Source organism: Neobacillus sp. NRS-1170 (assembly GCF_050468025.1).
The window spans coordinates 1-49,036 of sequence record NZ_JBITPF010000012.1 but is presented as its reverse complement, the minus strand read 5'-3'; the positions used below and the strand labels follow the sequence as shown (position 1 = coordinate 49,036).

55 protein-coding genes are annotated in these 49,036 nt (G+C 39.3%); 18 read left to right on the top strand and 37 right to left on the bottom strand.

The features are described 5' to 3' along the window. Positions 1-45 precede the first annotated feature (45 nt). The 4 genes from ACIFOT_RS04955 to ACIFOT_RS04940 all read right to left on the bottom strand — a co-directional run bounded on the left by ACIFOT_RS04955 (position 46) and on the right by ACIFOT_RS04940 (position 2,423). Positions 46-534, bottom strand: coding sequence for a DUF3907 family protein (locus tag ACIFOT_RS04955; protein ID WP_430062441.1), 489 nt, complete (start codon positions 532-534; stop codon positions 46-48). A 31-nt stretch (positions 535-565) separates the two neighbouring features. Beyond that, positions 566-985: a hypothetical protein gene (locus ACIFOT_RS04950; protein ID WP_430062439.1), complete on the bottom strand. Its 420-nt coding sequence runs from the start codon at positions 983-985 to the stop codon at positions 566-568. A gap of 93 nt (positions 986-1,078) precedes the next feature. Continuing rightward, positions 1,079-1,666: an SMC-Scp complex subunit ScpB gene (gene scpB, locus ACIFOT_RS04945; protein ID WP_430062436.1), complete on the bottom strand. Its 588-nt coding sequence runs from the start codon at positions 1,664-1,666 to the stop codon at positions 1,079-1,081. Next, complete coding sequence (locus tag ACIFOT_RS04940) at positions 1,653-2,423, bottom strand: segregation/condensation protein A (RefSeq protein WP_430062434.1); 771 nt, start codon at positions 2,421-2,423, stop codon at positions 1,653-1,655. The genes scpB and ACIFOT_RS04940 overlap by 14 nt, the downstream gene beginning before the upstream one ends. Before the next feature lie 186 nt (positions 2,424-2,609). On the opposite strand from ACIFOT_RS04940, the gene ACIFOT_RS04935 reads away from it, so the two are divergent. Continuing rightward, entirely contained in the window at positions 2,610-2,699 is a 90-nt protein-coding gene (locus ACIFOT_RS04935; protein WP_223591584.1) for a YjcZ family sporulation protein, read from the top strand. Between the two features lie 108 nt (positions 2,700-2,807). Then, complete coding sequence (locus ACIFOT_RS04930) at positions 2,808-3,329, top strand: DUF309 domain-containing protein (protein WP_430062430.1); 522 nt, start codon at positions 2,808-2,810, stop codon at positions 3,327-3,329. 26 nt (positions 3,330-3,355) lie between these two features. On the opposite strand, the gene ACIFOT_RS04925 is transcribed toward ACIFOT_RS04930, so the two are convergent. Next, positions 3,356-3,706: a GNAT family N-acetyltransferase gene (locus ACIFOT_RS04925; RefSeq protein WP_430062427.1), complete on the bottom strand. Its 351-nt coding sequence runs from the start codon at positions 3,704-3,706 to the stop codon at positions 3,356-3,358. A 447-nt stretch (positions 3,707-4,153) separates the two neighbouring features. On the opposite strand from ACIFOT_RS04925, the gene ACIFOT_RS04920 reads away from it, so the two are divergent. Next, positions 4,154-5,017 carry a DUF1002 domain-containing protein gene (locus tag ACIFOT_RS04920; protein WP_430062425.1) on the top strand — a complete coding sequence of 288 codons (864 nt, stop codon included), beginning with the start codon at positions 4,154-4,156 and terminating at the stop codon, positions 5,015-5,017. Between the two features lie 39 nt (positions 5,018-5,056). On the opposite strand, the gene lysA is transcribed toward ACIFOT_RS04920, so the two are convergent. The 18 genes from lysA to ACIFOT_RS04830 form a co-directional block, all read right to left on the bottom strand. Beyond that, complete coding sequence (gene lysA, locus ACIFOT_RS04915; protein ID WP_430062422.1) at positions 5,057-6,361, bottom strand: diaminopimelate decarboxylase; 1,305 nt, start codon at positions 6,359-6,361, stop codon at positions 5,057-5,059. Between the two features lie 159 nt (positions 6,362-6,520). Further along, the gene (locus ACIFOT_RS04910) at positions 6,521-8,011 is read right to left on the bottom strand and encodes a spore germination protein (RefSeq protein WP_430062419.1); all 1,491 of its coding nucleotides are present in this window, start codon (positions 8,009-8,011) and stop codon (positions 6,521-6,523) included. Continuing rightward, on the bottom strand, positions 7,998-8,573 hold the full coding sequence (locus ACIFOT_RS04905; protein WP_430062416.1) for a stage V sporulation protein AE: 576 nt from the start codon (positions 8,571-8,573) through the stop codon (positions 7,998-8,000). The genes ACIFOT_RS04910 and ACIFOT_RS04905 overlap by 14 nt, the downstream gene beginning before the upstream one ends. A gap of 26 nt (positions 8,574-8,599) precedes the next feature. Continuing rightward, positions 8,600-9,025 carry a stage V sporulation protein AB gene (locus tag ACIFOT_RS04900; RefSeq protein ID WP_430062414.1) on the bottom strand — a complete coding sequence of 142 codons (426 nt, stop codon included), beginning with the start codon at positions 9,023-9,025 and terminating at the stop codon, positions 8,600-8,602. Further along, the gene (locus ACIFOT_RS04895) at positions 9,015-9,635 is read right to left on the bottom strand and encodes a stage V sporulation protein AA (RefSeq protein ID WP_430062411.1); all 621 of its coding nucleotides are present in this window, start codon (positions 9,633-9,635) and stop codon (positions 9,015-9,017) included. The genes ACIFOT_RS04900 and ACIFOT_RS04895 overlap by 11 nt, the downstream gene beginning before the upstream one ends. Before the next feature lie 91 nt (positions 9,636-9,726). After that, on the bottom strand, positions 9,727-10,485 hold the full coding sequence (sigF, locus tag ACIFOT_RS04890; RefSeq protein ID WP_289985209.1) for an RNA polymerase sporulation sigma factor SigF: 759 nt from the start codon (positions 10,483-10,485) through the stop codon (positions 9,727-9,729). 12 nt (positions 10,486-10,497) lie between these two features. After that, entirely contained in the window at positions 10,498-10,938 is a 441-nt protein-coding gene (gene spoIIAB / locus ACIFOT_RS04885) for an anti-sigma F factor (protein ID WP_223591572.1), read from the bottom strand. Continuing rightward, complete coding sequence (spoIIAA, locus tag ACIFOT_RS04880; protein WP_430062407.1) at positions 10,939-11,289, bottom strand: anti-sigma F factor antagonist; 351 nt, start codon at positions 11,287-11,289, stop codon at positions 10,939-10,941. A 139-nt stretch (positions 11,290-11,428) separates the two neighbouring features. Further along, positions 11,429-12,622 carry a D-alanyl-D-alanine carboxypeptidase family protein gene (locus ACIFOT_RS04875; protein ID WP_430062404.1) on the bottom strand — a complete coding sequence of 398 codons (1,194 nt, stop codon included), beginning with the start codon at positions 12,620-12,622 and terminating at the stop codon, positions 11,429-11,431. Between the two features lie 122 nt (positions 12,623-12,744). Next, complete coding sequence (locus tag ACIFOT_RS04870; RefSeq protein ID WP_430062401.1) at positions 12,745-14,049, bottom strand: pyrimidine-nucleoside phosphorylase; 1,305 nt, start codon at positions 14,047-14,049, stop codon at positions 12,745-12,747. A 39-nt stretch (positions 14,050-14,088) separates the two neighbouring features. Next, complete coding sequence (locus tag ACIFOT_RS04865) at positions 14,089-14,907, bottom strand: purine-nucleoside phosphorylase (RefSeq protein WP_430062398.1); 819 nt, start codon at positions 14,905-14,907, stop codon at positions 14,089-14,091. 14 nt (positions 14,908-14,921) lie between these two features. Then, positions 14,922-16,106, bottom strand: a complete 1,185-nt coding sequence (deoB, locus tag ACIFOT_RS04860) for a phosphopentomutase (protein ID WP_430062395.1) — start codon at positions 16,104-16,106, stop codon at positions 14,922-14,924. Between the two features lie 225 nt (positions 16,107-16,331). Continuing rightward, positions 16,332-17,225, bottom strand: coding sequence for a site-specific tyrosine recombinase XerD (gene xerD / locus ACIFOT_RS04855; protein WP_430062392.1), 894 nt, complete (start codon positions 17,223-17,225; stop codon positions 16,332-16,334). Between the two features lie 5 nt (positions 17,226-17,230). Then, the gene (locus ACIFOT_RS04850; protein ID WP_430062390.1) at positions 17,231-17,458 is read right to left on the bottom strand and encodes a YqzK family protein; all 228 of its coding nucleotides are present in this window, start codon (positions 17,456-17,458) and stop codon (positions 17,231-17,233) included. Positions 17,459-17,588: 130 nt separating this feature from the next. Next, entirely contained in the window at positions 17,589-18,053 is a 465-nt protein-coding gene (locus tag ACIFOT_RS04845) for a Fur family transcriptional regulator (RefSeq protein WP_430062387.1), read from the bottom strand. A 107-nt stretch (positions 18,054-18,160) separates the two neighbouring features. After that, entirely contained in the window at positions 18,161-18,808 is a 648-nt protein-coding gene (gene spoIIM, locus ACIFOT_RS04840) for a stage II sporulation protein M (protein ID WP_430062384.1), read from the bottom strand. A gap of 117 nt (positions 18,809-18,925) precedes the next feature. Next, complete coding sequence (locus ACIFOT_RS04835) at positions 18,926-20,089, bottom strand: endonuclease Q family protein (RefSeq protein ID WP_430062381.1); 1,164 nt, start codon at positions 20,087-20,089, stop codon at positions 18,926-18,928. After that, entirely contained in the window at positions 20,086-20,640 is a 555-nt protein-coding gene (locus tag ACIFOT_RS04830; protein WP_430062379.1) for an NUDIX hydrolase, read from the bottom strand. The genes ACIFOT_RS04835 and ACIFOT_RS04830 overlap by 4 nt, the downstream gene beginning before the upstream one ends. Before the next feature lie 70 nt (positions 20,641-20,710). Here ACIFOT_RS04830 and mciZ point away from each other — a divergent pair, with 70 nt between their 5' ends. Continuing rightward, entirely contained in the window at positions 20,711-20,842 is a 132-nt protein-coding gene (gene mciZ / locus ACIFOT_RS04825; protein ID WP_430062376.1) for a Z-ring formation inhibitor MciZ, read from the top strand. Between the two features lie 66 nt (positions 20,843-20,908). Then, positions 20,909-21,820, top strand: a complete 912-nt coding sequence (locus ACIFOT_RS04820) for an aldo/keto reductase (RefSeq protein WP_430062372.1) — start codon at positions 20,909-20,911, stop codon at positions 21,818-21,820. Positions 21,821-21,865: 45 nt separating this feature from the next. Here ACIFOT_RS04820 and ACIFOT_RS04815 read toward each other — a convergent pair whose 3' ends face one another. The 4 genes from ACIFOT_RS04815 to ACIFOT_RS04800 all read right to left on the bottom strand — a co-directional run bounded on the left by ACIFOT_RS04815 (position 21,866) and on the right by ACIFOT_RS04800 (position 24,808). Then, positions 21,866-22,120 (bottom strand): YqkE family protein, encoded by a 255-nt coding sequence (locus ACIFOT_RS04815; protein ID WP_430062369.1) that lies wholly within the window; start codon positions 22,118-22,120, stop codon positions 21,866-21,868. 87 nt (positions 22,121-22,207) lie between these two features. Then, complete coding sequence (locus ACIFOT_RS04810; RefSeq protein ID WP_430062367.1) at positions 22,208-22,876, bottom strand: 3-oxoacid CoA-transferase subunit B; 669 nt, start codon at positions 22,874-22,876, stop codon at positions 22,208-22,210. A gap of 24 nt (positions 22,877-22,900) precedes the next feature. Continuing rightward, a complete protein-coding gene (locus tag ACIFOT_RS04805; RefSeq protein ID WP_430062365.1) occupies positions 22,901-23,590 on the bottom strand; it encodes a CoA transferase subunit A in 690 nt (229 codons plus the stop codon). A 30-nt stretch (positions 23,591-23,620) separates the two neighbouring features. Then, positions 23,621-24,808 carry an acetyl-CoA C-acetyltransferase gene (locus ACIFOT_RS04800; protein WP_430062362.1) on the bottom strand — a complete coding sequence of 396 codons (1,188 nt, stop codon included), beginning with the start codon at positions 24,806-24,808 and terminating at the stop codon, positions 23,621-23,623. Between the two features lie 145 nt (positions 24,809-24,953). On the opposite strand from ACIFOT_RS04800, the gene ACIFOT_RS04795 reads away from it, so the two are divergent. The 3 genes from ACIFOT_RS04795 (at position 24,954) to ACIFOT_RS04785 (ending at position 27,198) form a co-directional block, all read left to right on the top strand. Continuing rightward, the gene (locus ACIFOT_RS04795; protein ID WP_430062359.1) at positions 24,954-25,859 is read left to right on the top strand and encodes a hydroxymethylglutaryl-CoA lyase; all 906 of its coding nucleotides are present in this window, start codon (positions 24,954-24,956) and stop codon (positions 25,857-25,859) included. A 69-nt stretch (positions 25,860-25,928) separates the two neighbouring features. Further along, a complete protein-coding gene (locus ACIFOT_RS04790) occupies positions 25,929-26,069 on the top strand; it encodes a hypothetical protein (protein ID WP_223591538.1) in 141 nt (46 codons plus the stop codon). A 208-nt stretch (positions 26,070-26,277) separates the two neighbouring features. Continuing rightward, positions 26,278-27,198, top strand: a complete 921-nt coding sequence (locus ACIFOT_RS04785; protein WP_430062356.1) for an alpha/beta hydrolase — start codon at positions 26,278-26,280, stop codon at positions 27,196-27,198. Positions 27,199-27,216: 18 nt separating this feature from the next. On the opposite strand, the gene ACIFOT_RS04780 is transcribed toward ACIFOT_RS04785, so the two are convergent. Then, positions 27,217-27,549, bottom strand: a complete 333-nt coding sequence (locus ACIFOT_RS04780) for an iron-sulfur cluster biosynthesis family protein (protein ID WP_430062353.1) — start codon at positions 27,547-27,549, stop codon at positions 27,217-27,219. A gap of 65 nt (positions 27,550-27,614) precedes the next feature. Between ACIFOT_RS04780 and ACIFOT_RS04775 the strand changes: the two genes are divergently transcribed. Then, positions 27,615-27,821: a CDGSH iron-sulfur domain-containing protein gene (locus ACIFOT_RS04775; protein WP_430062350.1), complete on the top strand. Its 207-nt coding sequence runs from the start codon at positions 27,615-27,617 to the stop codon at positions 27,819-27,821. A gap of 37 nt (positions 27,822-27,858) precedes the next feature. Here the strand turns inward: ACIFOT_RS04775 and ACIFOT_RS04770 are convergent, their stop codons facing one another. Together ACIFOT_RS04770 and ACIFOT_RS04765 are read right to left on the bottom strand one after the other, a co-directional pair. Next, positions 27,859-28,197 (bottom strand): YolD-like family protein, encoded by a 339-nt coding sequence (locus ACIFOT_RS04770; RefSeq protein ID WP_430062346.1) that lies wholly within the window; start codon positions 28,195-28,197, stop codon positions 27,859-27,861. Positions 28,198-28,219: 22 nt separating this feature from the next. Beyond that, entirely contained in the window at positions 28,220-29,479 is a 1,260-nt protein-coding gene (locus tag ACIFOT_RS04765; protein WP_430062343.1) for a DNA polymerase thumb domain-containing protein, read from the bottom strand. Between the two features lie 162 nt (positions 29,480-29,641). Here ACIFOT_RS04765 and ACIFOT_RS04760 point away from each other — a divergent pair, with 162 nt between their 5' ends. After that, positions 29,642-29,833 carry a YqzH family protein gene (locus tag ACIFOT_RS04760; protein WP_430062341.1) on the top strand — a complete coding sequence of 64 codons (192 nt, stop codon included), beginning with the start codon at positions 29,642-29,644 and terminating at the stop codon, positions 29,831-29,833. 417 nt (positions 29,834-30,250) lie between these two features. On the opposite strand, the gene ACIFOT_RS04755 is transcribed toward ACIFOT_RS04760, so the two are convergent. From ACIFOT_RS04755 to ACIFOT_RS04745, 3 genes are all read right to left on the bottom strand, one after another. Next, positions 30,251-33,412, bottom strand: a complete 3,162-nt coding sequence (locus ACIFOT_RS04755) for an SNF2 helicase associated domain-containing protein (RefSeq protein ID WP_430062338.1) — start codon at positions 33,410-33,412, stop codon at positions 30,251-30,253. Between the two features lie 97 nt (positions 33,413-33,509). Next, on the bottom strand, positions 33,510-34,307 hold the full coding sequence (locus ACIFOT_RS04750; RefSeq protein WP_430062335.1) for an SDR family NAD(P)-dependent oxidoreductase: 798 nt from the start codon (positions 34,305-34,307) through the stop codon (positions 33,510-33,512). An 18-nt stretch (positions 34,308-34,325) separates the two neighbouring features. Further along, entirely contained in the window at positions 34,326-35,294 is a 969-nt protein-coding gene (locus ACIFOT_RS04745) for an MBL fold metallo-hydrolase (protein WP_430062332.1), read from the bottom strand. Between the two features lie 437 nt (positions 35,295-35,731). Between ACIFOT_RS04745 and proC the strand changes: the two genes are divergently transcribed. The 3 genes from proC (at position 35,732) to namA (ending at position 38,887) form a co-directional block, all read left to right on the top strand. Further along, positions 35,732-36,574 (top strand): pyrroline-5-carboxylate reductase, encoded by an 843-nt coding sequence (gene proC / locus ACIFOT_RS04740; protein WP_430062329.1) that lies wholly within the window; start codon positions 35,732-35,734, stop codon positions 36,572-36,574. Positions 36,575-36,642: 68 nt separating this feature from the next. After that, positions 36,643-37,791, top strand: coding sequence for a glycosyltransferase (locus tag ACIFOT_RS04735; RefSeq protein WP_430062326.1), 1,149 nt, complete (start codon positions 36,643-36,645; stop codon positions 37,789-37,791). Between the two features lie 76 nt (positions 37,792-37,867). Then, on the top strand, positions 37,868-38,887 hold the full coding sequence (gene namA, locus ACIFOT_RS04730; RefSeq protein WP_430062323.1) for an NADPH dehydrogenase NamA: 1,020 nt from the start codon (positions 37,868-37,870) through the stop codon (positions 38,885-38,887). A 47-nt stretch (positions 38,888-38,934) separates the two neighbouring features. Here namA and rnz read toward each other — a convergent pair whose 3' ends face one another. Then, on the bottom strand, positions 38,935-39,858 hold the full coding sequence (gene rnz, locus ACIFOT_RS04725; RefSeq protein WP_430062320.1) for a ribonuclease Z: 924 nt from the start codon (positions 39,856-39,858) through the stop codon (positions 38,935-38,937). Positions 39,859-40,090: 232 nt separating this feature from the next. On the opposite strand from rnz, the gene zwf reads away from it, so the two are divergent. Continuing rightward, positions 40,091-41,557: a glucose-6-phosphate dehydrogenase gene (gene zwf, locus ACIFOT_RS04720; protein WP_430062447.1), complete on the top strand. Its 1,467-nt coding sequence runs from the start codon at positions 40,091-40,093 to the stop codon at positions 41,555-41,557. Between the two features lie 43 nt (positions 41,558-41,600). Here the strand turns inward: zwf and ACIFOT_RS04715 are convergent, their stop codons facing one another. After that, positions 41,601-42,878, bottom strand: coding sequence for a DNA polymerase IV (locus ACIFOT_RS04715; protein ID WP_430062315.1), 1,278 nt, complete (start codon positions 42,876-42,878; stop codon positions 41,601-41,603). A 280-nt stretch (positions 42,879-43,158) separates the two neighbouring features. On the opposite strand from ACIFOT_RS04715, the gene ACIFOT_RS04710 reads away from it, so the two are divergent. Genes ACIFOT_RS04710 through ACIFOT_RS04700 form a run of 3 tightly spaced genes read left to right on the top strand, consistent with a single transcriptional unit; the run spans position 43,159 to position 46,778 of the window. After that, positions 43,159-44,277 carry a tyrosine-type recombinase/integrase gene (locus ACIFOT_RS04710; RefSeq protein WP_430062313.1) on the top strand — a complete coding sequence of 373 codons (1,119 nt, stop codon included), beginning with the start codon at positions 43,159-43,161 and terminating at the stop codon, positions 44,275-44,277. Positions 44,278-44,289: 12 nt separating this feature from the next. Further along, positions 44,290-46,401 (top strand): tyrosine-type recombinase/integrase, encoded by a 2,112-nt coding sequence (locus tag ACIFOT_RS04705; protein WP_430062443.1) that lies wholly within the window; start codon positions 44,290-44,292, stop codon positions 46,399-46,401. Further along, positions 46,398-46,778, top strand: coding sequence for a DUF6262 family protein (locus ACIFOT_RS04700; RefSeq protein WP_430062310.1), 381 nt, complete (start codon positions 46,398-46,400; stop codon positions 46,776-46,778). The genes ACIFOT_RS04705 and ACIFOT_RS04700 overlap by 4 nt, the downstream gene beginning before the upstream one ends. A 163-nt stretch (positions 46,779-46,941) precedes the next feature. Here the strand turns inward: ACIFOT_RS04700 and ACIFOT_RS04695 are convergent, their stop codons facing one another. Beyond that, positions 46,942-47,286 (bottom strand): hypothetical protein, encoded by a 345-nt coding sequence (locus ACIFOT_RS04695; protein WP_430062308.1) that lies wholly within the window; start codon positions 47,284-47,286, stop codon positions 46,942-46,944. A 122-nt stretch (positions 47,287-47,408) separates the two neighbouring features. On the opposite strand from ACIFOT_RS04695, the gene ACIFOT_RS04690 reads away from it, so the two are divergent. Beyond that, positions 47,409-47,774 carry a helix-turn-helix domain-containing protein gene (locus ACIFOT_RS04690; protein ID WP_430062305.1) on the top strand — a complete coding sequence of 122 codons (366 nt, stop codon included), beginning with the start codon at positions 47,409-47,411 and terminating at the stop codon, positions 47,772-47,774. A gap of 375 nt (positions 47,775-48,149) precedes the next feature. Here the strand turns inward: ACIFOT_RS04690 and ACIFOT_RS04685 are convergent, their stop codons facing one another. Next, positions 48,150-48,902, bottom strand: coding sequence for a hypothetical protein (locus ACIFOT_RS04685; protein ID WP_430062302.1), 753 nt, complete (start codon positions 48,900-48,902; stop codon positions 48,150-48,152). Positions 48,903-49,036: the final 134 nt, after the last annotated feature.

Sequence of the window (49,036 nt, the reverse complement as noted above, 5' to 3'; positions counted from 1 at the left end):
AATCAACAATGTTAAAAAATTAACAATGGCATTTAACAAAGCCTTCTATTTAGATTGAATCATTTTTGTCCGGTAATCCGTTTCATAATATTCAAGTTCTTCTCTAATCCGCTGGAATTCGCCTTCAAGACTTTTAATCAGAAGACTTACTGCTTCTGGTACATTTCGATAGTATTTAATGGCGTTTCTGCCAGTATAAGCAGACCGGCTATTTTCGAACCAAGCATCATTTTTAGGAGCAAAAAACTCCTCGATACAATTGTGGTAAATCTTATATAATGTTTTTTCAGCTGCTGCTTTTTGAAAAGGTTCACTTTGCAAAATGACAGAACAAGCTTCCAAACCCTCTTCGCTATAAACAACTAGTTTTCTTAGATTTGAAAAAATTAATTTAATATATGATTGATCTTCTTCATTTTCTAGATTGAACCCTTTAATCGTTGTTTCATTTAAGAATTCCTCTAATGTTAAAATGGTCTTAGTTAAAAAACCTTTCACATCATTAAGCTGAGATTTTACTAATGAATTTCCCATTATTTACCCCCTGGAATTTTTCAATTTGAATTTATTTAGGCTGTACTATAAACTCTAGCGGAGAACTAATCTCAAAACTATTTTTCTGCTTAAGGGACTGAAAAACTTCAGGTAATTTTTTAAAATCAATATCTTGAAAATATGATGCAAATTCATACTTTGAACTAAGATAAAGACGTTTGCGCCCGCGTAAGCCAGGATTTTTCAATAAACATACAAGGGCAACGATATCTTTAAAAGTCACATCAAGGCCTTGTTCTGTCATAATAGGATCCGTTGTGTACGGTGAAAATTCTTGAAGACACTCATCAAAATACCTTACATATAAAACGTGGAGCGTCCTTTCTTCCCCATTTTCAATGAATGTCACTTCACTTCTGTTAAAAAAATCCTCTGAGGTATTGGATTTTTCTTTTTCTAATTCGAACCCTTTACACTCTTTAATTAGCAACTTAAACCCGCTCCTTATCGAAATGCACAACCATTTGAAAAAATTTGAAAACTTATATTTATTTTAGCATAAATTCTGTTGATTTGATTGTATTTAAGAGTTAATTGTTTCTTGGAATTTCTCAAAAAATAAATCTGCTTCTTCTTGAATAAAATCATCTTCCACTTTTTCTGGAAGCTTGGGTAGCTCATCAACACTTTTTAATCCAAAATAATCAAGAAACTCTTTCGTTGTACCATATAAATAAGCTCTTCCTGTTCCTTCAGCGCGGCCTACTTCTTTAATTAATGCTTTTGATACAAGTGTATGCAACGGTCTTTCTGTTTTCACACCGCGAATTTCTTCAATTTCAGCACGTGTGATTGGCTGTTTGTATGCGATAATTGCCAGAGTCTCCAGTGCAGCTTGGGAAAGAGTCGAATTATTAGGGGAATCCACCAGCTTTTTTAAATAAGGGGCATTTTCCTTCTTCGTTGCCAGTTGATAGGTTCCAGCAAGCTGTACAATAATTATTCCTCTATTTTCATCCTCTTCATATTCCCGCTTTAAAACCTCAATAATTTCATTTGCCTTTATTTCATCTATTTCTAAGACTTCTGCTAATTGTTTAAGTGAAAGGCCTTCATCGCCGGCTGCAAATAAGAGGCTTTCAAGAATACTGCTCCAATTAATAATTTCCAACCACATTTGCTCCTTTCTTTACAGCTTCTATAAAAATTTCACCGAAATTTTCTTGCTGGTCGACGTCAACTTCTTTTCTTTTAATCAGCTCTAATATGGCTAAAAAAGTGACGACAATATGGTCTTTTGCCGGGTAAGGAAATAATTCGTTAAAATTCTTCCTTCCTTTTAACTGTTTTAGTTCATCTAGTATTTCTGTCATTCTTTTCTCAATTGATATCTCTTGCCGCGCAATTTTTGTTGCCATCGGACGCTGCAGCTTTTTCCTTCGTAATAATTTTTGAAAAGCCGCTAGCATGTCATATAAGGATACATTTAACTCTGTCTTTTCTGGTCGGACATCTTTTACATAATCAGACAAATCACTTGGCGGCTTTGTGTACATAAGACCCCGTTCTTCTTCCATTGATTTTAAATCATGGGCAGCCTCTTTATATTTCCGGTACTCAATCAAACGTTCTACAAGCTCATCCCTTGGGTCTTCCTCATAGGAAAACTCATCGTCATCCTCATTAAATTCTTCTTCATGCTTTGGCAGCAGCATTTTACTCTTTATTTCCAGTAAAGTTGCCGCAATTACTAAATATTCACTGGCTACATCGAGTTTTAATTCGTTCATGGTTTTAATATATAACAAGTATTGCTCCGTAATTTGGGCAACTGGAATATCATAAATATCAATTTCGAGCCGATTAATTAAATGAAGGAGCAAGTCCAACGGCCCCTCAAATGCATCAATTTTCACCTGATATGGCATCGTATCTCACCAAAATTCTTTTTACTTAGACTATTAATAGTATAGAGGATTCAATCTAGGTTATCCAATAGAAAAATCAAATCATAACAGCTTTATTATGTAATCATGATGTTTGCCCAATCAATGGACAAATACCCTACATATGATGACAAGGAAAAGAACAAAAACTTTTAGGAGGTATTTAATATGGCTGATGGCGGATATGGTGCCGGATTTGCTTTAATTGTAGTTCTATTCATTTTATTAATTATCGTAGGTGCTTCCTGGATTTACTAAGGCACTAACCTTGAAAAATTGATTAGAACTAGAAGCCCGTCATGGTTGACGGGCTTTTTAGATAGTTTATGATAAACTATACATAAATTCTTTTTTAGGGGGGATACTTTGTACCCGATAGAATATATTCAATTTTTAACCCACTTTCATGGTGACAGAGATTATTTTGAGTGTCATGAGATCCTTGAAGAATATTGGAAAAAAACTGACCCAGGTAACAAAAAGTCCATTTGGGTTGGTCTTATACAATTGGCAGTATCTTGCTATCATCACCGCCGCGGAAATTATAATGGGGCGACAAGAACATTAGAAAAAGCAATAAAAATATTAGAATCAAAAACAGTCACAGTAACTAGTCTTGGCCTTAATCAACAGCTTCTTCATGAATTATTAATGAAGCAACTATCAGTCATCAAAGGGAAAGAAGATTATATAAGCATCAATTTGCCGCTAAGTGATCCATCCCTAATTGAGAGGTGCAAATTATTTTGTGAAGAGCAGGGCTTCCTATGGGGGAAAGAAAGTGATATCACCAACGTGGACCTGGTCGACCGCCATAAATTAAGAGACAGAACAGAGGTAATTGAGGAAAGATATCGTTCTTTAACGATGCGAAAGAGCAGCGAATAATGTATTCGCTGCTCTTTTGTGTGAAACTAGCAAAAATTACATTTTTCAATAAATGAAGCTGTATCTTCATTTGCAATAATTTCTCTATCTGTATACATTTCTCTTAGTGCTTGAACCATTCTTTTTCCAACCCCTTGAAAGCGATGGGAGGGATTTACGGAAATATGCTGTATTTCAAGAGCATTTGTTTCACGATGATATAGAACGCCAAGAAGCCCAATAATATCTTCTTCCTTCCATAAAAACAGCTGCCAATTCTCTTCTGTTTCATATTCCTTCATCGTTTGCTGAAGTTTCTTTAAGTCCTTTTCATTTGGCATAAAAGACAATAAACCCATTGCAATTTTTTCGAATGCTTTCTTATATCGAATTAACATTTAGATCCCTCATTATATTAAATAAACCGATGAGAATTTTGGTTTAACAATAGTATATTTTTTCCTAATAAATCAATAATAAACATTTATTCATTATATGTAGTTAAAATAATAATGTTTCACTAACAACCATCATACATAATTCTAGGACAATCATCAATGATAAAAATTACTATTGCTTGGGTCCAATAAACATCCAATAGATGATTCCCCAGATAACAGAAAGACCAATAAGAATACCAAACAATATCCAGTTGCCTTTTTTCATGAATAAGGTTCCTCCAAAAGAGTTCTTGCTCGACCTTCATTCTACACTATATGACAAAAATAATCCATTTCATCTACTAAATTAATATTAATTCTATGAAACTTCTAAATGGTTTTTTTCGTTATATTTTATGAAATCGGATATATTATTAAGGTAAGGTAATTTTCAAGGAGGATAATATGAAAAAATTTCTAATTCTCCTAATGGCAGCTATTATGTTCACATTCCCTATCCAAAGCTATGCGGATTTAGCTGAAGGTGACATGATTGTAACATTGGGAGAAAATTTATCGGCAGAACAAAAGGATTCTCTACTCGGAGAAATGAATGCTCCGAAAGATGTTCAAATCGTGACCGTATCGAATCAGGAGGAGCACCAATATTTAGGGAAATATGTAGCTAAATCACTCATTGGAACTAAGGCGATTTCTTCCTCATCCATCACCATAGCTCCTAAAGGTGCCGGCATAACGGTTAAAACAAAGAATATAAATTGGGTTACTGATGAAATGTTTGTTAACGCCCTAATTACAGCAGGAGTCAAGGATGCCAACATCTACATTACAGCTCCAATTTCTGTTTCTGGAACCGCAGCTTTAACAGGGATTATTAAAGCATATGAAATCTCGGCTGATAAGACGATTCCTGAGGAAGTCAAACAAGCTGCTAACCAGGAAATGGTAGAAACAGCCAAGCTTGGTGATTCTATCGGTGAAAAAAATGCTGCAGCATTAATCGCCAAAGTAAAAGAGGAAATCGCCAAGAAGAAACCAAAAAATGATGCAGAATTGCGAAGCATAATTGAACAGGCAGCCAAGGAATTAAACATTACCCTAACTGAAGAACAAATGAAACGCTTGATTGACCTCTTTAATAAGCTAAAAGGTTTGGACATTGACTGGAATCAGGTAGGAGATCAGCTAAACAAAGCAAAAGACCGCATTCCAAAATTCCTTCAATCGGAGGAAGGTCAAGGATTTTTAGAAAAATTAAAACAATTTTTCATTTCGCTTATTGATGCTATTAAATCACTTTTTTCATAATAAAGTTGAAAAAGCTGCCGAAGATACGGCAGCTTTTTTCTATTTTAGTGGTAGATCGTGTCTAATTAAATCCTCATAAGACTCTCTTTTTACTACAAGAGTGGCCTTCCCGTTTTCAACAAAAACGACAGCCGGCCGCGGTATGCGGTTATAGTTGTTTGACATGGAATAGCCGTAAGCACCTGTGCAAAATACAGCGAGAATATCCTCATTGTCCGTTTCAGGTAAAGGCAAATCCCAAATCAACATATCTCCTGATTCGCAGCATTTCCCTGCTATCGAAACTGTTTCGTTCGGCTGTGCTAAGGGCTTATTAGCAAGAACAGCCTCATATTTTGCATGATAAAGGGCTGGACGGATATTATCGCTCATTCCGCCATCCACCGCTAAATATTTTCTAACCCCAGGAACTTCTTTTGAAGACCCAATTTTATAAAGAGTAATACCAGCATCTCCGACTAGCGAACGTCCTGGCTCAATCCATATTTCCGGCATTTTTAGCGAGTATTGTGCCGTCAAATTTTTTACTTCTTTTATGATCTCACTAACATATTGCGATGGCGGAATCGGTTCATCCTCTTTTGTATATCGAATGCCAAAGCCTCCGCCTAAATTTAAAACCTCTGCATCAAAGGCAAACTTGTTTTTCCAATCTGCCATTCTTTCAACAATTTTTTTAGCTGCCAGCAAGAAACCCGTGGTTTCAAAAATTTGCGAGCCAATATGACAATGAAGTCCAAGGACATTAAAATATTCAAATTGTAGAGCCGATATTAAGGCCTGTTCCGCTTGTCCATTTTGCAGGTCGAAACCAAATTTGGAATCCTCCTGACCCGTTAAAATATAATCGTGGGTATGGGCTTCAATTCCCGGCGTAATCCTTAATAATATATTTACATTGGCCTTTTTCTCTAAACAAATCGATTTTAAAAGTTCCATTTCAAAAAAATTATCGATAACAATGCAGCCAATTCCATGATCCAATGCCATTTCTAATTCTTCTCTGCTTTTGTTATTTCCATGAAAATGAATTCGCTCAACTGGGAATCCTGCAGCAATCGCTGTAAATAATTCGCCGCCGGAGACAACATCCAGTGATAACCCTTCTTCTTCTGCCAGCTGCACCATGGCAACTGTCGAAAATGCTTTACTGGCATAAGCAACTTGAGCCTTTACTTGCTGGTCTTCAAAAGTCTGTTTAAACCCACGCGCTCTTTCTCTCATTAACGCCACATCATAAACATATAACGGAGTCCCAAATTGCTGTGCCAGTTCAAGGGCATCAACCCCGCCTATTTCTAAATTTCCATTTTTATTTACACCTGTTGTCCCGTAAAAAAACATTCCCTTCCCTCTCTCCATAACGACTCACTACATTTTATGTAGACAATCATAAAAGATAATAAATAAATAGACAGAATCCGCATAGAAACTGCCTATTTTTTTGCACTAATTCCTATATTTAATTAAAAATACTTTAGCATAACAGAGAAATTTCCGCAATCATTTCTCATTCGCTTTTGGCGGCTGACGATAACGATTCCTTGGGTGGACAATGCTTGGTCTAAGGATTGACCCCGGAATAGCCCTTCGAAAAATAATTTGCATAAATCCTTTAGGCTCAAACGGAAGAAAAGGCCATAAGTATGGTGTATTAAGGGCACGGGTTTTAACAAGAAAAATAAAGAATAAGGTAGTCCCGATTACAAAACCTTGTGTATGGAATAATGCGACAAGAAGTAACAAGGTTAATCTACCCATTTTGTTTGCTATACTTAACTCGTAACTTGGGGTTGTAAAAGATCCTATACCAGCTACAGCCACATACAAAATTACCTCAGGAACAAATAGACCTACACTAATGGCAATTTGCCCAATCAATACTGCTGCAATTAAGCCCATTGCTGTTGAAAGCGGTGTTGGTGTATGAATGGCAGCCAATCTCAAAAATTCGAGACCAAAATCTGCTAAAAATATTTGAACGATAATTGGAATATTGGTCTGTTCATTCGGTCCAATAAATGATAGCTTTTCAGGTAATAATGATGGTTCCAATACGAATAACAACCATAACGGAAGTAGTAATATAGAAGTTACAACACCAAGAAATCGAGCAAAGCGCATAAAAGTTCCCATTGCTGGTGATTCCCTGAATTCTTCCGCATGCTGAACATGATGAAAGTAAGTCGTTGGTGTAATAATTACGCTTGGTGATGTGTCTACTAATATAATCACATGCCCTTCAAGGATATGGGTAGCGGCAACATCCGCACGCTCTGTATACCTTACAAGCGGAAATGGATTGAACCCTTGTTTTACTAAGAATTCTTCAATCGTTTTATCTGCCATTGGAATTCCATCCGTTTCAATAGCATTTAATTCTTTTCGGATTATATTAACTAAATCCGGGTCGGCCACATCCTCTAAATAACCTAAAGAAACATCGGTTCTGGACCGCTCTCCTACTTTTAACATTTCAAAACGAAGCCGCTCGTCCCTGATTCTCCTTCTAATTAAAGCCGTATTTAGAATGATATTTTCTACTAAACCATCTCGCGATCCTCTTACTACCTTTTCTGTATCAGGTTCTTGAGGCGAACGCCCGGGGTAGCTTCTTACATCAATAGCAAAAGCCGTGCTTTCGCCTTCCATTACTACAACAATTAAACCTGATAGTACTTTTAATACAAGCTGGTCTAAATCTTTAATTTGCTCAACAGATTGGTTGATAAGCCTATTATCAATAATTTTGAACAGGTTCGTGGAAATTTTTTCATGATCATTAATCTCTACTAATTCTTTAATTAGTTGAATAATATAACTGGTGTCACATAGTCCATTGACATAATAAATATTGACTTCTTTTTTTAGAATGGTCAATTTCCGTATTCCTAAATCAAAGCTGACCCCAAGCCCAACTCGTTGTTTCATATAATTTTCAATTTCATGCACGGATTCCGGAATCGGCCAAATATGCTCCTTACTTCTTGTCATAGAAGCCACTCCTTTCTAGTATAAGCTCTACTGCTTTTTTCGTGATGGGTGAACCTATTTTATAAGAATCACGCCGTGCCATTTTACCAATATCGCCTATTCCAACAATTATCGGTACATTCAATTCATCAAGACAGTAAACGGTATCTCCATTTATTCTGCCAATTTCAAGTTCTGGTATACCGTATTTATCTACTCCATATGGCGTTAATTCGCCATCGCGATCGATACTTATATCGACTCTCGTCCATTCCTCATGATGCGATTTTGCTGCCACTGCTATAATTCCCAATACTTCAATATCTTTATGTAATGCCACATATTTTAGGGCATTTTCACCATATCCTTCCCCTACAATTCCACTATCATCAAACATCACCAGTACTGGATCATGCGGAGTTTTTTTTATTAATCGGACAAGCTCAGCACCTGTTAATTTAGACGGATTCCCTTGCGACATGGAAAGACAGCGGCCGCCTATTTCCTTGGCAACATGCTCGACAGCTTTCTTTGCGTATTCATCACCGTCAGTAATTAAAATAACACGCCTCCGATTATTCATCCTGTGATGTCCTTTCATGGAGAAGTTTACTTAATATGTACAAAATAAAGCCATTGAAAAATGGATCCAAAGATTTTCCCTAATACAATTGCCATAATTAAAATGACAATTTCCCCATCTAACCTAATCCGTTTTGCGAGTATAGGCAGAACATTTAAAACCTCTGTAAGAGCGGCTGCCAACATGCCAACAAACACACCGCCTGTGATGCCAAGCGGAATTAAAAAATAGGCTGAAATAGGAAACAGCGGGTCCCTTAAACTTGCCAGCACTCCGCTAAGCGCACCAATCACAACTGCCCATTCATATTGTTGAATCATTTTCATTGTTTTGGTCAGCTGAGTAAGTCTTGGGATAATACCAAGTACGGTTAGAAACGCTACAAAACCAGACCCAACGGCCAATCCACTTGCTAATCCTAAAAATATGATCGCTACAATTTTAATCGTCATTAACTCGTTTCATACTTTCTTTATTTTCATGGATGATCACATAATTATCTAAATCCATTTGATAATTAAACATTTCTACTTCAAGCGGACTGGGTTCATCATTTAAACGTTTCTTAAAAAAGTGATTAAAGAATAAAATCATGCCGAGGCCCAAACCAATCGAATAGGGGATTTGAAAGAGTAATGGTTTTGCTTCATTTTTTCCGGTAATAATGGTGTAAATTTTTTCTTGGACACTTTTCATACTAACGTCATCATGAAAATTCATAATCGCCATAGCCGATCCAAAAAATAAAAGAAACCAAATTAACAGAAAAAAAGGAATAGATATTCCTTTTTTCTTATTTATCACTTCAATGATAGTCTGTGCAGGGCCTATCGTTTGAACCTCCATATCCCCGAACTCTTTTGTTATCAGTTGAATGATATGCATAACATCAATAACGATAATATTTCGATCCGTTTCCGATACTTGGTGAACCAGCATTTCTTTTAAACTTGAAAGCTCAGCTTCTGGGGCTATTATTTGGGCGACATCCTTCAATAAAACTCTTTCTTCAGGCTTTGTTTGAACCCGATTCCGCATGCGAATGTAGATTGTTTTTTCCAAAACATTCACTTCCCACACAATGTTTTCCTTGTGTATGTAGTATGGGTTTTAAGGAAGACTTTCATGTATGAAAATGAAAAAACCGCATGGATTAGAGATCCATACGGTCTTTCATTTGCTGCAGTATCTTTTTTTCGAGTCTTGAAACCTGTACCTGAGAAATCCCAAGGCGCCCGGCAACTTCGGATTGGGTTTGGTCCTTATAATAGCGCAAATAGACAATCAGCCTTTCCCGTTCATCTAATTCGCGGATTGCTTCTTTTAAGGCAATTTTATCAAACCATTTTCCTTCGTTGCCATCATCAATTTGATCTAATAATGTAATTGGATCTCCATCATTTTCATAAACGGTTTCATGAATGGAGGAAGGTGTCCTGCTTGCCTCTTGTGCAAGAATGACATCCTCCGGCGACAGCTCAAGATACTCAGAAATCTCATTAACAGTTGGAATTCTTCCGAGTGTTTTTGATAACTCATCCTTGGCCTTACGGATTTTGTTTCCCATTTCCTTCAGCGAACGGCTGACCTTAACTGTTCCATCATCACGAATAAATCGTTGAATTTCTCCGATAATCATCGGTACGGCGTAGGTGGAAAACTTGACGTCGTAGGAAAGGTCAAACTTATCAACTGATTTTAATAATCCAATGCAGCCAATTTGGAATAAATCATCCGGGTCATACCCTCTGTTAAGAAATCTTTGAACTACTGACCAGACCAGACGCATATTCTTTTCAACAATTAAATCCCTTGCTTCTTGGTCTCCGTCCTGGCTCTTTTTGATGAGCTCTTTCACTTCATGATCCTTTAAATACGGTTGACTTTTATCGTTCTTGACCTCCACATCCATCGGCAAGTCTCCTTAATTGCAAAGCATTTTGCGGGATTGTAAATGCTTACGTAATCTAACCTCGGTTCCGCTGCCTGGCTGTGAATGAATCTCTACCTCATCCATGAAATTCTCCATGATGGTAAAACCCATACCGGACCGTTCTAAATCCGGCTTTGTTGTAAATAATGGCTGACGAGCTTCCTCCACATCGATGATACCTAATCCTATATCTTTAATTGTCATATCAATTAAACTATCTTCAATGGAAACACGAATATAAACAATTCCATTTGGATCGTTTTCATAACCATGAATAATCGCATTCGTCACCGCTTCTGAAACCACTGTTTTAATCTCAGTTAACTCATCCATCGTTGGGTCTAGTTGGGCAATAAATGCAGCTACAGTCACACGGGCAAAGGATTCGTTTTGACTTAAAGCACTGAACTCAAGATTCATCTCATTTTTCATTCAGGCAACCCCCAATCTTTGCAATGCAAATTCCTCTGTCGGTTCCATTTTGATGATTTTAAATAAACCAGACATATCGAATAATCTTTGTATTGCTGGGGAAATTGCACAAACCACCATTTCACCATGCACCTGTTTAATTTGTTTGTATCTTCCTAAAATTACGCCTAAACCCGAGCTATCCATGAAAGAGAGTTGTTCTAGATTCAAGACGATATGGCGAATGTCATTTCTTTCGATCGCTGCCGTTGCTTTTTCACGAAGTTCATCCGCAGTGTGGTGGTCTAATTCACCGCTTAAGCGTATGCAAAGAACGTTATGTTTTGTAACTAATTCAATGTTAAGACTCACTATCCCCGGCCTCCTTAATCTGGTATAGTGAGTCAATTCGCTTTTTTATCATCAATATCCTTCTATAAATACAAAACTAGTCGATATTCGCCAAAAGAAGTGTCATAATTTATTTTTCCGACAAATTTCAATTGACAGGTTATTTTCCTGCTTTTGTAAACATACCGAAGGAACGCTTGTAAAGGGTCCACCAGCCTGCTTCTTTTACCGATTTACTTGCTACGAGCGGACTTTCAAGGATTACCTTTCCATCCTTAATCAGTTTAATCGTCCCAACCTTATCACCTTTAGTTAATGGAGCGTTTAGGTTTTTTTGGAGAATTACTTTTTGCTTTACGTCCTCCGTTTTTTCACCCTTTTTAGTCAATAACGAAAGTGGTTCACTTGTGACTGCCTCTACAGACTTATCCTTTCCTTTACTGATTCTGGCAGTGCCAATAGATTGATTTCGTTTATACAGCGGGTGTGTTTGATATTGACTAAAAGCATAATTAAGCATTTTGGTCACTTGAGCATTTCTCTCTTTAGAAGTCGGGGCTCCAAAGACGACGGCTATTACACGCATACCATCCTTTTGAGCTGTTGCTGTTAAGCAATATTTCGCTTCAGCTGTAAAACCAGTTTTTAACCCATCGACGCCAGGGTAAAAACGAACTAATTTGTTTGTATTAACGAGCCAGAATTTTTTGTCTGTATTTTCACGAAGGTATGCTTCATACATTCCCGTAAATTTCGTAATGTCTTCATATTTTAAAAGTTCTTTTGCCATTACTGCCATATCATGTGCTGAGCTGTAATGTCCGCTTACAGGTAAGCCGGTTGTATTTTTAAAGAATGTATGCTTCAATCCCAGTTGTTTTGCCTTTGCATTCATCATATCGACAAAGGCTTCTTCCGAACCGGCAATTCTCTCAGCCATCGCTACAGAAGCATCATTTCCTGAACCAATCGCAATACCCTGAAGCATTTGCTTGGTTGTCATTTCTTCACCCGGTTCCAGGAAAATTTGTGATCCCCCCATGGATGCGGCATATTCACTCGTCCGGACTTTTTCATTCCAGTTAAGCTTTCCTTTATCAATCGCTTCCATAATGAGTAACATTGTCATAATCTTGGTCATACTAGCAGGCGGCAATTTTTCTTGGCTATTTTTCTCATAAAGAACCTTACCTGTGTCCCGCTCAATTAAAATAGCAGAACTGACATTACTGACAATATCTGTACCCTTATTTTCTATTTCAGCATTCTTTTTTTCTTCTGCAGCAAAGGTAGAAGGAACCCATAAGCTAGTCAGTAAAAAAGATGCTACTATAAAAGAGAACAATCGTTTCATTCGCATAACCCTCCATTCTTTATAGCCACCATTTTTACCAAAATAAACAAGTTTATACATAAAAAGGTGTCAGGCACCATGTGAAATTTTCACATGGTGCCTGACACCTTAGAGCACGTTTATTATTCTGTTATTTCTCCATGTATGAGAAGCGGCGCGTCGACTTTGGCTGCCGCGATTTTGATATTTTCATCAAGCTTTTGTTTTACTTCACTTACGTCTTCAAAGTTACTGTAAATGGTTACTAACGACTCACCTTTATTGACCTGGTCTCCGATTTTCTTCCTTAACACAAGTCCAACAGCTAAATCAATAATAGATTCCTTCGTTGCTCTTCCTGCTCCTAGTAACATCGCTGCTGTTCCAACCTCGTCAGCAACGATTTCGGAAACAAACCCATCTTCTTTTGCTTCAAGCTCAAAAGTGAATTTAGCCTGCGGCATTTTAGCAGGGTCATCGACTATCGAGGCATCCCCGCCTTGAGAGCTTAAAAAGACTTTTAATTTTTCAAGGGCTGAACCATCCTTAATCACCTTTTCAAGGAGGGTCCGCGCCTCTTCTAATGAGCCAGCCTTTTCAGCCAGATAAACCATATGGCTGCCGAGTGTTAAGCAAAGCTCTGTTAAATCTTCGGGACCTTCACCTTTTAAAGTGTCAATGGCTTCCTTTACTTCAAGGGCGTTACCGATCGCATATCCAAGCGGCTGACTCATGTCAGAAATGACGGCCATAGTACGTCTTCCTACATTATTACCAATCCGAACCATTGCTTTTGCCAATTCCTTTGAATCATCAAGCGTTTTCATGAAAGCTCCTGCACCTGTTTTTACATCAAGTACGATGGCATCAGCTCCTGCAGCAATTTTTTTACTCATGATGGAACTGGCAATCAGCGGAATACTTTCAACAGTTGCCGTAACATCTCTTAGCGCATAAAGCTTTTTATCTGCAGGTGTTAAATTTCCGCTTTGGCCGATAACGGCGATTTTATTTTTATTAACTAAATCAATGAATTCAGTATTGTCAATTTCAACATGGAAACCATTAACTGCTTCTAATTTATCAATTGTACCACCGGTATGACCTAATCCACGTCCAGACATTTTCGCAACAGGCACGCCCAAAGCAGCAACAAGCGGGCCAAGGACAAGAGTGGTAGTATCACCAACTCCGCCAGTTGAATGTTTATCAACTTTAATTCCTTCAATTTGCGATAAATCGATTTGGTCCCCAGATTCCACCATCGCCATTGTTAAATCGGCTCTTTCTTTCTCGGTCATTCCTTGAAAAACGATAGCCATTGTTAGGGCACTCATTTGATAATCTGGTATGGAACCATCTGTATATCCGGTAATAATAAAATTAATTTCTTCCGTTGTTAGTTCAATTCCATCTCTTTTTTTCTCAATTAAGTCAACCATTCTCATCGGTTATCACCACTTTACAATAAATAGGTTTCTGCTCAATTACGCCATACTTTTAACGATTTCTTTTATATAAAGGAGGAAATTTGCTTTAACTTTTTCAGTTGTTTCGATGACTTCATCATGTGTCAGCGGCTGATCAAGAATACCGGCAGCCATATTGGAAATACAAGAAATTCCTAGAACCTTCATTCCGCTATGGCTGGCAACAATTACCTCAGGGACAGTAGACATCCCAACTGCATCACCGCCTAATACCCGAACCATGCGAATTTCGGCTGGTGTTTCATATACAGGGCCAGGGTTTCCGAAATAAACTCCCTCTTGAATCTTAATATTTAAGCGAGAAGCAATTTCTTTTGCCATTGTACGCAATTCCTTCGTATAGGCCTCTGACATATCCGGAAAACGAACGCCTAATTTAGTATCATTTGGTCCAATTAATGGATTTGTCCCCATATTATTGATATGGTCAGTAATGATCATCAAATCTCCCGGTTCGAAGCTTTCATTAACACCGCCGGCAGCATTCGTAACGATTAACATTTCAACTCCCATTTCTCTCATGACGCGAACAGGGAAGGTTACTTTATCCATTGCATATCCCTCATAGAAATGAAAGCGGCCCTGCATTGCGACAACCTCTACTCCACTTAATAGGCCAAAAACAAGCTGTCCTGCATGTCCTTCTACTGTGGAAACTGGAAAATCAGGAATTTCATTGTATGGAATTTTAACTGGATTCTCAATTTCATCTGCCAACACACCTAGCCCAGAGCCTAAAATGAGACCAATTCTTGGTGTATTCGCATATTTATCTTTTAGAAAAACCGCAGCATTTTGAATTTTTTCAACGTTCATGTTCATTCCCCTTTTTAGATTAATTCTTTTAAAAAGCTCTTTCCGTAGTTTGGCAGTTTTACATTGAAGTTTTCCGCCACAGTTGCTCCTAGGTCAGCAAATGTTTCTCGTAGTGGCAGCTCCCTGCCTTCAGTCATTTTCTTTGAGTAAACTAATAATGGTACATATTCACGAGTATGGTCTGTGCCAGGTGCGACAGGGTCGTTTCCGTGGTCTGCTGTAATCATTAATAGGTCCTCTTCCTTCATTTTCGCAAACACTTCAGGAAGGCGGGCATCATATTCTTCAAGTGCTTTACCATACCCTTCAGGGTCGCGGCGGTGACCATATAATGCATCAAAATCCACTAGATTTAAAAAGCTTATTCCGGTGAAGTCCATATCAAGGGTTTCAACCAGCTTATCCATACCGTCCATATTCGAAACGGTGCGGAGTGATTTTGTAACGCCTTCCCCATCATAAATATCCGATATTTTACCGATCGCGATTACATCAAAGCCGGCATCCTTCAATTCGCTCATTACTGTGCGGTCAAATGGTTTTAGGGCATAATCATGGCGGTTTGAAGTTCGTTTAAAGTTTCCTGGTACCCCAAGGAATGGACGGGCAATTACCCGGCCAACCATGTACTTTTCATCAAGCGTCAGTTCACGTGCAATTTTACAAATTTTATATAATTCTTCAAGCGGAATAATTTCCTCGTGGGCGGCAATTTGCAGGACAGAGTCTGCCGATGTATATACAATCAATGCACCTGTATTCATGTGCTCTTCACCAAGTTCATCAAGAATTTCGGTTCCGCTGGCAGGTTTATTGCCAATAACTTTTCTGCCGGTGCGGTTTTCTAATTCAGATACAAGTTCCTCTGGAAATCCTTCTGGGAATACACGGAATGGAGTCTGAATATTTAGTCCCATGATTTCCCAATGTCCTGTCATTGTATCTTTTCCGTTTGAAGCTTCCATCATTTTTGTATAAAACGCTAAAGGCTTCTCTGCTTTGTTAATTCCTCTTATTTCGCGAATATTACTTAATCCCAATTTCGCCATATTGGGCATATTTAGACCGTTCATTTTTTCGGCAATATGGCCAAATGTATCAGCACCTTTATCGCCAAACTTTTCGGCATCCGGTGCTTCTCCAATTCCGACTGAGTCCATGACGATAATAAAAATACGCTTATATGTATCTGCCGCCATTCAAATCTTCCTCCTTTATTAATAGGAAACGTTTACAAGTTAAAAATACACAAAAATAGGTTACCCTGTTTAAATTAGAACTATGAAAGGGCCACACAATTATATTCGTCAGAAGTCTGACATCTTTATTTTACTAAATGTTTATGAAAATACAAGAAAAAAGCTGCCTAAAATTTTGGCAGCTTTTTGACATTTATGTGAAATCGAGTAGTTACTATCATTCTATCAAGCTCTTGGGTGGAATTTACTATAAACGTCCTTCAACCTTGTCTTATTAACATTTGTATATATTTGTGTCGTAGATATATTTACATGTCCTAACATTTCTTGAACAGCCTTTAAATCAGCCCCATTTTCCAATAAATGAACAGCAAAGGAATGACGAAGTGTATGTGGGGTCAGCTCTTTCACTATTCCAGCCTCTTTGGAAAGTTTTTTTAGAATTTTCCAAAAGCCCTGTCTGGTCAACCTTTTACCCTGGTGATTTAAAAACAAGGCATTATCAGGATGCTTTTTCGCTGCAAACAAAGGTCTGCCTTGTTCTAAATATTGCAAGATGGCATTTGAAGCAGTGCGCCCAATCGGAATTATCCGTTCATTATTGCCTGTTCCATGACAACGAATAAATCCCATCGTTAAATGAACATGGTCAATATCCAGACCAATCAGTTCACTAACACGAATTCCTGTTGCATAGAGAAGTTCAAGCATCGCTTTGTCTCGTATTCCATAATGATCCTCCAATTTAGGCGCATCTAAAAGAAGTTCTACCTCTTTCATGCTCAAAACTTTAGGAAGTGTTCTTTCAAGTTTTGGTGGTTCAATCAGATTCGAAGGATCTTGGCCGGCTGCTTTTTCCCTTAATAAAAATTGATGAAAGGCACGAATGGAAGCAATATGCCTTGCAATTGTTTTCGATGATTTTCCCTGCTCCTTTAAAAATCCAAGAAATTGTATAATATGGACGCGCTGTACATCATTAAAGGAGAGAATCGCCTCGACTTTTCCTAAATAATGAAGATAGCTTTTCAAATCGCGTTCATAGGATAGAATGGTATTTTTGGCCAGCCCTTTTTCAACTATCAAATAATGCATAAAATCTTTTATCCGCTCTTCCATCGCCCCTACTCCCCATTTAAATAAAACAACATCAGCCGATCTAACAAGGAAGGATTTTCTTCATCTACTGCATTTGAAACCTTTAATGCTGCTCCTTCCGGTTCATCATAGCGATGATAGCTTTGGTATTCTTCTGATACCCACATGATACCATAATAGAAGAGGATAGTGCATCCTGTGAAAATGATAAAAACCTTTAAGGTTTGCAGTGTAATTTTTATAAAAGAGATCATCTTGCTTCCCCCTAATTTTCAGGTATTCTAGTAAAAGGTATGCCAAAATGTACAAGTTTTATACCTTTATATCTGGAAATATGGGTAAACAAAAGAAAAAGCCCTTTCGCATAAAAGGACGATTTAAAAGTTATTCAGTTTTTTCTTCCACTTTCGCCTTATCCTGGCAGCGATAGCAAATCCCATGAAAAGTAAGACGATGATCTTTAATTTTAAAATTCCATCGTCGTTCGACGACAGCTTCCACATCCTCAAGCAAATCTTCCTGAATTTCATCAACAGCGCCACATTCTATACAAACTAGGTGATGGTGAAAATGTGCCGCACCTTCCTGCCTTAAATCGTATCTTGATACGCCGTCGCCAAAATTTATTTTATCGACAATTTTTAATTCCGTTAATAATTCTAATGTACGATAAACAGTTGCTAATCCAATTTCAGGCGATTTTTCTTTAACGAGGAGGTACACATCTTCCGCACTTAAATGATCCTCTTCATTTTCTAGTAAAACTCTGACGGTTGCTTCACGCTGAGGTGTTAGCTTATAACTTGCTGAATGCAACTGTTTTTTTATACGCTCAATTCTAGTTTCCATTCTGAAGTCCCTCCCTCGCCACTGTAGTTCTCATTATAACAGATGAGAAAAGAGATTCAAAATAAAATTATTATAAACAAGAATTTATACTTAATATTAAATAATAGTTATTTTAAAGAAGTTGAGCTAATGATCGTTTTCATTAACCATGGCGATAAATAAGCCTCTATTCCAGAAGCTGCTGATATAAAAATCACTGCTGCAATCAGAGCAAAAATATATCCTTTAAAAAAAGGCATGATTGGCTGGGCAAACTTTTTCATAAATTGTTTTTTGATCATCCTCATTGAAAATATCACTGATAAGGCTGCCATCAAGATAAACACCGGAATGATAATCAAATTTTGCGGAAGGATAGAAGCAAACGCGAGCAGAAATCCTTTCCAGCCCATTTGACTTACTAAAAAGCCAACTGTAAACCCTACAACCATCCCTTTAACAAATAAAAGAATCAGAATAACAGGCAGTCCGATGATTGATATCCCAAGGATCCACATTAGTCCAATAAACTTACTATTGTGGGAAAAGCTTTGCAAAAATAAGTCATTATCTTCCGCTACCTTATCACCGGAAACTTGCCCAAAAAATTGTGATAAATAATAGTAGAGATCTTCCTTTTGGGAAAAACTCATGCTGTTTACCACAATCGCTCCAAATATGACCCCCATTAAAAATAAAATTACAATAAATAAGAAAATTGAGGAATGCTCACGGAAATAACTAGCGGCATTGGACTGGTTCAATCGTTTTTTCATTTGCGGTTCCTCCTACTTTTGTCAATCTGTTATTACAATCTATGCCTAGTCTAGTATTTCTATTACTACAATTAATAGAGTATAGGAAAAATCCCGGCAGCATATGCTGCCGGGATTTTAATCCGCAATTTTACCATATTTTCCGCCGCCGCCGGCTGCTAGATTTATTTTTCCTTCCCTTGCATTCATGATAAGGTCGGCTATTTTAACTGGAACTACCTCTTTTAACGCTTCATATGGTACTTCATGTAATATAGCCATTTCACTGCCAAAATGATTCACCAGTTTTTCAAGTAATTTCGGCCCTAGTCCAGGGATAAATTCGAGTGGTACTTGATGGACATAAGGAGGGCGCCCTGGAGGACTTTCATCTGCCTTTTTTAATTCCAGAATTCGGTCAGCCACTCCTTTTATAATTTTCTGATTTCCACAGACATCACAAAGCTGATCTTCTTCATTGATATGATTGAAACATTCTGCGCAAACGGTTTTATGATATTTCCCCAGCAGTGGATCAAGCCCATAGTTAGCAACAATTTGACGGCCATCTTCCCCTTTTAATGCTTTTTGCAGTTCAAGGAAGGTTGGTTCCTTCATCGCAGCCACTTGATATTCCCTGGCAATCTTTGCAAGGGAATGTGCGTCCGAATTCGTTACAAACGTATAGCGGTGCAATTCTCCTAATTGATCAGCCATGCTTGTGTCTGAGCTTAGGCCAAGCTCTATTCCGTCTATTAAATCGGGATCCAGTACCTCTGTTAGTGAATGATTGACCCCTTTGCCATATAAACTTTTAAATGGCGTGAAGACATGGGCCGGAATGAAAATACCTCCAAGCTCTTTTACTTTTGTTTGCAATACTCTGCCTGATACATAGATTCTTTGAGAGCTTAATTGAATATTTTTCAAGTGGTTCGACAGCCATGCTGAGAACTCTCTCATGATCGTTAGGTTTGGAAAATAGCATAGCAAATGAATTGGTCCATTACATTGCTCATCATAAATCTCTAACTCCGACCCAGGGATAACCGTTAAGTCACCAAATACTATGCCTCCATCCGGATGCTCATACATTTCTCCTCTGTCAATCAGACTTTCCATCTCGAGAATGACTTCAGGTGAATGGCTGTCGATAATTCCGACCATATTGAGCCCTTTTTCGTGCCTGGCATGTTCGATAATATTTGTAAAAGTTAACGATTTGGCCCCGGTAATTTTGACCGGTTTGCCTGTCCAAGTCCGACCAATATGAATATGTAAATCTACATAATAACGATTCATTTTTTTCCTATTGCCCGTTGCAATTGTAAGTATTGGACAGCATAGATTGTTTTCGCATCATAAATTTTTTGTTCCTTTACATATTGTAGAGCTTCTTCAAGTGTTAATTCCTCGAGATTCACAAATTCGTCTTCATCAAGTGCGGCGGAATTTTCTATTTTTGATAAGCCCTTGGCCAAATATACATGGACGATTTCATCAGCAAAACCTGGTGAAGTATAAAAGGAGGTGAGTAATTCAAGACTTTCACATCCATAGCCTGTCTCTTCCTCGAGCTCGCGGCGGGCACAGACAGCTGGTTCTTCCCCTTTTTCCAGCTTTCCTGCCGGTATTTCAACTATCGTTCTTTCCAACGCTTTTCGGTATTGTTCGACCATGATGATCTTATCATCATTTGTGACAGCTAAAATAGCAACTGCCCCGGGATGTTTGATGATTTCCCGTTTAGATTGTTTGCCATTTGGCAGTTCAACATCCTGTAAATGAAGACTAATTACCTTTCCTGAAAAAATTTCTTCGCTATGAAGTGTTTTTTCCTCAAGCTTGCTCATAAAGGTCACTCCTGTTCTATTCCGATAATCTGCTCATACATTTTACCATACTTAATCTGGAGGGGTATGGATGAAGGTCGTCGTGCACGAAAAGGGAATTATCCTTGTTGGAAAGAGCTGGGAGATCCTTCAAAAGCTTAAAGAATACAACAAGGATTACACTTTCGTTTCGGAGTGGGTTAAAAATATTACGCAAAAATGAGTTCTGCTGTTTGTAGTCTGCCCTGTTCTTTTTGTAAAATGATAGAAAAAAGAACGGGGTGTTTTTTTGAAAAAAAGAAGATTAGGTGCCTCCGATTTGTTTGTTACCGAGTTAGGGCTCGGCTGCATGTCCATCGGAACAGATGAGCTATCTTCGAGAAAAATCATCGAAGCGGCACTCGAGGAAGGAATCAATTATTTCGATACGGCTGATTTATATGATTTCGGTGAAAATGAGAAAATCGTCGGAAGGGCGTTAAAGGATGTCCGTGAACAGGTGATTATTGCGACTAAAGTCGGGAATCGCTGGAAGGAAGATCGAAATGGCTGGTCGTGGGACCCTTCTAAATCCTATATAAAAGAAGCAGTGAAAAACAGTCTGAAACGGCTGGGAACAGACTATATTGATCTTTATCAATTGCATGGCGGAACAATTGAGGACCCAATTGACGAAACGATCGAAGCGTTTGAAGAATTAAAGGCAGACGGCTTGATTCGCTATTATGGCATCTCATCGATTCGGCCGAATGTGATTCGTGAATATGTGAGGAAATCTGGGATGGTTTCTGTCATGATGCAGTACAGCATATTAGACCGCAGGCCTGAAGAAGAGGCACTACCGCTGCTTCATGAAAATGGCATTAGTGCTGTTACCCGAGGACCGCTTGCAAAGGGGCTGCTTAGCGATAAGCTGCTGGAAAAAGCATCTGGAAAAGGATATTTGGATTATTCCAACGAAGAGTTGAGAGAGACACTTGACTTATTAAAACAAAAAGTGGGTACTGACCGCTCGTTTACAGAAGTGGCGCTGCAATACAATCTAGCAAACTCTGCCGTTGCATCTGTTGTTGCTGGTGCAAGCAGCCCGGAACAAATCAGGAGCAATGCCAAGGCGGTAAGAAGCCAGCCATTGACAGATAGAGAGGTTGCACTAATCAAAGAATTAACTAAATATAGTATCTACAAAGAACATTGTTAAAGGAGAGCAACTGCTCTCCTTTTTACTTTGCTTGCATTCGAATAATTATTTAAACTCCTTCCAGTTCATGCCGCTTTCGTTCAATAACTCTTCAAAGGATTTATTCTTCTCTTTTAATCTGCGTTCTTCCCGTTTTCTTGCTTCTTCCTCTTGTTTTTTTCTCTCATCTTCCGCTTTCAATTGATCCTGCTGGTCTTTTAACTGCTTAATTAAGTCCGGGTTAATCATATCTTTAAGCGTTACAGGCTTGTCATCTGTTTTTGGTTTAGATTGATTTTTTTGTTTCGCTTTCTTTTTCATTCTAACACCTCCAAAATTCAATTATTCCTTTTATTATATCATTAAAAAAGCAGGCTGTTTGACAACACAGCCTGCTTAAACTTTTCTTTAATATGCTTCTACTTTAACGCTTTCATCGACTTGTAGAGCCGCTTCCGTCGAATTCACGACTTCCTCTACGGTAAATCCTTTTGCTACTTCCACAAGCCTCAATCCGGAAGCGGTGACATCCATAACCGCACGCTCTGTGATAATCCGGTTGACGACCCCTTTCCCTGTTAATGGAAGCGTGCATTGTTTTAGAATTTTTGACTCACCTTTTTTATTGACGTGCTCCATGATAACTATGATTTTCTGGGCGCCGTGAACAAGGTCCATCGCCCCGCCCATTCCTTTAATCATTTTTCCTGGAATCATCCAGTTTGCAAGATCGCCGGTTTCGGAAACTTCCATTCCGCCGAGGATTGCCAGGTTCACATGTCCGCCGCGAATCATTGCAAATGATTCAGCACTGTCAAAATAGGCTGCACCGCTGATAGCTGTAACCGTTTCTTTCCCCGCATTGATTAAATCCGGATCAACCTCATTTTCACTCGGATAGGGGCCAATACCAAGAAGACCATTTTCCGATTGCAAAACAACCTGTTTATTGTCGGTTATATAATTGGCAACGAGGGTTGGCATGCCTATTCCGAGGTTTACATAAAAGCCGTTTTCAATTTCTTTCTCTGCCCTAATCGCAATTCTCTCTCTGACAGAGACTTTCTCATTCGCCATTTACACTACTCCCTTCTACCAACTCTATTTACTTACTGTTAATCGCTCAATTCGCTTCTCCTGGGTTCCTTCGATAACCGCTTGCACATAGATGCTTGGGGTATGAATAAAATTCGGATCCAATTCGCCGATTTCATAGAGTGTTTCTACTTCAGCAATCGTTACTCTTCCAGCAGCCGCAATCATTGGATTAAAGTTTCGGGCTGTTTTGTGGTAAACGAGATTGCCCATTTTGTCGCCCTTCCATGCTCTCACCAAGCTAAAATCTGCTGTCAGCGCTTCTTCTAGAAGGTATTCCCGACCATTAAAAATTTTCGTTTCTTTGCCTTCTGCAATCGGTGTTCCTACCCCGGCAGGAGTATAAAACGCTGGAATACCGGCGCCGCCAGCTCTAATTTTTTCTGCTAATGTGCCTTGGGGTGTCAATTCCACTTCCAGCTCCCCTGTCAAAACCTGTCTCTCAAACTCTTTATTTTCACCCACATAGGAGCCTATCATTTTTTTTATTTGCTTATTATTTAATAGGAGGCCGAGTCCCCACTCATCAATTCCGCAGTTATTAGAAATAACCGTTAAATCCTTTACGCCCTTTTCTGCTAACGCTAAAATCAGGTTTTCTGGTATCCCGCACAAACCAAATCCACCTACCATCAGCGTCGCTCCATCATGAATATCGGCAACTGCTTCCTGGAAGGATGTACAAATTTTCTTCATTTTCGTTCTCTCCCCCTTATCATGAACGTTTTATGCAAGCTCAACAATCGTCGCGACCCCTTGCCCGCCGCCAATACAAAGAGTAGCCAATCCTACGCGCGCCTGTCTCTTTTTCATTTCGTGGATTAAGGTAACCAGAATTCTCGCTCCGCTTGCTCCGATAGGGTGGCCGAGAGCAATGGCGCCGCCATTTACATTGAGAATTTCTTTATTAAACTGAAGCTCACGGTCTACAGCTAGTGATTGTGCCGCAAAGGCTTCATTTGCTTCGATTAATTCAATCTCTTCCATCGAAACAGATGCCTTTTCCAATGCTTTTCTTACGGCAGGTACCGGACCAATCCCCATTATGCTTGGGTCTACACCTGCACTGGCATTTGCTTTGATTGTTACTAGAGGTTCAAGACCTAGTTCTTCCGCCTTTTTCTTACTCATGACCACTACAGCAGCCGCACCATCATTAATTCCTGAAGCATTTCCTGCCGTTACCGTGCCATCCTTTTTAAACGCTGTTCTCAAACCTGCCAATTTTTCTGCCGTTGTTCCTTTTTTCGGATATTCATCCACCGCAAAAACAATTGGCTCTCCTTTACGCTGCGGGATGAGAACAGGAACGATTTCACCTTTAAACTTCCCTGCTTCAATCGCCTTCACAGCTTTGTCCTGACTCCATGCCGAAAATTCGTCCTGCTCTTCTCTTGTGATCGAATATTTGCTAGCAAGGTTTTCTGCGGTAATCCCCATATGATAATCGTTAAACACACATGTAAGACCATCAGAAGTTAATGTATCCACTAATTTTTGGTCGCCCATTTTAAAGCCGTCGCGGGCATTTTTTAACAGGTATGGTGCCTGGCTCATATTTTCCATTCCGCCAGCTACTACGATTTCAGCGTCACCAGCCAAAATGGCTTGCGTTGCAAGATGAACAGCCTTAAGTCCGGAACCGCAAACTTTATTAATCGTCATCGAGGAAACGCTTTCAGGAATGCCCGCTTGAAAAGCAGCCTGCCTTGCCGGGTTTTGCCCCAGTCCTGCCTGGAGGACATTTCCCATAATGACCTCATCTACTTGTTCTGGCTTTACTCCAGCCTGCTCGAGTGCCCCTTTAATTACAGTCGCTCCCAGCTCCGGTGCGGATATATTTTTTAAACTTCCGTTAAAATTTCCGAGTGCAGTTCGGACCGCACTGACGATGACCACTTCTGTTTGGCTCATTACTTTCTCTCTCCTTCAACCTTTTTTACCTTTACTACTTCTAGTTTAACACGGAAATTCCTCTAATTTTGTCAAAATTTCATTTTTTCTTGATTTTTCAAAAATACCGGCACTACAATGAGAGTATGAAAATGGGAGGGGAAAAATGATGCTTAATTTACCTAAAAAAGTGACCATTATTGAGGTTGGTCCACGCGATGGTCTCCAGAATGAGAAGTTATTCGTTCCGACTGAAATAAAAAAACAATTTATTGCCGCTTTAAGGGATGCTGGGCTTCAGGAAATGGAGTTGACTTCGTTTGTTTCGCCAAAGTGGGTACCGCAAATGGGCGATGCTGCTGAAATTGTCACTGATTGCCTCGATGATAGGACAAGAAATATTGTCCTTTCGCCCAATCGAAAAGGGATTGACCGGGTCTATTCCACCGATTGCGAAGCTGTTGCGGTGTTTGTTGGGGTGAGCAACACTTTTAATCTAAAAAATATTAATAAAACAACGAAGGATAGTATGGAAGAGTTGAAACCCATCATCCACGAATTAAAAGAAAAGAATTATTTTGTACGCGCCTGCATTTCTACTTCCTTTTATTGTCCTTATGAGGGGAAAATTAGTGAGATTGACACATTATCGCTTTGCCATGATTTTGTAGAGGCAGGTGTCGATGAATTAAGTGTGGCCGATACGATTGGGATGGCGGCCCCGGATGAAGCATACTCTTTGTTTTCTCAACTGAAAGCTGAATTCCCTGGGGTTCTTTTAACTGCCCATTTTCATGACACCCGGAAGCTTGCCCTTGCCAATATTTTAGCTTCCCTTCAAGCAGGAATTGACCGATTTGATTCCTCCGCCGGAGGGCTTGGCGGCTGTCCTTTCGCACCTGGAGCCAGCGGAAATGCGGCAACAGAGGACGTAGTTTACATGCTTGAGCGGATGGGAATTGCAACAGGTGTTAATCTCGAAAAGCTTGTGGATGCGATTGAAATCGTCCGTCCTCATCTTTCAAGGTCCATCGATAGCGGATATTATCGATTACATGCTCAAACCATTTAGATTTGTGAATAATCACCCTTCTATCTATGCATCTTATTAGATGAAACTACCTTGAAGGGAGATTTATTTATGAGCCAAAAACGTGATAAAGGAAACAGCCAAAAGGGCAAAGACTATGCAGAAACAGGCGGTGGCGGCACACGGACGATGGCCGCTGAAGAGATGAACAAAGCGATTCATCCAACGAAGCGACAAAATGCAGAGTCATAATAGAAAAGCGGAAGCGCCTTCGGAACAAGCGGAGCTTGTTCCTGCGAGGCGCAGGAGCTGGACAGTTCTCAAAGTGCGATGTCATGTAATTTGTATCATGAGCCTAAGCCGCTAAATTGGAATCAGCGGCTTTTTTCATGTTAAAATTTATGGGCGCATGAAGTTTATTTTTCATATGTTATATTAAACATTTCGGGAGGTGCCGCTTTTGAAAAAGGCATTTCGAGCTTTGTTCATTTTACTTTTTTTCTGGTTATCTCTCGCGTTATATTTTACAAACCGCATCATGTATATGAAAAAAAAGGACGAGGATTTTATCTTAAATCGGGAAAAGGATGCAGGCAGGTATAAGCCTGATGAATTTAATTCCCTTCCTCAACGGGAAGTGGATATACCTTCTCCTTTCGGCTACACCATTAAAGCCGTTTTAGTTGAACCGCACGAGACCAACCGCTATATCGTTATTACACATGGTGTTACCGAAACGAAAATTAATTCGATTAAATATGCAAACCTTTTCCTTGAGCGCGGGTTCAATGCCTTGATTTATGACCATCGCCGCCACGGGGAATCCGGCGGGAAAACAACCAGCTTTGGCCACTATGAAAAATTTGATTTAAAAACAGTAGTTGACTGGCTAAAAAATGAAAAAGGGCCCAATCTTGAACTTGGAATTCACGGGGAATCGATGGGGGCAGCAACGATGCTGTTATATGCAGGGCTTTTAGAGGATGGCGCTGATTTTTATATTGCCGACTGTCCCTTTTCTGATTTTAAAGAACAGCTTGCCTATCTAATTAAAAAAGATTTTAAACTTATCCCCGGACTCTTGCTGCCGATTGGTGACGCTCTTTTAAGGTTACGTGATAAATATTCCATTCGGAATGTTTCTCCGATTTCGGTCATTGAGAACATTAACCATCCCGTTTTGTTCATTCACAGCCAAAAGGATGATTTTATTCTTCCTACCATGACGAAAGAACTATTTGAACAAAAGAAGGGGCCGAAGATGCTCTATCTTGCAGCCAACGGGCGCCATGCCCAATCCTTTAACGAAAATCCCGCTGATTACGAACGGGTGATTGATGAATTCCTACAAAAATATGTTCATCAGCCTTTGCCTAATTAAAACAGACTGTCCATTGGATCAGTCTGTTTTTTCTCTTAGTATTAGGCTCATATGTCCGTTCAGGATTTGTCCTGGGCTTTTTAATTGAAAGCAATTAGTTGCCTTGGAAAAATCAATTTTCATTTGTTCATCAAAGAAGACCATTTTGGATTTTTCTACATAAACCGTTCTATCGTTTGTTTCAATCTCGATGTCGGTATTTTCTAATTCGGTAACATACCATAAGGCTATTACACCGTTTACGGCGCAGCCGCAGCCATCTGTATCATATTTTAATTTTAAATAGCCTTCGCGGTTTGCGGTTCTTTCATTAATTTTTTCTGCCGCTTCCGCTGTAATTGTAATTTCCACGTTTAAACCCTCCCTCATTAGACATATGATGATTGTATCATATGTTTTTAAAGGAGTGTCAGTCTTTGTCCAAAGTTCAAATCAAAGTAAATGATAACGGATCTCTAAGAATTACCGGTGATGTGGAATTACTAGATGGTGAAGGCAATGTTTATACTACTAAACCATCTTTTTCTCTCTGCCGCTGCGGCTTATCAAAAAACAAACCTTTTTGCGATGGCTCGCATAAAGGAAATTTCGAATCACAAGTCCGGGCTCCTAAAGGTGAATAGTTTAAGAAGCGCGGCTTCATATAGAAGCCGCGCTTTTTTATGCGTCCGTCAGCCTTATATCGGCAATCGCATCTATGGGAATCCGGTGCACTTCTTCAAAGCGGTCTACTACATGAAGCCTTTGGGCCATTTCGTCCCAGTAATGAATTTTGCCAATCACAATTTCATAATTTCGGTTATGGTAATGCGTAACTGTAACATATTGATCAAATTCAATTGCTTCAGACAAGGTCTCATTCATGAGCTCAAGCTGCTGCTCATCCATTTCTCTTTTCTGTTCGTATTCATCTTCTTTTACCCAATCCCGGAGCAATTTCACATGCTCAGGAAGCATCATCGACGTCCATTTGATTCTGCCGCGGTCGCGAATCGTCATACGCCTCTACCTTCTTTCCCAATTACATTTTATGCCCGCCCACTAGTGTTGCCCTGTGCTTTGCAGTTCCAGCGGCTGTATAGGAAACAGCGCGCAGCAGCGAGCCCGAACCGAAGCGGCGGCGGACTGAATCCACTACATAGCCAAGCTCCCGCCTCTTATAGGCACCCAAGTCAAAAAGATCAAGCTGAATCTCGCAGTCGTCAACAATATTTCCGAGGGCAATCGCAATTTGCCTTACCGTCTTGCCTGTATAATTTTCATGAAACAATTCAAGGCAGACGCGGTAAAGCTCCATCGTCTCATTCGTTGGCTGCCGAATTGTTCGGGAACGATGAAAGCCGCCGCCAAATTCATCTTGGCTGTAACCGATGCTGAGACTAATGGTCCTCCCTGCTTTACGGCGCGTTCTAGTTCTCCGGGCCACTTCCTCACACATTTCTAAAATAACGGCCTTGATTTCCTTTTCCTCTTTATAATCCCTTAAAAGAATTTGGCTTTTTCCAAAGCTGATTTGCCCCTGGATGATTGGGGCTCCCGGCTCAGAAAGATCCACTCCCCAGGCATGATGATAAAGCTGGTTTCCCATAATGCCGAACTTCTTTTCCAGCTTTTCTAAATCATAGCGGGCCAGCTGGCCAACCGTAAAAATCCCCATTCCGTTTAATGTCTTTTCGACACGGCGGCCAATTCCCCACATTTCCCTAAGCGGGGATACGTTCCAAAGCTTTGTCTTTACATCTTCATACGTCCACTCAGCCACTCCTTTTTTCTTTGCGTCCAGATCTAGACAAAGCTTTGACATGAGCATGTTCGGGCCAATGCCGACGGCGCACGGCAGCTGAAATTCCCGTTCAATATCGTCCTTTATTTTTTCGGCAATCGTCCGGGCATTCCCCCATAAATGAACCGCTCCATCGACTTTAATAAAGCTTTCATCGACGCTGTACGTATGGATGGCTTCTTTTGGAACGTAGCGGTTAAAGACACGGGAAATTTCAGTTGAAACACGTAAGTACGTTGCCATCCTTGGCTCAACAATTTGAATTCTTGGGTCTTTTGGAATCTCGAATAGCCGTGAACCTGTTTTAATGCCAAATTCTTTTTTGAGGCGCGGGGAAGCAGCAAGCACGACACTTCCCTGCCGATCCAAGTTGCCAGCCACCGCTAAATAGCAATTCAATGGATCAAGACCTCTCATAACAGCCGAACAGCTTGCATAAAAGCTCTTCATGTCCACACATAGAATTTTATTTTGCGGCAGTGTGCTATAATCCACCATGGCTTTCCCCTCACAGTTTTTCAAAAATAGAACATTTGTTCTTTATTATTATATTTATTATGATAAGCGAATATACGTTCTCATTCAATGGAAATTTTTTGCCTGTTTTTTTAGATGGAGATTAAGCGGCAAAACAGTATAATAACGTTGAGGTGCTTTTTTATGGAGAAAAAATTAGTCGTTAAAATGATCAAGAATTGTTTTAAACAGTATTATGAGGCGGATTCGATGCCTGTTGATGAGAAAGATTTGGAGGTACTTGTGAATCGGATTCTTCAAACAAAAGACGAGGAACCGAGCGCGGATTTATATGAGGTAGTAAATGATATGGTATATGAATTTTTAACGGGATGATTCTATAGAAGAGCCCTATGGGACAAAACCAGCGGAAATCCCATGCAAACTGTCCCATAGAAAGAGCTCTATGGGACAAAACCAGCAGGAATTCCATGCAAATTGTCCCATAGAAGGGCTCTATGGGACAAAACCAGCGGAAATCCCATGCAAACTGTCCCATAGAAGAGCCCTATGGGACAAAACCAGCGGAAATCCCATGCAAACTGTCCCATAGAAAAGCTCTATGGGACAAAGCCAGCAGGAATCCCATGCAAACTGTCCCATAGAAAAGCTCTATGGGACAAAACCAGCAGGACCCCATGCAAACTGTCCCATAGAAAAGCTCTATGGGACAAAACCAGCAGGAATTCCATGCAAATTGTCCCATAGAATAGCTCGATCGAGAAAACAAGCAAGAATTCTCCATAAATTATGTTAAGATAATATTTCTTGTATATCCTCTTCGGTTAAAACGGATTTGCCCTGCTCCTCGGAGTCAATGATTTCTTCAATCAGCTGTCTTTTTTTGTCCTGCAGTTCGCTGATTTTCTCTTCGATGGTGCCTCGGGAAACAAGCTTGATGACCTGGACAACATTTTTCTGGCCGATGCGATGGGCCCGGTCTGCGGCCTGCTCCTCGACCGCCGGATTCCACCAAATGTCATACAAAATGACCGTGTCCGCTCCCGTCAAATTAAGTCCTGTACCGCCAGCCTTAAGCGAAATAAGGAAGAAATCGCGTTCCCCTTCATTAAATCGATTGCAGATTTCCAAACGTTCTTCAGACGGGGTCGCGCCATCAAGATAGAAAAAAGGAAGGTCCTTAACCGCTAAATTTCTCCCTATAAGATCAAGCATTTTTGTAAACTGAGAGAAAATCAACACCCTCCTACCTGAAAGCCTGGATTCCTCAATAAGTCTCATCAGCATTTCAAATTTAGCAGAACTGCCTTTGTAACCGTCCACAAACAAAGCCGGATGGCAGCAAATCTGCCGCAAGCGCGTTAAACCTGCGAGGATTTTTATCCGGTTCTTTCGGATGGTTTCCTTGTCCAAATGTTTAAGTGTATCTTCTCGCAGCTTAGCCAAATACGCGGCATACAGCTTCTTTTGATCTGGAAGAAGTTCTGCTGATTCCGTAAACTCTAATTTTTCCGGAAGCTCGGAAACGACGTCTTCCTTCATCCTTCGCAATAAGAATGGACGGACTCTCCGGGAAATCTTTTTCCTTGATAGGTTGGAGAATTCCTTTAAGCCACGAAATAGTTCAGGAAAGACGACATGAAAAATAGACCAAAGTTCTTCGAGAGAATTTTCTACCGGTGTTCCGGTCAAGGCAAATCGATAATTCGCCTTAAGCCTTTTTACCGCCCGTGCCGTTTGGGTCAGTGGGTTCTTAAAGGCTTGTGCTTCATCAAAAAAGACAGTATGGAAATCTTGTTTCTCGTACCACTTGAGATCCCGCCGCAGCAAAGGATACGAAGTGATAACCACGTCCATTTGCAAAGCTTCCTTCAGGATACGATGCCTCTCAGCTTGATTGCCATCCACGACAACTGCCTGAATTTCCGAAGCAAATTTCATCATTTCACTCAGCCAGTTATACAGTAAAGAGGAAGGACAGACAATCAAAACCGGCTGCTTTTTTGCACGGATGTTCTCAAGCTCTGATAAAATAAACGTAATGCTTTGCAATGTTTTTCCAAGGCCCATATCATCGGCTAGAATTCCGCCAAATCCGTAATGGGCAAGTGTTTTCATCCACTTGTAACCGCGTTTTTGATAGTCGCGTAAAATCGAATCTAAACTGGATGGAACTGCAAACTCTAAGCTGCCGGCATTGCGGAGACTTTCAAGGAACTGACGAAAGGATTCTTCCGCAATGAACACCTGACTGTCCTCAACCGAATCAAGCAGCGGCAGTCCCTGCATAATCGAAAGCTCGAAGCTGTCTTCAAGATTCTTCTTCTCAGCTGGTATTTCCGTTAAAAACCGTTGAATTTCCTTAAACTCTCGTGTCTCCAACGACAACAGCGCACCATTCCGAAGCCGATAAAATTTCCGCTTTTCCTCTAAGGCCGTTAGAACTTCTTTAATTTGCTGCTCAGGAATTCCTAGTTCAAATTTAAATTCGAGCCAATTTGTTCGTTCTTTTTTCACCTTCACCCTCAAGCTCAGGCGGGGATTCTCTCTAAAAATCCTGTTTCTTACAGCTGTTGTAGCATAAATTTGTGTAAGCTTTTGGAGCTTCGGGACAGTATGGTAGAGAAATTCATATTCTAATTCTTCATTGTGAAGGTAATAACCGCCTTCTGTTTTGGCAAATGAACTCTCCTCCATAAGCTGCAGAATTAGGCTCTCCTTATCCTCATCACGAATTACTCTAGAACCAGCATCCTGCCTCTCCAAAGGATTGAATACAACATTATCATAATGAAACTCCAGCCCGGCTAGCAGGCGATTTTTCACCCGATCCAAGTACAATTTGGCAATCAGAGGCGTTTTCATAAACTCTTTTGCCAGTGCATCAGAAAGCTGGACATAACCTATTTTTTTTAAGCCAGGGACTACTTTTTCTAAAAAATGCTGGATTTGTACTTGAGGGATGGAAATTTGATTCGTTCCTGAGGCATCTAGCAGTTGTTTAAGATCGGACAAACGCTTGCAGTCCTCCGTTTTCATCGTAACGATTTTCCCTGCAGATAAAACAGACCCGTAAGAATCTAAGATAATCATATTAGATAATCCTTTAACCTTTAAACAATAGCCATTGCCGTCCGCCTCGCTAAATTCAAACTTTAACGGAGGCAGCTCGTCCGTAACAACTAAACTATCATAGATATTTCCATTGTATTTAAGCTTCACCAATGGTGCCTTCGAAAGTAATGGCTGCAGCTGCTTCCAGGAAGATGGCGGAATCGGAAGCAGTTCTTGTTCGCCAGTGTGCTTATTATCTTGGACCACTTGTATTAGTTTCTTAATCACGGAATCAGTTTCAGGTTGAAAGCAATGCAGGTAAGGTTCGTAACAGTGTAGGCTAGAAAGCTTAATTGGTCGCCCCTGATCAACGGCGCAAAGAAAGTCCCGGATGTTTTGTACATTTGCTGATTCAATCTTTATCTGCATTCCGAGAATGTACTGTTCATCAATCAAAATTGGTTTACAGGTAAGTTCGACTTTAAGCACGGTTCTATTTTCAAAATGGAGTTGATGCCCGCTAGAGCGTATGGGCTGGTTGTTGAAGAGGTTCAGCACCCCCTCTGCTAGATTCTCCTCCCTGTTTGAAGAACCCTCTCGAAAGGGAGTGGTTCCTTTACGTTGTTGCTCGTATATGGCTAGCAATACTGCAGCAATATGCTGACAATCCTTTTGATAAGAAGTCAACACAGGACACGTGCACTTTGTTCGAAAACCACCATTGTCTTCCCTTTCAATCACAACATGGAAATCCTCTGTTCCAGATACTATTGCTTCACATCGGTCAGGACCGTAATTTTCAAAGGTTACTTTATTGGACCGGTAAAAAGTCTCGCCTCTTTTGAAGGAGACAGTCCCGCACAATTCTTTAATCATTTTTGGATGCAATCTTATATTCAATAGGGGACTCCTTCCTGAGGTCATTTAGATTACCCATTATACCATTTTTATAGAACTGACCCCATACAAAAAGCCGCCTTGACCAGGCAGCTTTTCCCTACTTAGAACTAAGCATTCGTTTTCCCAGCCGCTCAAACAACCGTGGAAATAGAACATAGACGACACTTCCCAGGTTCATCCAGCGCGGCAGATTAATCTCCCTCGTTTTCGTCAGCATGCTTTCAACGACCTTATTTGCCACATACTCTGGCTGAAGCATATACCGCTGAACATTTTTAACATAAGTGCCCTTTTCATCGGCAATGTTAAAAAAATTAGTGGCAATCGGCCCCGGATTCACAGAGGTTACCTGAACATTATAGTCGGAAAGCTCCATTCTAAGAGCATTGGTGTAGCCAAGAACAGCATGCTTAGTGGCAGAATAGACACTCGATTTCGGAGTGGCAATTTTTCCAGCTTGTGAAGCAATATTAATAATATGCCCAAAGCGCCGCTCGCGCATTTTCGGCAGCACCATGTTGGTACAGGCCATCAACCCTACAACATTTACTTCAAACATTTCCTTAATTTCATCTATCGGGGCTTCATGCGCTTCACGGAAAACCCCAAAGCCTGCATTATTTACAAGTATGTCTACCTGTCCTATTTCAGCAAAAATCTGCTTAAAAACGCTTTGAACTTGATTAGTATCAGACACATCAAGCTGAAAAAAATCTACTCTTACTTGATAATTTTGCTGCAATACTGCCTGCAGCTTTTCAAGCTTATCAATGCTTCGTGCAAGGAGGACTAGATTAGCGCCGCTTGCCGCGCAAAGTTTGGCAATTTCTGCTCCGATTCCTCCAGATGCACCAGTAATGACAATATTTTTACCTTTTAACTGTTCCCTAACCATTTATACACCCCATCAGAGTTAATCCCGTGGATTTGCTTGATATACCACAGGCTGACCATCTCTACTAATAATCTCCTCGATAGAGGCTAAATAGTCAAGCTGAGCAACCGTTTCCGAAATCGTCAACATTAATTCACGCTGATAGACGGATGGAAACAACCGCTGGCAGATTTGAAATACAGTAAGTTCCTCTTCCTTAAGCCAAGTTTTTACCGTCATCGCACGCTCATGCTGGCGGGTTAGCCTTTTTTCAATTAGTTCAGATAACTGGTAGACTTCATCACCATGACCGGTATAGACACAATGAATCGGATAGTGAAGCAGCTTTTTCATCGAATCGTTATGCTGAAGCTGCGGCTTAGGCCTCTCTTCTTCTCCAGGCTCAGGCGGCTCAAGTAATGGATTAGGTGAAATATGAGCAAGTATTAAATCCCCGCCAATCAAAACTCCGTCCTTTTCCCTAAAAAGAGCAATTTGACTTTGTGCATGACCAGGGGTTTCGATTACCTTCCAATCGTCTAGTCCTGGAGGTCTCATGCCCTCCAAGAGATGTCCAGTAAGCGACCGATTACACATATACTTCATCGTCTTTCTTAGTTTTGGAAGTATCGTAAAATATTCCTCAGGTAATCCGAACGCCTTAAAATGCTCTATGAAAAAATGTTCTTGTTCTTGAAAAAAAGCTTCATTTGGATGAATCCATCTTTCATTAAGCGGGTGTCCATACACCTCTAACGAATCGGGAAAAAAATCGAGCATCCCGGCATGATCAGGATGATGATGAGTAAGCACTACCTGCTCGATATCATTAGGGCTTAAATCTAATTCAGCCATTTGTTCTATAAGGGAATTCCATGATTCTTCCGTTTTCGCTCCCGTATCAACAAGCGTTAAACGTTCCCCCTTAATCAAATACACATTAACATCGCCAACGGCAAAAGGAGTCGGCAACGTAATCTTGGCAATTCCATCTTTCCATTCACTCATTTTCAAAACCCCTTAACATAATGGTTAATTTAAAGTGTAACGATTATTTTTTCCAATGTCATTATATTTACATAATTTTTTAGAAAAAATAAAAAATTATGTAAATTTATTTCTTGACAGACAGGCTACTTTTCTTGCATAATCACTATTAAAATTTCATTTGTTCGAAGCGATGAGTAAGGCCAGTAAATGAGAAATGGCGAAAGAGAGTGAAGCTCGAAGGCTGAAAGGCTTCACCGCCCACTTAATCATTGAACCTACCTTATGAGCATTTAGGAAAACCTAACGTATGTCCGGCGTTAACGGAGTCGAGTGAACCCTTGTTGTGTATTTTCCAACTTGGGTAAATGAAGGTGGTACCGCGGAAGCTAGACCTTTCGTCCTTTGTGGATGAAGGGTCTTTTTGTTTTTTTCGAAAACATTAAGGAGGGATAATCATGAAAAAGATCGCAATTATTGGCGCAGGCTCGATGGCTGAGGCCTTTATTTCCGGCATTCTCGAAAAAGGTTTAATTGATAGAAAAAATGTATGGGTAACAAATAATTCTAATCAGGAACGATTAAATAGTCTAAAAAAGCGATATGGTGTCCAGGGAACGTATGATTTGAATGTACTTTTTGATGGGGCCGACATTGTCATGTTAGCGATGAAGCCAAAGGATGCGGCATCGGCAATCGACTATATCCGCGGGCATTTAACCGAGCAAATGCTGGTAGTTTCCGTACTAGCGGGGGTTTCGATGAATACGATTGAGACTTTAGCGAATAAATCCCTCTCCATCGCCAGGTCCATGCCTAATACGTCTGCGGCAGTAGGAAAATCAGCGACCGCCATCGCTGTTAATAAGCGCGTCACCACAGAGCAGCTAGAAACCACTAAAAAGCTATTTGGGACAGTCGGGCTTGCAGCCTTTGTTGCCGAAGAACAGCTCGATGCTGTAACTGGTTTGTCCGGCAGCGGACCAGCCTATATTTATTACCTGATTGAAGCAATGGAAAAAAGTGCCGTAGAGGTTGGATTGGAAAAGGAAATGGCAAGTGAATTAATTGTGCAAACGTTGATAGGAGCGGCAGAGATGGTTAAAAACTCCAGTAAATCTTCGACACAATTGCGGAAAGAAGTGACAAGTCCTGGAGGCACTACGGAAGCCGGTATTCGGATTCTGGAGGAAAACGGGGTTCAAGAGGCATTCATTTCCTGTATTAAAGCAGCCACTGCCCAATCTAGGAAAATGGGAGATGCCCTCTGTTCACAGCTTAAGGTAGGAAAAACAATTTAAAAAGTTGTATCGTAAACGACAGTTCTCTTAAACTAATAGTATAACATTGATTTTAGAGGGCTGAGGATATGGACACCATACTAACCGTTTTATTCTCCCTGGGCATCCTGGTTTGGATTGTTTTTCTCATAGATGCTCATTTCGGTTTTAAAAATTTAGACTCGCTTGAAAGCGAAGAAAGCTTAGAAAATGGGCCATTATTGTCGGTAATTGTGGCAGCCCGTAATGAAGAGACACAAATAAGCTCAAGCATCATCAGTCAACTGAGGCAAACCTATAGAAATGTGGAATGGCTTCTTGTCAATGACCGTTCAAGTGATCATACCGGAAAAATCATGAACGAATTAATGGAACTTGACTCGCGAATAAAAGTTCTCCATATTAAGAACTTGCCTGAGGGCTGGCTTGGGAAAAATCATGCTTTATATCAAGGTTCTCTGGAGGCCTCAGGCAAATGGCTATTATTTACCGATGCGGATGTAAAGTATAAAAAAGAAGCATTCGCAAAGGCCCTCCATTATTTTGAAAAACACCAGCTGGATCATTTAACGGCGGCACCAAATTTGAACGCAAACAATTTTTGGCTGAAAACCTTTGTCGCCTTCTTCCTATTTGGCTTCTCCTATTTTAAGCGGCCATGGTCTGCAAATAACCCAAAGTCGAAAATCGGTACGGGAATTGGGGCGTTTAACCTCGTATCAAAAGCGGCCTATGAACAGTTTGGTACGCATGAAAAAGTGAAAATGCGGCCGGATGATGATTTGCAGCTGGGGATGAAAATGAAAAAAGCAGGATACCGGCAAAGGATTGCCACCGCGCTCAAATTAATTGAAGTCGAATGGTATGGCAGCTTAAAAGAGGCATTTGTGGGTCTTGAAAAAAATACTTTTGCGGGACTAAATTATCGAATCAGCATGGTGCTTTTCTCGATATTTGGAGTCTTTGTCACTCACGTGCTTCCCTTTGTGACTATTTTTTCGAAAAATAAAACCATTGCCCTGCTCAGTTTAGGAAATATTGCGGCGAGTGGAATTCTGTATTGGATGATTGTGAAGAAAATGACGCGATTCTCCCCTTTTCTTTTTGCCGTATTTCCGATTACGGCCTTGCTGTTTATTTATTCAATTATTAGAGCAAGTATCCTTACGTTTAAACGTGGAGGAATAGTCTGGAGAGGCACCACCTACCGATTAAGCGAGCTTAGAGATAACGATTGAAGCAGAATTTTCAATTATCTTGGAGCCTTTTGCTATACTAAGATTGTAAAAAAATAGTTGAAGGAGGCTCCTTAACATGACAGCTAAATTATTTTCTTCTTATACAATTAAGGATGTGACATTCAAAAACAGAATTGTCATGGCGCCAATGTGCATGTATTCCAGTCATAATGAGGATGGTCATATTCAAATCTGGCATCGCACGCATTACACAAGCAGGGCAGTTGGCCAGGTCGGCCTCATTATAGTAGAGGCAACAGCCGTAACACCTCAGGGACGGATTTCAACACAAGATTTAGGCATCTGGAATGATGATCATATTGCAGGATTCCAAGAACTAGTTAAACTTGTGAAAGAACACGGGGCCAAAATGGGCATTCAGCTTGCCCACGCAGGTCGAAAAGCGATGCTAGAAGGAGAAATTGTTGCCCCTTCCGCGCTCGCTTTCAATGATAAAATGAAAACGCCAAAGGAAATGACAAAATCCGAAATTGAAGAAACCGTGGAGGCTTTTAAGAAGGGTGCCGAGCGGGCTGCCAAGGCTGGCTTTGATGTAATTGAGATTCACGGGGCGCATGGATATTTGATAAACGAATTCCTTTCACCTCTTTCCAACAAAAGAACCGATGAATACGGAGGATCAGCTGAAAATCGTTACCGATTCTTGCAAGAAGTCATTGATGCCATCAAAGCAGTTTGGGAGGGGCCCCTCTTTGTGCGTGTTTCCGCTCATGATTACCATGAAGAAGGCTTAAAACCGGAAGATTACGTAACCTTCTCTCAGTGGATGAAAGAACAGGGTGTCGATTTAATTGACGTAAGCTCAGGTGCAGTCGTTCCAGCACGCATTAATGTTTATCCGGGCTATCAGGTTAAATATGCAGAGGCGATTAAGAATGGTGCTGACATCCCTACTGGTGCAGTCGGCTTAATCACTTCCGGGATTCAGGCGGAGGAAATTTTACAAAACGAACGGGCCGAATTAGTCTTTTTAGCACGTGAATTATTAAGGGATCCATACTGGCCAAGAACCGCGGCAAAAGAACTTGGTGTCAGCATTGAAGGACCAAAGCAATACGAGCGCGGCTGGATATAATAAACCACAAAGCACTTACCAGATTTTTGGGTAAGTGCCCTTTTTGTTTATTTAAGAGGAATATTAATTTCTTTAAAATCCTCAGATATGTCCGTATTTGGAAAGATTTCTTTGGCTTCGTCAACTAATTCTTTCCAGGCATTTCGATCATAACGTGAACTGATATGGGTCAGGCACAACTCCTTACATCCGGCCTCTCTGGCAATTTCTGCAGCCTGATGGGTTGTGGAATGAAAGTAATCGGATGCCAGCTGTTCTTCCCCTTTTGCAAACGTTGCTTCATGGATTAAAAGGTCAGCATTTTTTGCTAAAACAATGGCATTTTCGCAAAATCGGGTATCTCCTAAAATGGTAACGATTCTCCCCTTTTGTTCAGGACCAAGAAACTGATGTGGTTCAATAATTCTGCCATCTTCAAGTGTTATTGCTTCACCATTCTTAATTTTTCTAAAAATAGGACCTGGCTGGACGCCTGCTTCAATTAACTTATCAGCAAGCAACGTACCAGGCCTGTCCTTTTCGACAATCCGATACCCATAGGAAGGTATTCCGTGAACGAGCATACGAGCTTCGACTGAAAACTGATCATCTTCAAAAATAATGCCCTCGGAGATTTCAATGACAGTCAACGGATACTTTAAATAGGTTTGACTTAAGGATAGACTTACATGAATAAACTCTTTTATCCCTTTCGGGCCATATACTGTTACTTCGGTATCCCCGCCCTGAAAAGATCGGCTCGATAACAGGCCTGGAAGACCGTATATATGATCCCCATGAAGATGGGTTATGAAGATTTTTTCAATTCTCCGAGGTTTAATCGATGTATGCAGGATTTGATGCTGCGTTGCTTCACCGGCATCAAATAACCACACTGCACCCCGTTCCTCCAATAATTTAAGGGCAATGGACGTGACATTGCGAACCTTTGCGGGCATTCCTGCGCCGGTTCCTAAGAAAAAAATGTCCAAATTCTAATCTCCTCTCTATACCGAACCTGCTTCCAAATACTATAGCATAAACTGCTGCAGATTGCTTCTCTACCCGTTTTGTCTTAGTAATTTGATACATGCAAATCATTATATTTGCGAAACCTAATCATAAGCGCTAAATTAAATACTTGTTAAGTACAAATTACATAAGCATCATCAAACTTTAGAAATGAGGGCTTTGAACGTGGAAGAAAACATGACTTCTTTAATCATGATTTTTGGAGCAACTGGTGATTTAGCGAAAAGGAAGCTTTTCCCTTCTCTTTACCGTTTATACAATAAAGGGAAATTTCATAAATTTGCCGTAATTGGCGTTTCCAGGAAACCTTTGCCTAATGATGATTTTCAGGCAACTGTAAAGGACTCCGTAGTATCGGCAATTGGAAACAAGGAAAATATTGATGAATTCATCTCGCATTTTTATTATCAAGCACATGATGTATCTGATTCAAGTTCATACGGCTCCTTAAAAACCTTTGCGGACCAAATTGATAAAAATTATAAACTGGAAGGAAACCGCATTTTTTACTTAGCCATGGCACCGGAATTTTTCGGTCCAATCGCTTTGCATTTAAAATCCGATGGACTTACAGATGTATCGGGCTATAAGCGACTTGTCATTGAAAAACCATTCGGACATGATTTAGAATCCGCAAAGGAATTAAACAAACAAATTAGAACCGCTTTTTCGGAAAAAGAAGTGTACCGGATCGATCACTATTTAGGAAAAGAAATGGTGCGGAATATCGAAGTCATTCGTTTTGCCAATGCCATTTTTGAACCCCTTTGGAATAATCGATACATTTCTAATATCCAAATTACTTCCAGCGAAACACTTGGTGTGGAAGAACGCGGGCGCTATTATGAGTCTAGCGGTGCCCTTAGAGATATGCTCCAAAACCATATGATGCAAATGGTAGCATTACTGGCGATGGAGCCGCCAATCCGGCTGACAACAGATGAAATTCGGTCTGAAAAAGTCAGAGTGTTTCGTGCACTCCGATCAGTCGAAGGTGATGAAGTAAATGAGTATTTCGTACGCGGGCAATATGGCGAGGGCGAAATGGATGATAAGCCGGTCCCAAAATACCGTGATGAACCTATGGTCGATAAAGAATCCAATACCGAAACCTATGTGGCTGGAAAAGTGATGATTGATAATTTTCGCTGGGCCGGCGTTCCTTTCTATATTCGAACTGGAAAAAGACTCAAGGTTAAATCGACCAAAATCGTCATTCAATTTAAAGATATTCCAATGAATTTATATTACCAAACCGAAAAAATGCTGAACCCAAATCTCCTTGTTATTCATATACAGCCTGAAGAGGGAATCACTCTGCATCTAAATGCCAAAAAAGCAGGTGGTCATTTAGATGCACAAGAGGTAAGATTAAGCTTTGCAAATACCGGTATCCATGCAATGAATACGCCTGAAGGGTACGAAAAGCTGCTTTATGACTGTATGCGCGGCGATGCCACGAATTTCACCCATTGGGATGAAGTTGCCTATTCTTGGGCATTTGTAGACAAAATTTCAGCTGCTTGGCAGCAAACAAAAGCAGACTTTCCTAATTATGCTTCAGGTTCAAAGGGACCAGATGCAGCAGAGAAGCTTTTGGAAAAAGACGGCTTCTTCTGGTGGCCAGTAACAGAATTAGAAGTAGATAATTGCAAATAATTAATAAAGCTCCACTTGCTCTATATGGGCAATGTGGAGCTTTTTACTCTTCATCCTCTTTTTGCTGAGGAATAGAACGAAGAAAATCCTTATTAAAGCTTGTGCCTGTTCCGATTTTAAGACCAGGGTCAACATTATGAGTTCCGGCATTCTCAATAATATTTTTCCCATACTTTTCACGGAGGCCGGAAAGAGTTTTTAGTAACGGTTCTTTTTTGGCATCATGTTCGTATGAAAATAAATTTAACTGTTTAAAAGCTTGGTCCTGTTCAACTAAATCAAAACCAGTTATTCCTAACAAACGAATGGCATCACCATTCCAAGATTTAAGAAACAGCTGTTTCGCAAACGCTGCAATATCATCTTTTTGATTAATAGGGTTCGCTAATTTTTTACTTCTGGTAATTGTTCGGCGGTCCTTATAACGGATTGTAATTCCAAGAGTTGCAGCCAAAACATTTTTTCGCTTTATCCTGACAGAAACAGTTTCAGCTAGCGACTCAAGGACATGAAAAAGCTCTTGCTGATTGCTGATGTCTCGAGGCAGAGTTGTGGAATTGCCAATGCTTTTAAATTCCTCGATTGATTCAGGGTCAACCGGGCGTTGATCAATTCCATTTGCCCGCTCTTTGATGCGGACTCCATTTATTCCTAAAAGGGTTTTTAATTGAATATCATTTCCCTTTGCTAAATCACCAATGGTGTGAATCCCAATAGTCGTAAGTTTTTCCGCTGTCTTATTGCCTACTCCATGCATTTCGTTTGTGTTTAAAGGCCAAAGCACTGCTGGAATATCACGCTTGCGAAGGATGGTAATCCCTAGCGGCTTTTTCATATCTGATGCCATCTTTGCTAAAAATTTATTCGGAGCAATACCAATACTGCATGGTAAATCCAGCTGCTCAAGTATTCTTTTTTGGATGTTTTCTGCTATTTCAATAGGACTGCCAAATTGAAAGCTTTCAGTTATATCGATGTATCCCTCATCAATCGAAACAGGTTCTACTAGTGTTGTGTAATGCCTTAGTATGTCAAACATCCCCATAGATGCAGCCCGGTAACGATCAAAATTAGGAGTTTTTACGATTAACTGCGGACAAAGCTTTTTGGCTTCCCAGAGCGGCATCGTTGTTTTCACACCGAACTTCCTTGCTTCATAGCTGCAGGTGACGATGATTCCTCGTCTTTCCTCCGCGTTTCCGGCAATGGCTAGCGGTTTTCCCTTAAGAGATGGGTCATACGCCATTTCAACTGATGCGTAAAAGCTATTCATATCAACATGTAAAATGACACGACCATTCTTCGGATACATTTCCTTCATGCCGACACACTTCCTAAAACATTGATAGTTTAAGTATAACAAAAAGGAGAGCCCTTGGTTAAACATACTATAATAAAAGAGGATACTATGTTCAATATAAGAACATAGTATCCTCTTTTTTTTACAAAATAGAATTGTTAAACGGATTTTGAAATTATAGTATATTATGTATAACATATTACTGGAATATTCGTTGGTTAGAGGGGAACAAAGCCCACAGAGGGAGGTGCAGCGAGTTTTAAAACGAGAGTAAAAAAAAGTTATAAGGGAGTGACAGTATATGCGGGTACAAGAAGTTCACTTGGAAAGAAGCAAGAAATACATATTAGTAGATAATCATGGCTTTCCTGTGATTCCTGTGGTGAAATACCTTAAGTACGTGGATGTTACAGGAAAAAGCAGTAATACGCAAAAGACTTACTGTTATGCGTTAAAACAATATTTTCTTTATTTACAAGAAACTAGGAAAGATTACAATCAAATACGATTAGAAGACTTGGTGGGATTTGTAGCATGGTTGCGAAATCCATATATGAGCACTAAAGCGACTACACTTGGACCTGTAAAGGCTAAAAGAACTGAAAAAACAGTTAACCTTACGATAACAGCAGTTACAAATTTTTACGACTACTTGTATCGCAATGAAGAGTTGCCCAATGATATGGCGAAAATGTTGAAGCGACAAGTATTTACCGGAGGAAGAAATCGATATAAGAGTTTTCTTCATCATGTTAATAAGGACAAACCATCTTTCCGTAACGTACTAAAGATAAAAGAGCCCAAAAAAAAGATTCAAACACTAACTAAGGAGCAGGTTCAACTGGTGCTAGAAGCGACGACCAACATACGTGACACTTTCCTTATTCAGTTACTATTTGAGACGGGATTACGTATTGGAGAAGCTCTATCCCTGTTCATAGAGGACTTCAAATTTGATCATGGAAAGGGGCATCGAATTCGTCTGATGGATCGTGGTGAATTGGAGAATGGAGCGAAACTCAAAACAGGTGAAAGGGAGATATTCATCTCGCAGGCTCTAATGGACTTGTACGATGATTACCTGTATGACGTTATTGATGAATTAGATCTGGACACAAACTTTGTGTTTATAAAGCTACGGGGGAAAAATATAGGTAAACCTATGAACTATGGGGATGTAGAATCGCTATTCAAGCGGATACGAAATAAAACAGGAATAGATGTTCACCCTCACCTTTTCCGCCATACACATGCAACAATGTACTATAAAGAAACAAGAGATATTAAACAAGTTCAGGAGCGCTTAGGGCATTCTCAGATTCAAACAACAATGAACCTGTATCTTCACCCCTCGGAAGAAGACATCCGAAAGGATTGGGAAAAAGCGCAGGGGGCATTTAAAATACAAAAAAATAACTAGAGGTGGGAAATGTTGAAATCAAAGCAAAAGGTACTAACTGGAGAATTTGGCTTTCACGATCAATTACAGGAAGAATTGTCAAGCTATTGTGTCAAAAATATAAACGGAGATGGTTCAATTACCATTCATGAAATAAAAGACTCGTATTTCTTAGTCAATAACGTATGGAGTATTCAATTCATAGGAGAAATTAAGCAATTTAGAGAAATGTGGAAGAAATATAAGAATAGCAGAAAAAATGTCTATTTCAAATTTGTAAACCCTACGCTTAATTTAGAGGTAAAGTTTGTTTGGTATCATTCCCTATTTAACGAGGAATGGTCTTTATGTAGTGTGTTCAATGGATTTGCAAATCACTTGTCAAAATTGACAAAATTTATAAATGAGAAGTACCCTAAACTCTATTCCTTAATGGATCTAGAATTGGATAAGGCTGAACGAGAATGGTGGTTTTGGCTACATGAGCAAGGGGTAGAAACACATAGCACTAGCCAAGATATAAAATATGGTGAATATACAGTTAAAAGAACTGTAGCAAACTTTTTGAGATTGATACATTCAAAATTGTGTGTACTAACAGATCCTCGCGATGAATGGGAAAAAGATAGATGGGATGTAAGAGTTTTGTACGACCAGTACGGGGTTGATTATATCAAAAGTACTTCAAAGTATTACCTTGATTTCAACAAAATAAAACAACTGAAAATCCGTGAGCAAGTAAAGCAATACATCAAGCTACGCTTACTAAGTAAAAACAATTTTACTTGGGCCACTTCAATACACTATTTAAGATACCTACGGCCGTTTCTATCCTTTATCTTTTTACAGGAACCGACTTGGGATGATTTAAATAATTTAAAACGTTCCCATATTGAAAAATACATTCAATCGTTACATGAATATACCCAAAATAACCTAACACAGAAAAATGCACACCCTGAAAAGTATGTAAGAGATGCGTTAAAAGTATTAGGAAAGTTTTTAGAAGACATTCAGCGGTATGAATATGAACTAGCTCCTAAAACTCATGTCCGATTATTAATTTTTCCAGAAGACAAGCCAAAATTAAAAAAGAAACCCATAGACAAAATTGACTACATCCCTGATTATGTATTAGACCAATTTTTCACCCATATAAATGATCTAAATAAAGAAGTTATTCCTGTTGTATGGATTGCTTACAAAACTGGGTTACGAATTTCCGACGTTTTAGGGTTAACTTCTAATTGTCTAGAAAAGTTAAACAGTAAATACTCTATTATCACTGATATTGAGAAAACCTATGTAAAAGGACATAGAGTTCCGATTGATGAGGATTTGGCAAATATCTTAGCTGTTTTAATTCATAAATCCAAGGAAAACAGTAATCATGACAATAACCCTGATGGACTTATTTTCATTAGATATAAGGGTAAACGTAAAGGTAGGCCATTTAGTCAAGGATGGGTTCAAATAGAATTAAATAAATTTGCATATAAGAAAAATATCACTGATGAAAATGGCGATATATTTCATTTTACAATCCATCAGTTCCGACACACCTATGCAGTTAAAATGTTGAACGGTGGAGCGGATATTCTAACTGTACAAGAACTGTTAGCCCATGCTTCTCCTGAGATGACATTACGATACGCCAAATTACTGGATGACACTAAGAGAAAGGCCTTTGAAGCTGTTATGAATCAAGGCGTCTTTAGCTTTGACTTAAATGGAGAAGTCCAAGAAATAAAAGCTGGTGAAGACATTCCTGAAGACATCCTGCAAGCTCTATGGCAAGATCATAAACTGAATGCGATGGAAAATAACTATGGAACTTGTCACGCTCGTTTAAGCGGTAATTGTCCTTATATGGATGAAGCACCATGTTTAACATGTAATGGAGGTAGTCCTTGTAAGGATCTGGCGATTGGTTTTTCAGATTTTGACATTGGGAAATATGAAGATCACTTGAGAAGAACTACTAGAAATATTGAACTTGCAAAACAGTATGGACGTGAAGATATTGTAGAGAAAGGTGCTAAGAACTTAAAGCGTTATGAAGAGATTTTATGCAAACTTAAAGAAGGAAATATTATTTTTGGTAGAATGGAACGTATAAAACGGAAGCATGGTGTAAGAAAATGACCATTTTTAACCGTAAAGAACAGTTGAAGGAAATCCATGCATCAAGGAAGGCGGAAACGGCTCAAAAGGTCGATAATGCTATCCAACGGCTCGTGCGAGCATCTGAGCAAATTAATTTCAATAGTGTGGCTCGCGAAGCAGGAATTTCTAAAGCTACCTTATACAACAACCTAGAGCTACGTAATCGGATAGAAGGTCTAAGAAAGCAGCAATCAAATGCGGCTACACCTAAACAAGTGAAGCGGGAAATGAATGAAAATAACAAAGACGCTCTCATTGAATCACTTAAAAGAAAAATAAAGAAATTAGAAGAAGATAATAAACAACTTAGAGAGCAGTTGAAGTTCGCTTATGCAGAGGTATATAAAAAAATATAAGATATTTTTACAGTAAAAAACTAGCCCCTACTCGACCAGAGTAGGGACAAAAAGATTAGAGTTTACGAGTTCTAAATAATCTTTATTGCTTTTTTCCGAAGATTAGTGGTGTTTCCAAATCCTATAATTTGTTTAATTTCAATTGCAGGCATATTTTTTTATGTTATTTCTCTACGATCTCCAAGCCCAGCACATCTTCGAAGACATTTGTACTTTTAACTTGTGTAATTGAAATCGATGTAGAACCTGCTAACATCTTTGAAAATGCTAGTACAAGTTTTAAATCTCTATTATTATTTATTTCATAGTCAGAATTTTCCTCTAAAAATTCAGAAATAATGTTTATCATATAAGATGCAAACTCTTTTCTATCATAAAACTCAATTAACCTTCCATAATCATTATACTTGATAACTATATATTGACCTGTTTCAATTTCAAATACTCCAAGCTCCATATCAGCAATTAAATCACTCCCATATTGCTGAATAATATTTCTAGTTTTCAATTTAATCTTCCTCCAAAAAATAATAATACTTATAAGTATTATTATTAATATAACATATACTTTGATTATCTGTTACATTAAATATTACTTCTCTAATCTGAAAGATAGAGGGGTGATATTTAATGTCTGACTTTTTAAAATTAGTTGGTAACAAGATTCGATTTGTAAGGAAGGAAAAGGGATTAACGCAAGAAGAATTAGCTGAAAAATGCGATTTACAATATACATATATTGGTGGGATTGAACGTGGTGAAAGAAATATTTCACTACAGACAGTTGAGAAACTAGCTGATGGGCTTCAAGTATCTCCTTATGAATTAATTAAATTTGATGAAATCCCCCCACAAGATATTATTAGTCAAAAAAGTTCCCTTATAGAGGTATTCAAAAGCATTCTTCTTAATAGAAGCGAGGACGAAATAAGAATGCTGCAAAAGATTACTAAAGATATCCTTGATTTATTAGATTCCCAAAAGAATAGTAAGTAAGTCGATCCATTTTCATTTATAGTCGCAGTCCCTCCATCAAGAAGGGCTGTTTTTATCAAACGTGAGATAAGCCCATTCGGTACCGCATCGAGTGGGCTTTTATAGAGACTAATATTTATGCACACGTGAAAAGTTTCATTATTGTGCTAACGAGGCAGATTAGTTGATGAAGAAAATCTACATATATTGCTTGGATTCATCAAATAAGAATAAAAAGCTAAAAACAGCACTAAACATAGAACTAAAAGAACGAGAGCTAGTTTTTAATGGGGATGGATTTACTATATATCGTGATTAAAGGTGTTAATCCCCTCTCGAGTGAAAGGGGTTTTTGTGGCTTTTCTATTGTAATTATCGTGGTTTAAAGATCTTAGTTCAAATAAAAGTAACTAATTCTTTCATATGATTACTCCAGATTAGTGAATTTGGATTAGCTTTTTTATGAGATTTCATTGCATATTCCAGCCATTCTTGAGAGTTTGTAAAATTATTTGTAACTTCCTGATTGAGAGATAAAGTGTTTTGAGGAAAAAATAATGTAAAGCCATTTAAAAAACCGAATAACAACGGAATAAATTGATTGATAATTGATGATGCTACATCCACATTAAACTCTAATCCCATTATTGTCCTATTGTTAAGTCTATCCACTCTATAAAAATCTTTTATAGCTAACCCATGAACAGCTTCAGATATATGTTTTCTATAATATAATTTATAAAAGCCAGGTGAGAATTCATTAAACATAACACTGAAGTTAATTCGTTTAGAACCGTTAATATGGTCTATTAATTTGGAAGGATATTTATGAAAATATCTCATTTGAATAAATGCTTCTAAAACATGTCGGTATAATACCTGCGCTTCCAAATAATATCCTTTTTCAAATTGGTTATATATTGACCAAAAAGAATATGGAGATTGCAAATATTGTAATTTACAGATTGATTGTGCTGCACCCTCATAGGTTTCTACGTCAGCAGTTTTCCCAAAAAAATGACCTAATTTAAAAAACACATCCATGATTTTAGGAATATTATCATGGATACCTTTTAAATAATTCCTTGTGAATTCTTTTACTGTTTCTTCAGACTTTACTATATGTTTTACTCCTAAAAGCTCGTTCATTTGAACATCCTCCCTAGTCTGTTTGCAAAGTTATAGGGTAATTTTACCATAAATTAGTGTTACTATCGTAGAATTAGTTAGTCCAATTTGTTAGTCTGAAATTAGATTGTGAAGAATTGTACTGATATGAACGA

Coding starts and splice junctions, on each gene's coding strand:
- ACIFOT_RS04955 (WP_430062441.1), bottom strand. CDS start 534: ATGGGAAATTCATTAGTAAAATCTCAGCTTAATGATGTGAAAGGTTTT.
- ACIFOT_RS04940 (WP_430062434.1), bottom strand. CDS start 2,423: ATGCCATATCAGGTGAAAATTGATGCATTTGAGGGGCCGTTGGACTTG.
- ACIFOT_RS04935 (WP_223591584.1), top strand. CDS start 2,610: ATGGCTGATGGCGGATATGGTGCCGGATTTGCTTTAATTGTAGTTCTA.
- ACIFOT_RS04925 (WP_430062427.1), bottom strand. CDS start 3,706: ATGTTAATTCGATATAAGAAAGCATTCGAAAAAATTGCAATGGGTTTA.
- ACIFOT_RS04920 (WP_430062425.1), top strand. CDS start 4,154: ATGAAAAAATTTCTAATTCTCCTAATGGCAGCTATTATGTTCACATTC.
- lysA (WP_430062422.1), bottom strand. CDS start 6,361: ATGTTTTTTTACGGGACAACAGGTGTAAATAAAAATGGAAATTTAGAA.
- ACIFOT_RS04910 (WP_430062419.1), bottom strand. CDS start 8,011: ATGACAAGAAGTAAGGAGCATATTTGGCCGATTCCGGAATCCGTGCAT.
- ACIFOT_RS04905 (WP_430062416.1), bottom strand. CDS start 8,573: ATGAATAATCGGAGGCGTGTTATTTTAATTACTGACGGTGATGAATAC.
- ACIFOT_RS04900 (WP_430062414.1), bottom strand. CDS start 9,025: ATGACGATTAAAATTGTAGCGATCATATTTTTAGGATTAGCAAGTGGA.
- sigF (WP_289985209.1), bottom strand. CDS start 10,485: ATGGATGTGGAGGTCAAGAACGATAAAAGTCAACCGTATTTAAAGGAT.
- spoIIAB (WP_223591572.1), bottom strand. CDS start 10,938: ATGAAAAATGAGATGAATCTTGAGTTCAGTGCTTTAAGTCAAAACGAA.
- ACIFOT_RS04875 (WP_430062404.1), bottom strand. CDS start 12,622: ATGAAACGATTGTTCTCTTTTATAGTAGCATCTTTTTTACTGACTAGC.
- ACIFOT_RS04870 (WP_430062401.1), bottom strand. CDS start 14,049: ATGAGAATGGTTGACTTAATTGAGAAAAAAAGAGATGGAATTGAACTA.
- ACIFOT_RS04865 (WP_430062398.1), bottom strand. CDS start 14,907: ATGAACGTTGAAAAAATTCAAAATGCTGCGGTTTTTCTAAAAGATAAA.
- deoB (WP_430062395.1), bottom strand. CDS start 16,106: ATGGCGGCAGATACATATAAGCGTATTTTTATTATCGTCATGGACTCA.
- xerD (WP_430062392.1), bottom strand. CDS start 17,225: ATGGAAGAGCGGATAAAAGATTTTATGCATTATTTGATAGTTGAAAAA.
- ACIFOT_RS04850 (WP_430062390.1), bottom strand. CDS start 17,458: ATGATCTCTTTTATAAAAATTACACTGCAAACCTTAAAGGTTTTTATC.
- ACIFOT_RS04845 (WP_430062387.1), bottom strand. CDS start 18,053: ATGGAAACTAGAATTGAGCGTATAAAAAAACAGTTGCATTCAGCAAGT.
- spoIIM (WP_430062384.1), bottom strand. CDS start 18,808: ATGAAAAAACGATTGAACCAGTCCAATGCCGCTAGTTATTTCCGTGAG.
- ACIFOT_RS04835 (WP_430062381.1), bottom strand. CDS start 20,089: ATGAATCGTTATTATGTAGATTTACATATTCATATTGGTCGGACTTGG.
- ACIFOT_RS04830 (WP_430062379.1), bottom strand. CDS start 20,640: ATGAGCAAGCTTGAGGAAAAAACACTTCATAGCGAAGAAATTTTTTCA.
- mciZ (WP_430062376.1), top strand. CDS start 20,711: ATGAAGGTCGTCGTGCACGAAAAGGGAATTATCCTTGTTGGAAAGAGC.
- ACIFOT_RS04815 (WP_430062369.1), bottom strand. CDS start 22,120: ATGAAAAAGAAAGCGAAACAAAAAAATCAATCTAAACCAAAAACAGAT.
- ACIFOT_RS04810 (WP_430062367.1), bottom strand. CDS start 22,876: ATGGCGAATGAGAAAGTCTCTGTCAGAGAGAGAATTGCGATTAGGGCA.
- ACIFOT_RS04805 (WP_430062365.1), bottom strand. CDS start 23,590: ATGAAGAAAATTTGTACATCCTTCCAGGAAGCAGTTGCCGATATTCAT.
- ACIFOT_RS04800 (WP_430062362.1), bottom strand. CDS start 24,808: ATGAGCCAAACAGAAGTGGTCATCGTCAGTGCGGTCCGAACTGCACTC.
- ACIFOT_RS04795 (WP_430062359.1), top strand. CDS start 24,954: ATGATGCTTAATTTACCTAAAAAAGTGACCATTATTGAGGTTGGTCCA.
- ACIFOT_RS04790 (WP_223591538.1), top strand. CDS start 25,929: ATGAGCCAAAAACGTGATAAAGGAAACAGCCAAAAGGGCAAAGACTAT.
- ACIFOT_RS04770 (WP_430062346.1), bottom strand. CDS start 28,197: ATGACGATTCGCGACCGCGGCAGAATCAAATGGACGTCGATGATGCTT.
- ACIFOT_RS04765 (WP_430062343.1), bottom strand. CDS start 29,479: ATGGTGGATTATAGCACACTGCCGCAAAATAAAATTCTATGTGTGGAC.
- ACIFOT_RS04760 (WP_430062341.1), top strand. CDS start 29,642: ATGGAGAAAAAATTAGTCGTTAAAATGATCAAGAATTGTTTTAAACAG.
- ACIFOT_RS04750 (WP_430062335.1), bottom strand. CDS start 34,307: ATGGTTAGGGAACAGTTAAAAGGTAAAAATATTGTCATTACTGGTGCA.
- ACIFOT_RS04745 (WP_430062332.1), bottom strand. CDS start 35,294: ATGAGTGAATGGAAAGATGGAATTGCCAAGATTACGTTGCCGACTCCT.
- proC (WP_430062329.1), top strand. CDS start 35,732: ATGAAAAAGATCGCAATTATTGGCGCAGGCTCGATGGCTGAGGCCTTT.
- ACIFOT_RS04735 (WP_430062326.1), top strand. CDS start 36,643: ATGGACACCATACTAACCGTTTTATTCTCCCTGGGCATCCTGGTTTGG.
- namA (WP_430062323.1), top strand. CDS start 37,868: ATGACAGCTAAATTATTTTCTTCTTATACAATTAAGGATGTGACATTC.
- zwf (WP_430062447.1), top strand. CDS start 40,091: ATGATTTTTGGAGCAACTGGTGATTTAGCGAAAAGGAAGCTTTTCCCT.
- ACIFOT_RS04715 (WP_430062315.1), bottom strand. CDS start 42,878: ATGAAGGAAATGTATCCGAAGAATGGTCGTGTCATTTTACATGTTGAT.
- ACIFOT_RS04710 (WP_430062313.1), top strand. CDS start 43,159: ATGCGGGTACAAGAAGTTCACTTGGAAAGAAGCAAGAAATACATATTA.
- ACIFOT_RS04700 (WP_430062310.1), top strand. CDS start 46,398: ATGACCATTTTTAACCGTAAAGAACAGTTGAAGGAAATCCATGCATCA.
- ACIFOT_RS04690 (WP_430062305.1), top strand. CDS start 47,409: ATGTCTGACTTTTTAAAATTAGTTGGTAACAAGATTCGATTTGTAAGG.
- ACIFOT_RS04685 (WP_430062302.1), bottom strand. CDS start 48,902: ATGAACGAGCTTTTAGGAGTAAAACATATAGTAAAGTCTGAAGAAACA.